This window comes from Acidovorax sp. JHL-3 (genome assembly GCF_000526295.1).
GTDB lineage: Bacteria > Pseudomonadota > Gammaproteobacteria > Burkholderiales > Burkholderiaceae_C > Acidovorax > Acidovorax defluvii.
The window spans coordinates 3,117,418-3,163,980 of sequence record NZ_JAFU01000001.1 but is presented as its reverse complement, the minus strand read 5'-3'; the positions used below and the strand labels follow the sequence as shown (position 1 = coordinate 3,163,980).

General features: G+C 63.4%; 41 protein-coding genes and 2 pseudogenes. 31 read left to right on the top strand and 12 right to left on the bottom strand.

Annotated features, from left to right (window positions below; all coding sequences use genetic code 11):
- The 9 genes from K226_RS0114765 to K226_RS0114725 form a co-directional block, all read left to right on the top strand.
- Positions 1–1,374: DUF3141 domain-containing protein (locus K226_RS0114765; protein WP_024815544.1), on the top strand; the 1,374-nt coding region annotated here is incomplete at its 5' end.
- A gap of 106 nt (positions 1,375–1,480) precedes the next feature.
- Entirely contained in the window at positions 1,481–2,527 is a 1,047-nt protein-coding gene (locus K226_RS0114760; RefSeq protein ID WP_024815543.1) for a cytochrome D1 domain-containing protein, read from the top strand.
- 325 nt (positions 2,528–2,852) lie between these two features.
- A complete protein-coding gene (locus tag K226_RS19855) occupies positions 2,853–2,990 on the top strand; it encodes a hypothetical protein (protein ID WP_162150971.1) in 138 nt (45 codons plus the stop codon).
- Positions 2,987–4,267 carry an MgtC/SapB family protein gene (locus tag K226_RS0114750; protein ID WP_024815542.1) on the top strand — a complete coding sequence of 427 codons (1,281 nt, stop codon included), beginning with the start codon at positions 2,987–2,989 and terminating at the stop codon, positions 4,265–4,267. Before K226_RS19855 ends, K226_RS0114750 begins: the two co-directional genes overlap by 4 nt.
- 56 nt (positions 4,268–4,323) lie before the next feature.
- Positions 4,324–4,572 carry a DUF2789 domain-containing protein gene (locus K226_RS0114745; protein ID WP_011804768.1) on the top strand — a complete coding sequence of 83 codons (249 nt, stop codon included), beginning with the start codon at positions 4,324–4,326 and terminating at the stop codon, positions 4,570–4,572.
- Entirely contained in the window at positions 4,569–5,843 is a 1,275-nt protein-coding gene (locus K226_RS0114740; RefSeq protein ID WP_024815541.1) for a TolC family protein, read from the top strand. Before K226_RS0114745 ends, K226_RS0114740 begins: the two co-directional genes overlap by 4 nt.
- On the top strand, positions 5,840–7,453 hold the full coding sequence (locus K226_RS0114735) for an efflux RND transporter periplasmic adaptor subunit (protein WP_024815540.1): 1,614 nt from the start codon (positions 5,840–5,842) through the stop codon (positions 7,451–7,453). The genes K226_RS0114740 and K226_RS0114735 overlap by 4 nt, the downstream gene beginning before the upstream one ends.
- A 15-nt stretch (positions 7,454–7,468) precedes the next feature.
- Positions 7,469–10,648, top strand: a complete 3,180-nt coding sequence (locus K226_RS0114730; protein WP_024815539.1) for an efflux RND transporter permease subunit — start codon at positions 7,469–7,471, stop codon at positions 10,646–10,648.
- A gap of 147 nt (positions 10,649–10,795) precedes the next feature.
- The gene (locus K226_RS0114725) at positions 10,796–12,445 is read left to right on the top strand and encodes a hypothetical protein (protein WP_024815538.1); all 1,650 of its coding nucleotides are present in this window, start codon (positions 10,796–10,798) and stop codon (positions 12,443–12,445) included.
- 175 nt (positions 12,446–12,620) lie between these two features.
- On the opposite strand, the gene K226_RS0114720 is transcribed toward K226_RS0114725, so the two are convergent.
- The 3 genes from K226_RS0114720 to K226_RS0114710 all read right to left on the bottom strand — a co-directional run bounded on the left by K226_RS0114720 (position 12,621) and on the right by K226_RS0114710 (position 14,197).
- Complete coding sequence (locus tag K226_RS0114720; RefSeq protein WP_005795304.1) at positions 12,621–12,860, bottom strand: hypothetical protein; 240 nt, start codon at positions 12,858–12,860, stop codon at positions 12,621–12,623.
- Between the two features lie 225 nt (positions 12,861–13,085).
- Complete coding sequence (locus tag K226_RS0114715; protein ID WP_024815537.1) at positions 13,086–13,436, bottom strand: DUF4148 domain-containing protein; 351 nt, start codon at positions 13,434–13,436, stop codon at positions 13,086–13,088.
- Positions 13,437–13,729: 293 nt separating this feature from the next.
- A complete protein-coding gene (locus tag K226_RS0114710) occupies positions 13,730–14,197 on the bottom strand; it encodes a MerR family DNA-binding protein (protein ID WP_236748631.1) in 468 nt (155 codons plus the stop codon).
- Between the two features lie 706 nt (positions 14,198–14,903).
- On the opposite strand from K226_RS0114710, the gene K226_RS0114700 reads away from it, so the two are divergent.
- From K226_RS0114700 to K226_RS0114620, 17 genes are all read left to right on the top strand, one after another.
- Positions 14,904–15,098 (top strand): hypothetical protein, encoded by a 195-nt coding sequence (locus tag K226_RS0114700; RefSeq protein WP_005795311.1) that lies wholly within the window; start codon positions 14,904–14,906, stop codon positions 15,096–15,098.
- A gap of 11 nt (positions 15,099–15,109) precedes the next feature.
- The gene (gene ppk2, locus K226_RS0114695; RefSeq protein WP_005795313.1) at positions 15,110–15,973 is read left to right on the top strand and encodes a polyphosphate kinase 2; all 864 of its coding nucleotides are present in this window, start codon (positions 15,110–15,112) and stop codon (positions 15,971–15,973) included.
- 33 nt (positions 15,974–16,006) lie between these two features.
- Positions 16,007–18,454 (top strand): cation-translocating P-type ATPase, encoded by a 2,448-nt coding sequence (locus K226_RS0114690; RefSeq protein ID WP_024815535.1) that lies wholly within the window; start codon positions 16,007–16,009, stop codon positions 18,452–18,454.
- Positions 18,455–18,473: 19 nt separating this feature from the next.
- Positions 18,474–19,802 (top strand): MFS transporter, encoded by a 1,329-nt coding sequence (locus tag K226_RS0114685; protein ID WP_035241126.1) that lies wholly within the window; start codon positions 18,474–18,476, stop codon positions 19,800–19,802.
- Positions 19,799–20,410: a LemA family protein gene (locus tag K226_RS0114680; RefSeq protein ID WP_005795319.1), complete on the top strand. Its 612-nt coding sequence runs from the start codon at positions 19,799–19,801 to the stop codon at positions 20,408–20,410. The genes K226_RS0114685 and K226_RS0114680 overlap by 4 nt, the downstream gene beginning before the upstream one ends.
- 1 nt (position 20,411) lies before the next feature.
- Positions 20,412–21,317, top strand: a complete 906-nt coding sequence (locus K226_RS0114675) for a YgcG family protein (protein ID WP_035241124.1) — start codon at positions 20,412–20,414, stop codon at positions 21,315–21,317.
- A 1-nt stretch (position 21,318) separates the two neighbouring features.
- Positions 21,319–21,816: a TPM domain-containing protein gene (locus K226_RS0114670; protein WP_024815532.1), complete on the top strand. Its 498-nt coding sequence runs from the start codon at positions 21,319–21,321 to the stop codon at positions 21,814–21,816.
- 25 nt (positions 21,817–21,841) lie between these two features.
- Complete coding sequence (locus K226_RS0114665; RefSeq protein WP_005795326.1) at positions 21,842–23,200, top strand: MBL fold metallo-hydrolase; 1,359 nt, start codon at positions 21,842–21,844, stop codon at positions 23,198–23,200.
- Complete coding sequence (locus K226_RS0114660; RefSeq protein ID WP_024815531.1) at positions 23,197–24,738, top strand: thymidine phosphorylase family protein; 1,542 nt, start codon at positions 23,197–23,199, stop codon at positions 24,736–24,738. The genes K226_RS0114665 and K226_RS0114660 overlap by 4 nt, the downstream gene beginning before the upstream one ends.
- Positions 24,735–25,634: a ribose-phosphate pyrophosphokinase gene (locus K226_RS0114655; RefSeq protein WP_024815530.1), complete on the top strand. Its 900-nt coding sequence runs from the start codon at positions 24,735–24,737 to the stop codon at positions 25,632–25,634. Before K226_RS0114660 ends, K226_RS0114655 begins: the two co-directional genes overlap by 4 nt.
- The gene (locus K226_RS0114650; RefSeq protein ID WP_011805857.1) at positions 25,631–26,806 is read left to right on the top strand and encodes a S1C family serine protease; all 1,176 of its coding nucleotides are present in this window, start codon (positions 25,631–25,633) and stop codon (positions 26,804–26,806) included. The genes K226_RS0114655 and K226_RS0114650 overlap by 4 nt, the downstream gene beginning before the upstream one ends.
- A 6-nt stretch (positions 26,807–26,812) precedes the next feature.
- The gene (locus K226_RS0114645; protein WP_024815529.1) at positions 26,813–27,457 is read left to right on the top strand and encodes a VTT domain-containing protein; all 645 of its coding nucleotides are present in this window, start codon (positions 26,813–26,815) and stop codon (positions 27,455–27,457) included.
- Between the two features lie 37 nt (positions 27,458–27,494).
- On the top strand, positions 27,495–28,139 hold the full coding sequence (locus K226_RS0114640; RefSeq protein ID WP_005794588.1) for a DUF6629 family protein: 645 nt from the start codon (positions 27,495–27,497) through the stop codon (positions 28,137–28,139).
- Positions 28,136–28,798: a class I SAM-dependent methyltransferase gene (locus tag K226_RS0114635; protein ID WP_005794590.1), complete on the top strand. Its 663-nt coding sequence runs from the start codon at positions 28,136–28,138 to the stop codon at positions 28,796–28,798. Before K226_RS0114640 ends, K226_RS0114635 begins: the two co-directional genes overlap by 4 nt.
- On the top strand, positions 28,795–29,814 hold the full coding sequence (locus K226_RS0114630; protein ID WP_024815528.1) for a hydroxyacid dehydrogenase: 1,020 nt from the start codon (positions 28,795–28,797) through the stop codon (positions 29,812–29,814). Before K226_RS0114635 ends, K226_RS0114630 begins: the two co-directional genes overlap by 4 nt.
- An 86-nt stretch (positions 29,815–29,900) precedes the next feature.
- On the top strand, positions 29,901–31,433 hold the full coding sequence (locus tag K226_RS0114625; protein ID WP_024815527.1) for a 2-octaprenylphenol hydroxylase: 1,533 nt from the start codon (positions 29,901–29,903) through the stop codon (positions 31,431–31,433).
- Between the two features lie 27 nt (positions 31,434–31,460).
- Positions 31,461–32,504, top strand: coding sequence for a type II glyceraldehyde-3-phosphate dehydrogenase (locus K226_RS0114620; protein WP_005794597.1), 1,044 nt, complete (start codon positions 31,461–31,463; stop codon positions 32,502–32,504).
- A gap of 74 nt (positions 32,505–32,578) precedes the next feature.
- Here K226_RS0114620 and K226_RS0114615 read toward each other — a convergent pair whose 3' ends face one another.
- From K226_RS0114615 to K226_RS0114580, 9 genes and pseudogenes are all read right to left on the bottom strand, one after another.
- On the bottom strand, positions 32,579–33,841 hold the full coding sequence (locus tag K226_RS0114615) for a hypothetical protein (RefSeq protein ID WP_024815526.1): 1,263 nt from the start codon (positions 33,839–33,841) through the stop codon (positions 32,579–32,581).
- A gap of 105 nt (positions 33,842–33,946) precedes the next feature.
- Positions 33,947–36,365: pseudogene (locus K226_RS19010) on the bottom strand (xylulose 5-phosphate 3-epimerase).
- 106 nt (positions 36,366–36,471) lie between these two features.
- Positions 36,472–36,870 carry a hypothetical protein gene (locus tag K226_RS0114605; protein ID WP_005794603.1) on the bottom strand — a complete coding sequence of 133 codons (399 nt, stop codon included), beginning with the start codon at positions 36,868–36,870 and terminating at the stop codon, positions 36,472–36,474.
- 239 nt (positions 36,871–37,109) lie between these two features.
- A pseudogene (locus tag K226_RS19005) lies at positions 37,110–38,464 on the bottom strand (class I SAM-dependent methyltransferase).
- A gap of 152 nt (positions 38,465–38,616) precedes the next feature.
- Positions 38,617–39,069 (bottom strand): MerR family transcriptional regulator, encoded by a 453-nt coding sequence (locus tag K226_RS19590; protein ID WP_081739427.1) that lies wholly within the window; start codon positions 39,067–39,069, stop codon positions 38,617–38,619.
- 213 nt (positions 39,070–39,282) lie between these two features.
- Complete coding sequence (locus tag K226_RS0114590; RefSeq protein WP_024815524.1) at positions 39,283–40,428, bottom strand: acetate/propionate family kinase; 1,146 nt, start codon at positions 40,426–40,428, stop codon at positions 39,283–39,285.
- 13 nt (positions 40,429–40,441) lie between these two features.
- Positions 40,442–40,690 (bottom strand): hypothetical protein, encoded by a 249-nt coding sequence (locus K226_RS20000; protein ID WP_162150970.1) that lies wholly within the window; start codon positions 40,688–40,690, stop codon positions 40,442–40,444.
- Between the two features lie 33 nt (positions 40,691–40,723).
- On the bottom strand, positions 40,724–41,032 hold the full coding sequence (locus tag K226_RS0114585) for a flagellar hook-basal body complex protein FliE (RefSeq protein ID WP_013722284.1): 309 nt from the start codon (positions 41,030–41,032) through the stop codon (positions 40,724–40,726).
- A gap of 256 nt (positions 41,033–41,288) precedes the next feature.
- Entirely contained in the window at positions 41,289–41,597 is a 309-nt protein-coding gene (locus tag K226_RS0114580; protein WP_005794613.1) for a hypothetical protein, read from the bottom strand.
- 168 nt (positions 41,598–41,765) lie between these two features.
- Here K226_RS0114580 and K226_RS0114575 point away from each other — a divergent pair, with 168 nt between their 5' ends.
- The 5 genes from K226_RS0114575 (at position 41,766) to K226_RS0114555 (ending at position 45,909) form a co-directional block, all read left to right on the top strand.
- Positions 41,766–42,107, top strand: a complete 342-nt coding sequence (locus tag K226_RS0114575) for a hypothetical protein (RefSeq protein ID WP_369795455.1) — start codon at positions 41,766–41,768, stop codon at positions 42,105–42,107.
- On the top strand, positions 42,104–43,534 hold the full coding sequence (locus tag K226_RS0114570) for a TolC family protein (protein WP_024815522.1): 1,431 nt from the start codon (positions 42,104–42,106) through the stop codon (positions 43,532–43,534). Before K226_RS0114575 ends, K226_RS0114570 begins: the two co-directional genes overlap by 4 nt.
- A 16-nt stretch (positions 43,535–43,550) precedes the next feature.
- On the top strand, positions 43,551–44,963 hold the full coding sequence (locus K226_RS0114565; protein WP_005794621.1) for a multicopper oxidase family protein: 1,413 nt from the start codon (positions 43,551–43,553) through the stop codon (positions 44,961–44,963).
- Between the two features lie 33 nt (positions 44,964–44,996).
- Complete coding sequence (locus K226_RS0114560; RefSeq protein WP_011805845.1) at positions 44,997–45,488, top strand: plastocyanin/azurin family copper-binding protein; 492 nt, start codon at positions 44,997–44,999, stop codon at positions 45,486–45,488.
- Between the two features lie 79 nt (positions 45,489–45,567).
- Positions 45,568–45,909, top strand: a complete 342-nt coding sequence (locus K226_RS0114555; protein ID WP_024815521.1) for a copper-binding protein — start codon at positions 45,568–45,570, stop codon at positions 45,907–45,909.
- Positions 45,910–46,563: the final 654 nt, after the last annotated feature.

The window sequence follows — 46,563 nt, the reverse complement described above, 5'->3', positions numbered from 1 at the left end:
CGCGCGGGCCACGGCCCCGGAATTGGCGGCTTCAAGCGCGACTCCGAAGTCGGGATGGCCATGCGCGAAGGCCATCCGGTTTACTTCGTCATCTTCTTTCCGGAGCCAACTCTGGGGCAGACCCTGGCAGACGTGTTGCATGTGCTGCGACGTTTCGTCGAAGAGGTCGCACTACGCCATCCTGGCAAGCCTCCTGTGCTTTATGGAAACTGCCAGGCCGGGTGGGCGGTGACACTGCTGTCCGCAGACTGCACCGGTCTGGTCGGGCCGGTCGTGCTCAATGGCTCGCCTTTGTCGTATTGGGCCGGCGAGTCCGGTGTCAATCCGATGCGTCTTTCCGGAGGTTTCCTTGGCGGCAGCTGGCTGGCGCATCTGACGGCCGACCTGGGCAATGGCCGCTTCGACGGGGCCTGGCTGGCGCAGAATTTTGAGAGCCTCAAGCCCGAAAAGGCGATTTGGGAGAAGTACGCCCAACTCTTCACCAACGTTGACAGTGAGCAGGGGCGCTTTCTGGAGTTCGAACGCTGGTGGACCGGGTTTTATTTCCTGAGCCGAGAAGAGATCCTCGCGATCGTTGAGAACCTGTTCATTGGTAACCAACTTGAGCAGGGCCTTTTCCAGATTTGCCAGGGTTGCACTGCTGACCTGAGGCGGATCAGGAATCCAATCGTCATCTTTGCCTCTTACGGCGACAACATCACGCCACCGCACCAGGCGCTTGGGTGGATCCCCGCTGTCTATAGTGACACCGATGATCTCAAGCGGGCAGGGCAGCGCATCGTTTACCTCACGAACCCGCATGTCGGCCATCTCGGCATTTTTGTCTCTGCTGGGGTGGCTCGTCTGGAGCACCGGGCGATCCTGGAGAGCCTGGCTGAGATTGAGGCGCTGGCACCGGGCCTCTATGAGATGAAGATCGACAACCCGTCCGGGAGCCTGGACTGCCATAAGCCCTCCTACAGCATTCGCTTTGAATCCCGTCAGGTTGAAGACTTGAAAACGGATTACCCGCAAGAAGCCTTTGAGCGGGTGAAACAGGTCTCGACATTCAATGAGGCGCTTTACCGGGCATTTGTCAGTCCCTGGGCACAAGCGTTCTCCACGCCCTGGACAGCCGAAGTGCTTAAGTGGCTCCATCCAATGCGCAGCAGTAGGTATTTGTTTTCAGAAACATTTAATCCGTGGATGAAAGGGGTCAGTGTGTTGGCCGAACCCCTCGCCAGGACCCGACAACCGCTTGCGCCGCATCACCCGTTGATCGAGCGTGAGCGTGAAGCTGCAGGACAAGTTACTCATGCGCTGGGACGACTTCGCGAAGGCCGCGACGCTGCGATCGAGCAAGCGTTTCGTTTGATGTTTCAACGTCCTGGCTAGTTTTTATGCGTCCTGGACATGATGGACAAAAACGGTGACGGTAATACAGGACCCACAAAGTGGACATAGCCCTGATCTAAGGGCCGTTTCTCAACAAGGATTGATCATGATGAGAAGAAAAATCAACTGGCTTTTGACAGCGGTCCAGATCGGCCTGCTGACTTGGTCCGGAACCACTTTGGCCGCCGACCAAGTGTATGTGGCCAATGAAGGCGCTGACACGGTCAGCGTCCTCGATGCGGCATCGTTGAAAACGCTGACGAACGTGCGCGTCGGCAAGATGCCTCACAACGTGCAAGTGTCGCCCGACGGCAAGCTCGCATGGTTGACCAACAACGGCGAGCCTGACCAGGCAGCCGACGTTTCTGCGCACAAGGGCATGGCCCAAGGCGACCACGATGCGATGGGAAAACCGGGCGCGATCTGGGCCATCGACACCGCGACCAACATGGTCGTCGCCAAGGTGCCGGTGGGTATGCACCCGGCCCATGTGGTGGTGTCACCAGACGGCCGCCTTGCCTATGTCACCAATGGCGGCGACAACACGGTCACCGTGATCGACACAGCGGCGCGGAGCCACGTGGCGACGATTCCGGTCGGCCAGTTTCCCCATGGTCTTCGGTTCAGCCCGGATGGCAAGGAGGTCTACGTCGCCAATCTCAAGGGTGGCACGGTATCTGTCATCGACACCGCCAGCCAGAAGGAGGTTGCGCAGGTGCCGGCTGGCAAGGGTCCGGCCCAGACTGGCTTCACGCCAGACGGCCGTTTGGCATTTGCCTCGTTGTCCGGCGAAAACGCTATAGCCGTGATCGACCCAGCAACACGCAAGGTGATTCGCAAGGTTGCGGTAGGAACGGTGCCGATCCAGTTGTACGCCACGCCTGACTCGCGCACGCTCCTGGTGGCCAACCAGGGTACGCGCAAGATGGCGGGCAAGACCGTCAGCATGATTGACCTGGAGACTTTCAAGGTCGTCAAGACAGTCGTAACTGGCGCTGGTGCTCATGGCGTGGTCGTTGATCGTGAAGGGCGGTACGCCTATGTGACGAACATCTACGCCAATTCGGTTTCCATGCTTGACGTGAAAGATCGCAGGGTAACGAAGACCGTTCCTGTCGGTAAGGCACCCAACGGCATCAGCGTGACGCCTTGAGTGGGGCCCGTCGCCTACACCGGTACGTACCGGTACACAAGAATGTAGAACCAGCCTGCGCCAGCCTTTTGTTGTCTTGACTGGTATTTATGCAACACCGCAGCGCCGGCCCATGAAGCCATCAAACGCGCCAACCTTCATCGGCGGCCGGTATGCCATGCCCCCAGGAAGCGCATGACAGAAATGTAATTTTTGAAACATCTTTCCGTCAGCCTTGGGCCCGCAAAATACATAACACGCATTCACACAAGGTAGGCGGATGCCAACGCAAAGTACAACAACCTGAAATTCAGTGACCGAGGGTCTGATGCAACGTGAGGAATTTATGCTGAACGTGGATTGGACCGAAGTGGTGGCGCTGTTCAATGTCGACTCGCGTTATGCCTGCAGTGTGGTCGTTGCGCCTGTCATACGCAAGATCGTGCCTGCGACTACGCAGGCCGCCAACGGAGCGCATCGATGAACGGCTACGAACTCCCCCCGGGCGCACCGGGCTTGGTTGCCGCGCTTGCTGTCGGTCTGGTGATTGGCCTGGAGCGCGGCTGGCACGATCGCGAATTGCCGGAGGGTGGACGTGTTGCAGGCCTGCGTACCTTTGCACTGACCGGACTGCTCGGTGGTGTGCTTGGACATCTGCAGCCAGATTTCGGCGCTTGGCCTTTGCTGGGTGCGCTGCTCGGACTCGCCCTGCTGCTGACGGTGTCCTACGCCCGTAACGCCAAACTGTCGGGTAACCTGAGTGCCACTACCCCGGTGGCGATGCTTCTCACTCTGGTCCTGGGTGCCTTTGCGGCACACGGCAACATCACCTTGGCGTTGTCGGCAGCAGTGGTTGGCGCTGTGTTGCTGGATCTCAAGCCGACCTTGCACGGTTGGTTGCGTTTGATCGATCACCGCGAATTGACTGCATCGCTGCAACTGCTGGTGTTGTCCATGGTCATCCTGCCTTACCTGCCCAATACGGGCCTCGGGCCCTATGCCGCGCTCAATCCGTACCAGCTGTGGTGGGCAGTCATCCTGATTGCGGGCCTGTCGCTGACGGGTCACTTTGCCATGCGGATCACCGGCGCGCAAAGGGGTGTGCTGTGGACCGGGATCCTGGGAGGACTGGCATCTTCCACCGCAACCACGTTGGCTTTGGCTCGCTACGCACGCGAGCAGCCTTCGCTGACAGGCGCGGCGGTAGCCGGCACGTTGGCATCCTGTGGCGTCATGTTTTTTCGCATGGTCGTTCTGCTGGGTGTCATCCAGCCGGCGCTGCTGTCCACCTTCGGCAGCGCCCTGGTGGTCACTGGCGTGGCACTGCTGTGTATTGCGCTATGGGGGTGGCGCAAGTTGGACCGCACTGTAGTGGGGGAGGGCGCTGTCGGCGCGATGGCGCCATTCGACCTTGGCACCGCGCTCGGTTTTGGTGTGCTGCTCGCTGTCATGAGCGTCCTGGTGCCCGCGGCAAAGCAGTGGCTGGACACCAGCGGCCTCTATGTGCTGTCGGCGGTTTCAGGCCTTGCCGACGTGGATGCGATCTTGATCTCGGTCGCTCGGCTGCATGGTGCCGGTGGATTGTCCACGGGCGCCACCGTCACGGCGCTCGGTCTCGCGACATTGGCAAACATGGTGGCAAAGGTCGGCATCGCCTGGACGACAGGCGGCGCGCAGGTCGGTAAATCGGTTGTTTTCGGCTACCTGGGTGCGATGGCGTCCGGAGCTGCGGTATTGGCGCTGAGCGTGACGTTTTCGTGAGCGTCCACTGGCCACGTCTTCAGAATTTTTGTGTTTGAACAATAGGGATCACCGCTATGGAAAAGTCATTTCATCGCTTCTCTGAACTGTTTGCCCAGCTCGGCCTGCGCATGGATGCAGCAGGCATTGGGGAGTTCTTGGAGGCCCACTCTCCACTGCCGGCCGATGTGCTGCTGGCCGATGCCCCATTCTGGACGCCAGCTCAGGCGACTCTGTTGCGCGAAGAGCTTCTGGAAGATGCGGACTGGGCCGAAGTAATTGACCGGTTGAATGCCGCCTTGCGTGCACCCAAGGGGCGGTCATGATGCCTATGAGGAATCGTCTGTCGTTGGGGGTAGTCGTGGTGTCTCTGGCGCTGAGCTCGATGGTTCACGCGCAGGAGGCCAAGCTGGGATCGAGTGTCGAAGGGTTGCTGCAAGCGGCCAGGGATAGAAACCCAGAAATCGCCAGCATGCGTTTTGATGCGGATGCGGCAGCAGAGCGCGTCGCGCCTGCGGGCGCCTTGCCGGATCCTAAATTCCGAACCGAATTGCGTGACATCACGCGCATGGGAGAACAAAACCCCACGCTATTGCCAGGGCGCGTCGGAAGCACCCGCTACGTGCTGATGCAGGATTTTCCCTGGATGGGCAAACGCGGTCTGAAGCGTGAGGTGGCTGAGTCACAAGCACAAGCTGCGAGAAGCCGTGCAGCAGGCGCCTGGGTTGAACTGGCTGGCAAGATCAAGACGACTTATGCCGAGCTCTATTACCTGGACCAGAACGATCGCTTGTCGCGGGAAATTCTCGACCTGATGGCGCGATTGGAAAAAGTCGCGCAGGTCCGCTATGCGGGCGGGCTTGCTGCGCAACAGGATGTGATCCGTGCGCAGGTGGAGCAGTCCACAATGCGCATCGAACTGATTGCACTGGACGCTGAGCGTCGCCAACTCCGGTCCAAGTTGAATGCGCTCGTGGGGCGTCCGACCTCGGAGATTTTGGCTGCACCCGAGCAGATCCGCGCCTTGCCGTCGCCGGAGCAAGTCAGCTTCGCAGCGCTGGAAGGGCGCGCCCGGATGAACAATCCGCTGCTGCGCACGGAAGAGTCCCAGATCAGGGCGGCCGAGAAGAACCGCGAGCTGACCTACAAGAACCGCTATCCCGACTTCAACGTCGGTATCTCTCCGATTCAGTACCGAGGCTCGATCAAAGAGTGGGAGCTGATGGTCGAGTTGAATATTCCCCTGCAGCAAGATTCGCGGCGCGCCCAGGAGCGGGAGTCCGAGGCCATGTTGGCCGCTGCACGCTCACGCCAGGAAGTCGTCACGAATCAAGTCCTGGCAGACCTTTACGCCAACGTGGCAGGTTTTGAGTCCGCCCGGCGCTCTCTGGCGTTAACGACCGAAAGTCTCTTGCCGCAGTCGGAGTTGACCTTCCGCTCTGCGCTGGCTGGGTACCAGACGGGCAAGGTGGATTTTGCGACCTTGCTGGACGCGCAGCGCCAGATTCGTCAGTCCAAACTGAATCAGATCAAAGCCGGCGTGGAAGCGCAGAAGCGGCTTACCGAAATTGAACGCATCGTGGGAGAAGAACAATGACAACAGGTTTCAAGGCCGGCGTATTCCTGGCTATCGTCGCCGCAGGGTTGGCGGCGGGTGGTGGCTATTGGATGGGACAGCGCCAATCAGAAGCCCGCAGTGGTGACCAGACTGCGTCGCAGGGCGCCTCTGCCGGTCCTACCAAGAAGGAGCGCAAGGTACTTTTTTACCGTAACCCGATGGGGTTGCCCGACACATCTCCCACACCGAAAAAAGATCCAATGGGGATGGACTACATCGCGGTCTACGAGGGAGAGCAGGAAGAAGCAGAAACCAACTCCAATCAAATTCGCATCAGCACCGAAAAGATTCAGAAACTTGGCGTTCGCACCGAGGCGGTGAGTCTTCGCTCTCTGGACAAGGTAGTGCGTGCCGCCGGACGCATTGAACCAGACGAGCGCCAGACCTTCACCATTGCTGCCAAATTTGAGGGCTATGTTGAGCGTCTGCATGCCAACGTTACCGGGCAGACGGTGAACAAGGGGCAGCCACTCTTCGAGGTATATAGCCCCGAACTGGTGTCTGCTCAGCGCGAGTACGCCATCGCGGCACAGGGTGTTGACGCGTTGAAGGATGCCTCTGGTGAGGCACAGCGTGGCATGCGTGAGCTGGCCGACTCCAGCCTGGCGCGGCTTCGCAATTGGGATATCTCGGACGAGCAGGTCAAGACCTTGGCCAAATCCGGCGACGCACGCCGCACGCTGACATTTCGCTCACCAGTGGCAGGGATCATCACCGACAAGAAGGCCATCCAAGGTATGCGATTCATGCCGGGCGAAATGCTCTACCAAGTCGCCAACCTGTCCTCGGTCTGGGTCATCGCCGATGTCTTCGAGCAAGACATCGGCTTGGTCAAGTCGGGGGGCAAGGCCAAGGTGCAAATCAATGCCTACCCAGACAAGGTGTTCCAGGGGACAGTCAGCTATGTGTATCCCACCCTGAAGCCTGAAACCCGAACGGTGCAGGTGCGCGTGGACTTGTCGAACACGGGTGGCTTGCTCAAGCCTGGCATGTTTGCCCAGGTGGAACTTCCGACCGCCAGCAAGGGGGCGGTTTTGACGGTGCCGACTTCGGCCGTGATTGACAGCGGCACGCGCCAGATCGTCCTGGTGCAGCTCAAGGAGGGACGATTCGAACCCCGCGATGTCAAAGTGGGCGCACGCAGCGACGACCGCATTGAAGTCACCGAGGGCGTTCGCGAGGGTGAGCAGGTGGTCATCGCTGCCAATTTCCTGATCGATGCAGAAGCCAACCTCAAGGCGGCCGTGGGCGGCTTTGGGCACTCCTCACATGGAGCTAAGTCGGAAGCACAAGGCACCCCTGATGCGAGCAAGCCCGCTGCCGCCGTCGGGCACCAAGGTGAGGGCAGGGTGGAGGAGTCTGATGCGAAGGCCGGCACGGTGACCATTGCCCATGGTCCCATACCCTCCCTCAAATGGCCCGCAATGTCCATGGAGTTCAAGGTCTCCAACAACGGGCTGATGACGGGCTTGCAACCTGGCACAGCGGTGGTCTTCGAGTTCGTTGAGCGTGGACAGGGTGAATGGGTGGTCACCTCCGTGAAACCCGTGGGCAAAGCGGCGGCCACTCCGCACGCCGGCCATAACTGATCTTCAGGGAACAACATGCTCGCGAAGATCATTGACTGGTCAGGAAGAAACAGCTTCCTGGTGCTGCTTGCCACGCTGTTTGTCATTGTCGCAGGGGTGTTCGCTGTGTTGCGAACGCCTCTGGACGCGCTGCCGGACTTGTCCGACGTTCAGGTCATCGTCTACACCGAATACCCTGGACAAGCGCCCCAGGTGGTTGAGGATCAGGTCACCTATCCCTTGACCACCGCCATGCTGTCGGTACCCAAGTCCAAGGTGGTGCGCGGCTTTTCCTTCTTTGGAGCGTCCTTCGTCTACATCATCTTTGAGGATGACACAGACATCTATTGGGCGCGTTCGCGCGTGCTGGAATACCTCAATTTCGCATCCAGTCGAATGCCCAAGGGGGTCACGCCGCAAATTGGCCCTGATGCCACCGGTGTGGGTTGGGTCTACCAGTACGCTTTGATCGCCAAGGACCGGACGCTGGCCGAGTTGAGAACTTTGCAGGATTGGTACCTGCGCTACCAGCTGACCAAGGCGCATGGCGTCGCTGAGGTGGCATCCGTCGGTGGCTTTGTCCAGACCTACCAGATCACCGTCGACCCGGTGAAGCTGCGGGCCTACGGCATTCCTTTGGCCAAGGTGTCACAGGTCGTGCGCGACTCCAATCGTGACGTCGGCGGCCGTGTGGTGGAGATGGCCGAGACAGAGTACATGGTGCGCGGAAAGGGCTATCTGCGCGGCGCGGCGGACATTGAGAACCTGGTCGTCAAGGCCGAAAAAGGAACACCAGTATTGATTCGAGACATCGCTCGCGTTGAACTCGCTCCCGATGAACGGCGCGGCCTGACCGAACTCAACGGGGAGGGGGAGGTGGTCTCGGGCATCGCCATGGCCCGCTATGGCCAAAACGCCCTGGAAGTCATCCATAACCTGAAGGAGAAAATTACCGAAGTTTCGGCAGGGCTGCCGCAGGGCGTCAGCATCCAGGCTGTTTACGACCGATCTGACCTGATTCATCGGGCCATCGATACGCTCAAGCGAACGCTGATTGAGGAGAGCCTGATCGTTGCCTTGGTCTGCATGGTCTTTCTCATGCACGTCCGTTCAGCCCTCGTGGCTATCTTGATGTTACCCGTAGGGGTGCTGATCTCATTCATCGCGATGCGCTTGCTGGGCATGAATTCCAACCTGATGAGTCTGGGTGGTATCGCCATTGCGATCGGTGCCATGGTGGATGCGGCCATCGTCATGATCGAGAACGCCCATAAACACCTGGAGCGGCTCCCACCCGAGCACAACAGCAAGCAGCGGGTCGAGGCCATGATCGCCGCGTGCAAGGAGGTTGGCCCGGCACTGTTCTTCTCGCTACTGATCATCACCGTGTCGTTTCTGCCCGTGTTCACGCTCGAATCACAGGAGGGGCGCATGTTCTCACCGCTGGCGTTCACCAAGACGTTTTCTATGGCAGGAGCGGCGCTGTTGTCGGTGACGCTGGTGCCGGTGCTCATGATGATTTTCATTCGCGGACGCATCATGCCGGAGTCCCGTAACCCGGTGAACCGGTTCCTGATCTGGGTCTACCGACCCATCATCGCTGGAGTGATGCGCTGGAAGAAGGTGACCATTGCCATTGCCCTGGTCGTGCTTGGGGTGTCGTTCTATCCGGCCAGCAAGCTGGGGTCCGAGTTCATGCCGACGCTCAATGAAGGCACTTTGCTCTACATGCCTGCTTCGCTGCCGGGCATGTCGATCACCAAGGCCGCCGAGTTGCTTCAGACGCAAAACAAGATCATCAAGAGTTTTCCAGAGGTTGAATCGGTCTACGGTAAGGCAGGACGGGCCAACACGGCCACCGACCCAGCACCGACCGAGATGTTCGAGACGGTCATCAACCTCAAGCCGGAGTCAGCGTGGCGATCTGGCATGACCATCGACAAATTGATCGCCGAGATGGACAAGGCGCTGCAGTTTCCTGGCGTCTCCAATGCCTGGACCATGCCCATCAAGGCGCGCATCGACATGCTGTCCACCGGTATCCGCACACCCATTGGTATCAAAGTCTTCGGCAAGGACTTGAACGAAATGGAACGCCTGGCGCGGGAGATCGAGACCGTAGTGAAATCTGTGCCCGGCACCACCTCGGCATTCGCGGAGCGGATCACAGGCGGCTTCTACCTGAACATCGAGCCCGACCGCGCCCAACTGGCACGCTACGGTCTGGCGGTGGGTGATCTCCAGGAGGTCATTGGTACGGCGCTCGGCGGTGACATGGTGACCACCACGGTGGAAGGGCGAGAGCGTTTTGGCGTTACGGTTCGCTACCCACGCGAATTGCGGTCTGACCCGCAGCAGATCGCCCGCGAAGTGCTGGTGCCGACCATGGATGGAGCCATGATTCCGCTGGGCCAGGTTGCCCGCGTGGAGGTGGCCAAGGGCGCCCCTGGCATCCGTACCGAAAATGCGTTGCTATCTGCCTACATTTTTGTGGACATCCGTGAGCGTGACATCGGTGGCTACGTCGCCGAGGCGCGCAAAGCAGTGAATGACCAGGTCAAGTTCCCGCCCGGCTACTACGCCACATGGAGCGGTCAGTTTGAGTCTATGGAGCGTGCCATCGAGAAAATGAAATTCGTTGTGCCAGTAACGCTGTTGCTCATTTTCCTGCTGCTGTACCTGAACTTCAGGCGACTGACGGAGACTTTGATCGTCATGCTGTCGGTGCCGTTCGCGTTGGTTGGCGGCGTCTGGCTGATGTGGTGGCTTGGCTACAACCTCTCTGTCGCAGTTGCTGTGGGCTTCATTGCCCTGGCTGGTGTGGCCGCTGAAACCGGGGTCGTCATGCTGATCTACCTGGACCACGCCTGGGAAGAGATCAAGGAAAAACGCCGCTCTGAAGGGAAAGAGCCAGGAGTTGGTGACCTTTACGAGGCAGTCATGGAGGGCGCCGTAGAGCGTGTTCGTCCCAAAATGATGACGGTCGTTGCCATCATGGCGGGCCTGCTGCCCATCATGTGGGGGACCGGCACCGGCTCGGAAGTGATGAGTCGCATTGCCGCGCCGATGGTCGGTGGCATGATTTCTTCGACCGTGCTCACGCTGGCTGTGATTCCGGCGCTTTACGCACTGGTCAAACAGTTTGAACTTCGAAGACAGCGCGCTTCGGGAACGGATTCACAACCCATCCGACCCACTCTGGGGCTTGATGCATGAGCCATGAGCGCTTCCTTGATGTGCACCAGAAATACGTGCAATGGGCAGAGAAAATCACGCTGCCCCCTGGCGCCGACGCGGGGCGTGGGACAGGCTCTAAAAGGAGGCGCTCTACTTGTTTCACCAACTGCTCTGACTCCTCTCTCAATGCACAACACACCAAACTGCGAGTTGACCTCCTTTGAGAAGCTCAACCGCGACTGCTTCTGTCTGAGCCTGGATCCTGCGGCGCTGGCGGCTGCGCTCGATGCCGAGTTGGGCTCTCCGAGCTTGTCGCAGCTAGTGCGCGACCGATGCCCCTACCTTTTTGCTGCGCAGCCTGTCTTCGTGGCGCGGCCTCCTCTCGAACGAATGGCCCGCCTTGTGCAAGCCATCGAGGCAGTGGTGGGACTCCCAGCCTACCGGGAGCAGGTCTTAGCGGGTGCCCCCGCCATTGCGCGTGACGGTGCGGTTGGCGCCCAGGGCGTGTTCTTCGGCTATGACTTCCATCTGGACAAAGACCGTCTCGGTTTGATCGAAATCAACACGAACGCTGGTGGTGCGATGCTGAATGCAGTGATGGCCCGTGCTCAGGGCAGTTGCTGTCAGGCTGTGCGGGCAATGGTGCCAAGCCGCGGCGCCGTCACAACGTTCGAGCAGCGGCTGGTGGACATGTTCCGCCGTGAGTGGCGGCTGACCGGTCACTCACGGCCGTTGGCCTCAATCGCTATCGTGGACGAAGCGCCGCAGCAGCAATACCTGTATCCAGAGTTCCTGCTGTTCCGGCAGCTGTTTGAGCGCCATGGACTGCAGGCCATCATTGTCGATCCCTCCGAGCTGGCGTGCCGTCACGGCAGGCTTTGGCACGGCGAACTCGCCATCGACATGGTTTACAACCGTGTCACAGATTTCTATCTGGATCTGCCTGCCAACGCCGTGCTGCGGCAGGCTTGGCTGGAACAGGCAGCGGTTCTCACGCCCCATCCGAGGGCGCACGCGCTATACGCCGACAAGCGGCGACTGGCCTTGTTCAGTGACGATAGTGCGCTGCGGGAGCTGGGCGTTGCTGACGACGACAGGCAGGTGCTGCTGGCGAACGTGCCGCGCACCGAAGTGGTCGATGAGGCACATGGTGACCGGCTGTGGGCGGCTCGTCGTAACCTGTTCTTCAAACCCGCGGCGGGCTTCGGTAGCCGCGCCGCGTACCGGGGTGACAAGCTCACGCGCCGGGTCTGGCAGGAGATCATGACGGGAGCCTATGTAGCACAGGCCCTCGTGCCTCCGGGCGAACGCGTCATTGCGAATGAGGAGGGACTGCAGTCCATGAAATTCGATTTGCGCGCCTACGCCTATGCGGGCGACGTTCAGTGGGTTGCTGCACGCGTCTATCAGGGACAAACCACGAACTTCCGCCAGCCGGGCAGTGGCTTTGCCCCCGTCTACACCACCGTGGATGGCTCCGGCCGCGGAATGTGCGAGCCGGATGTTGAACACGCGTCCTATGTGTTCCTGCTCGACGAGGCGGGGGAGGTGCACGCGTTGCCGCATGTGCTGTATGTGGCGCTTGCCAGGGGCCAGGCCTTGGCACCGATATTGGCGGACCAAACTCTGCGCCTGGCGGACTGGTATGTACGGCTTCGGGCCGATGGGGGGCCGGGTGCTGTGGTCAACGAGACCTATGGGTTTGTCCGCTTCGACCGAGAGGGGCGGTTCAAATTGGAGGCTGCGCCAGGAGATGCCGCATGGCCTACTCCTGAGGAGCGCCGACGGATGCAGGAGCTGCTGTTCTCCATAGACCTGAAGCCCAACGGCGCCTGATCATAGGAGCCGGGAGGAGGGTGGGCCGCCCAACGAAGTGAATCATTTGGGTTGCCGCAAGAACGGTCAGACGATGATACGTGGCTTCTGGCCTGGCACCATGCAGATGGTCACGTCGCATGGGCGAGGACCAACTCCCACCAGATGCACGCAGCGACCAATCCCATCTCAAAAGTTACGGGGCACAGGTTTCTTTGGCGGCTTTTGCGCCATCTTTGCAGGCCTTGACTTCGGCCTCATAACGCGCCTTGCGCAATTGGTTCAGGTATGGCGTCGTCTGTGCGCGCGGGCCATGGTCGAGCTGCAATACGAGTTTCTTGGGAGGGCAGACCTTTTCTTGGTCTGGAGCGGCACTGGCCGAGAGACTGAAGCCAAGGGTCGTGGCGCCAACGAGAGCGATGAGCAAGTATTTCATGATGAACTCCTTGGATAGGAAAACCGAACGTATGAATCAGCGAGGCACAGGGCTGCCGGCTGACTGCGCCAACAGCGGTACGCGAAGCGCAAGGGCACGCTTTTTTCTGTTTTTGACAGATCCCGGGGTTTCTGTGCCAACGTCGAAGGTTTTTTCCGCAGTTGCCACGCCGCCTGTTTAGATTCCTCGGCCTCCCCGGAAACCCGCTGCAACCCCAACTGGCAATCAACCCCGGTAGTAGAGACGCAGACGCGCGTCGCGTTCTTCAGGGGACTCGCTCCGCAATTCGTTGATTACTTGCTCACGCGTCTTGCCTGGACCTGCCGCATCAGGAGTGCGGATCGGGAAGTTGCTTTGGCCGTAAGAAAGTCGTCCTTGCTGCATAGCAGCCTTAGTTTCGGCGATGACTTGCTCTCGCGTCTTCTCGCTCTTGAAGTGTTCCGGGTGAACGATGACGCCCTTTTCGTTGTTGGCGGGATGCTCGTACGCTGCCGAAGCAATCCCTGGAAGGCTCAGGGTAACCACTGCGGCCGCGGCGGCAATCATGGAAGAAAGGGAGAGGCGTTTTTGGATCATGGTTGAAGCTCCTAGCGATAGTGAATAAAACTTGCATCTCTCATGCCTTGCTTGGGCGTTGAGGAGATGTGTTCATCGTAGGGAGCGCACCCCAACAGAATCTAGACAGTCCGATGACATTTTTATCATGGAGCGGCGCGAACTGGAGCGCGATTTGGTGGACCTGCGCGGGGGGGCAAACACGGAGGACGGAGAATCTACCTCAAGGATACGCGCCTATCACGGCAGCAGTCCGGGTGCCATTGGGCAGCCCCTGGCTTACGCGCACCCTCCAGCGATGTGGCTCCAGCGAGCTATCGCAAGCGATTGATAGGTGGTTGTGGGTCCGCAGGCGTGCCAACAAGTGCAGCGATGATGGGGCAGGGAAACGCCTGCCCCGTCTCCTCGCACCGCGCGAGCATGTCACGCAGTGCACCTCGCATGCGCTCCAGATCCCCGACCTTCTCATCGATTTGCTCAAGGCGTCGCTGCGTCACCGTCTGGATGGCCCGGCGATTCCGTCCGTCCTCCAGGTCTAGCAGCGATCCCACCTCATCCAACGAGAAGCCCAGGCTCTGCGCCCGCTTGATAAAGCCGATCCGCTGAACCATTGAAGCGGGGTAACGCCGGAAACTGCCTGCGGCTTTCGGGACCGGCAAAAGCCCGCGACCCTGGTAGTAGCGAATCGTCTCTACACCGACGCCAGCGACTTTGGCCAGTCTGCCGACCGTCATCCAATCGCCCGGGCCTTCGTTCATCGAGGGATCTACCGTTTTCTTCATAGCCATGGCAGGATAACGCTGTACCGCGTAGTTGACCCCTGTCTCCATTTGATTAAGATCAAGATCTCGCAGCTTGCCTAAGCATAGGATTGCTGTCATTGGCTATATAGGCCGCACATGCGCACACATCTCAACCCTCGTAGGATTCGTGCCATCGCGTGGATGGTGCTGGGGGTATGGTTGTTTGCGCTTGCGGCCGGGATGGCGAATGCCTGCCTGTTGGAGTCCCCGGAGCCGCACCACTATGCGTCAGGGTATGAACACGGCAATGGCCACTCCCATGGGGGTCATGAGGGCGCCCACGAAAAGCATGAAGAGGGGAGCCAGGACCCGTCGAAGGCACCTTGCCTGAAACTTTGCGGAGAGGTCAACCAGTCGGCAATTCAGAAGACGCCGACCTTTGCGTTCGACCTTATTGGGTTTCCGCCCCCTTCCTATACTGCCTGGGAACCGGCCCCGGCGCTGGCTCTGCGAGCCATCCTATTGAGGAGCCCCCAGCGGGCTCACCCACAGCCGCCTGCTTGGCTGCTGTTTGCACGTCTCGCGTTATAGCCCCTCCTGTGAGCGCTGTGCCGGCTATGTCCCGCACGTGTCTCGTACGCCTTGACTCTGTACCCGGCTACGGAGTTCTCATATGGGATTTGTCTTCTGGAAGCGCCACTTGGCTCGACCAGACGACAAAAGCCAGCGGCTAAAGGAGAAAGAAATGACATTCGTGCGCTCCATCGCGGTCGTCTTCGGCGCCGCCCTCGTCAGTTTGTTTTCATTCGCGCAAGACGACCATCAGGCCCATCATCCTGCGGGTTCGAGCGCCCCTGGGACTTCGGCTCTAGTGGCGCCGAGCTTCGAGGGCATGCCGGAGCACTCGCGGATCAATGCTGCCTGGAACGAGCAGGCGTAACGGAGAACCCCATGGCAAAGAACAAGAAGGCCGCGACAGGCGCGACGAAAAAAGCTCATGCGGACGTGACCGATGTCGCGCACAACCCGTCGCGCGACGAGGCAACGGAACGCTCGATCGGCCGCGAGGACTATGAGGCGCAGTTGCACATGCTGCAGATAGAACTCGTGAAGCTGCAGCGCCATTTCATCAAGTGCAGCGACCGGATCCTCATCCTCTTGGAGGGACGGGACAGTGCGGGCAAGGATGGCAGCATCAAGCGGCTCGTCGAACACCTGAGTCCGCGGGAAACCCGGGTCGTCGCGCTCGGCAAACCCTCCGATCGGGACCGCACCAGTTGGTACTTCCAGCGCTACGTGCCGCACCTACCGGTCGGCGAAGAACTCGTTGTGTTCAACCGTAGCTGGTACAACCGCGCCGGCGTGGAGCCGGTGATGGGTTTCTGCACGGCTGAGCAGCACGAGGAGTTCATGAACTCAGTGCCGAAGTTCGAGGAGATGCTGGTCAACTCCGGCATCAAGCTGCTGAAGTATTACCTCGACATCGGGAAGAAAGAGCAGACCCGCCGGCTCGGTGAACGCCGCCGAGACCCGCTCAAGCAATGGAAATCAAGTCCGGTCGACGCCGTGGCGCTGAAGCACTGGGACGGCTACACGCGTGCGCGCGACGAGATGTTCATACGCACGCACACCGCTGCCGCTCCCTGGTCCGTCGTGCTCGCCGACAACAAGCGAGTCGCCAGGCTCAACCTGATCAGGGACGTCCTCTCGCGGCTCCACTACGCGGGCAAGAAGCACAAGCTCATCGCGCCCGACCGGGAGATCGTCTTCGAGTTCTCGCAGGACTGCCTGGATTCCGGCCGACTCGCACGTTGACACATCGAACAGAACCAACAGTAAGAACCATCCATGAAGGCAATCAACGTTGAAGTCGGAGGGCTCATATCGAGCCTGAGCGCGGAGGGAGTACGTCGCAAGTTGCTGCAGCTTCCCGGCGTCCATCACGCGGATGTCAACTACGTTGCGGGAAGCGCAACGGTCCATCTCGACGAACGGCAGCTCAGTGTCGAGGATCTGCGCCGCCGGATCGTGGAGTGCGGCTATCACTGCAGTGGCGAGCAGACGCCTAAGCATGTGTGTGATCCCGCCATGGGCAGTACGGCGGGCCAGAGCCATGACGGACACGCCGATCACGCCGTGTCTGCGAAGCAGGAGGATCACGCGGTGCATTCGGGGCACGCCCATGCAGCCGGAGCGACTGCGACGACGGCCGCCTCGCCGGCCTCCCATGTCGGGCACCAGGGCCACGCAGGCGAGCCCGCCATGGCCGACATGATGCACGACATGGGGCACGGGTCTGGGTCGATGCAGGACATGGCCCGGGACATGCGCAATCGGTTCTTCGTGTCCCTGATCTTTTCGATTCCGGTGTTTCTCTATTCGCCGATGGGGAAGATGTTCGGCGACTTCCAGACGCCGTTCGGGCTGGACAACAAGCTCTTTCTTTTCATCTTTGCGAGCGCGGCAATCCTCTATCCCGGGTGGCCTTTCTGCATCGCTGCGTGGCGCGCTTTGCGCAACGGTGTCGCCAACATGGCCACGCTGGTCGTGCTGTCGGTGGGCGTGGGATACCTGTTCAGCGTCGGAGCGACCTTCTTCTACGAGGGTGAGGTGTTCTATGAAGCGGCGTCAGTGCTGCTGGTTTTCATCCTGCTGGGCCACTGGTTAGAGATGCGCGCCCGCGCGGGTGCGTCCGACGCGATTCGCGCGCTGATGGATCTCGCGCCACCGATGGCCACCGTCGTGCGCAACGGTGTCGAGACCAAGGTGCCAACCGCCGAGGTCGTGGCCGGTGAACTGGTGGTGATCAAGCCCGGCGACAAAATCCCGGTGGATGGCGAGATCGTCGAAGGAGCCTCGCAGGTAGACGAGTCGATGCTGACCGGCGAGTCGATGCCGGTCAAGAAGGTGGTAGGCAGCACCGTCGTGGGCGCCAGCATCAACAAGAGCGGGAGCTTCCGCTACAAGGCCACGAAGGTCGGTGCGGACACGGCATTGGCCCAGATCGTCAAGCTGGTCCAGGAGGCCCAGAACTCGAAGGCACCCGGCCAGCTGCTGGCCGACCAGGCGTCGCAGTGGCTGGTGCTGGCGGCGATCGTGATTGGCCTGTTGACCTTCAGCGTCTGGTACTGGGTGATGGGCCAGACGCTGCTATTCGCACTCACCTTGACCATCACGGTATTCGTGATCGCATGCCCTGATGCGCTGGGCCTGGCCACGCCGATGGCCATCATGGTCGGGACCGGCCTGGGTGCGATGAACGGCATCCTCTTCAAGAACGCGGCCGCGCTGGAGAACGCTACCAAGCTGACAGTGGTGGTGTTCGACAAAACCGGCACCTTGACACTCGGGCAGCCCGATGTCGTCGAGATCGTGGCCGCGCCCGGTGTCGAAGAGGCGCGGCTTCTGGCGACGGCCGCCGCGGTGGAGAAGTTCTCCGAGCACCCCCTTGCACTCGCAGTGCTCAAGCGTGCGGGGGACATGCCGACGGAGGTCACCGAGAACTTCACCAACATCGATGGGCAAGGTGCACGGGCCACCATCGGGGGCGAGAGGGTGCTGCTCGGGAACCGGCTGCTGATGCAGTCGGAGCAGGTAGACCTGACCGTCCTCGCCAGCGAGGCAACGCGGCTGCAAGGCGGCGGGCGCACGGTGGTCTATGTCGTGCGCGGCGGCCGGCTGATCGGCCTCATCGCAATCGCGGACGCCGTCCGGCCGACCTCGCGCGAGACGATCTCCAAGCTGCAGGCGCGGGGCGTGAAGGTCGCGATGCTGACCGGCGACAACCAGGCGACCGCCGAGCGCATCGGCAAGGAACTGGGCATCGACATCGTCCTTGCGGACGTGCTGCCCGGCCAGAAGGCATCCAAGATCAAGGAGTTGCAGCAGCAGGGCCACAAGGTGGGCATGGTCGGCGACGGCATCAACGACGCTCCAGCGCTGACCCAGGCCGACGTCGGTTTTGCGATCGGCGCCGGGACGGATGTCGCCATGGAAAGCGCCCAGGTGGTGTTGATGAAAAGCGACCCGTACGACGTCGTCGGGGCCATCGAGCTCTCTCGCGCAACGCTGCGCAAGATGCACCAGAACCTATGGTGGGCCGTGGGCTACAACGTGGTCGCCTTCCCGCTTGCGGCTGGGGTGTTGTACCCCTTCACGCTGTCGCCGGAGGTTGCCGCGTTGTCGATGTCCGGCAGTTCTGCGATAGTGGCCATCAATGCACTAATGCTCAAACGCACGCGCTTACCGGGCATCAAGCGCGTCACGTCGCGCACCTCCGCTCAAGCGGTCGCGTGAGCCCGTGCTGCGAGCCACCATGGTCGAGAGCCGCCCGATGAGATCGCCGCCGTCCAAAGCCAGGCTGGCCCGTCAGGACGATCTGGGCGTCGTTCAGCTGGGCTGGCTAGCGGCGGCCGTGTTCGTTGTCTCGGCCGGGTACGGCGCGTTGATGCCCTTGATTCCCGACTGGCTGCGCCCTCTGATGGGTGACGCCGACCCAGCGGTGCTCGCGCGCCATGTCGGCTACCTCAGCGGCATCTACACGGCCGGGATACTTGTGGGGGCGCCACTGTGGGGCGTGCTGGCGGACAGGCTGGGACGCGCCCGCGTGCTGTTGGTCGGGCTGGTCGGCTATGTGGCGAGCCTGCTTCCGCTGCTGCGCCCCGAATCTGTGGGCGTGGTCGGCATCTATGCGCTGCGCGGCGCTGCGGGCTTCTTTGTCGCCGCAGTCGTGCCCGTGGTGCCGGCGCTCGTCGCGCAGTACACGCCGCAGGCGATACGCGCCAAGCGCTTCGCATGGTTGGGCGCGATGTCGTTGCTCGGGTTCCTGTTCGGACCCGGCCTCAACGCCGTCGCGGATCGCCTTGCCGGCTTGGGCGTCTTCGCCGCCCTCGTGCAGGGGTCATCGACCAAGCTCGTGATCGGACTCTCGGCCGCGCTGGGTGCGTTGATGATGCTGGGCCTGGCCGCCACGCTTCCCGCGCCGTCCAGCACTCTGGATGCGGGCCCGAGCGATGACGACGGCCCGCCCGAGAGCCGGTCCTTCACGCTCTGGCTGCTCAATGGCGTGGTCATGTTCGTGCTCGCCGGCTTTGAACTCGGCATCGTGCTGCAGGGCCAGCGTCATCCCGAACTCACGTCGCGCGAGGTGTCGTGGATGTTCGCCGCATGCAGCCTGGTGATGTTGGGCGTCAACGCGGTCCTGTTTTTCACCGGCTTGCTTGAGCGCGCTGATCCCCGTCGCATGTTGGCTGCCGGCATGGTCCTGGGTATCGCGGGACTCGCGGTGCTGGCTCGCCATGGCAGCGAGACCTGGATGTACGTTGGCGTCAGTTTCACAGCGGCGGGCACCGGTATCGTGCTGCCGACCGTTGCCTACCTCGCCGCAGGCTCCGCACGTCGGCGGCTCGGAACCGCGATGGGCGGCCTAGCGGCAGCAGCCGGCTTCGGGCAGACGCTTGGATCGGCAGTCGCCGGCTGGCTGTTCGGCACCGTCATGCAGAGCAGCTTCGCATGGCTCTCCATCCCGCTCGTGGCCACCCTCGCATTCTTGCTGATTCCCCGGCAGTGGTGGCCAGCGAACCCGGCCCTGCTGACAGCTTCACCTTCCTCCACTTCACCCACCTCCACGGAGACCGAACCATGAGACTTATCCTGACGACCCTGCTCGCAGCGCTTGCCCTGTCGCTGAGCGGATGCGGCTACAACGACTTCCAGCGGTTGGACGAACAGACCAAGTCTGCCTGGTCCGAGGTGCTGAACCAGTACCAGCGGCGCGCAGATCTGATACCGAACATCGTCGCGACGGTGAAAGGAGAGACCAACTTCGAACAAGAGACGCTGACCCGGGTCGTCGAAGCGCGCGCCAAGGCCACCTCGATTCAGGCTACTCCGGAACTCGTCAACAACCCCGAGGCGTTCCAGAAGTTCCAGGCGGTGCAGGGCGAGCTGTCCGGCGCGCTGAGCAGGCTGCTGGTCGTGAGCGAGAACTACCCGCAGCTCAAAGCCAACCAGGCCTTCCAGGAACTGCGCGCGCAGCTTGAAGGCACCGAGAACCGCATCACCGTGGCCCGCGGGCGCTATGTGAAGGTGGTGCAGGACTACAACGTCCTCACGCGCAGCTTCCCGACCAACATCACGGCCAAGGTGTTCAGCTACGACGTCAAGCCGAACTTCTCCGTCGCCGACGAGAAGGCGATGGCCACGCCGCCCCAGGTCGACTTCGGCGCCTCGGCACCGGCGGCGCGCCCCTGACATGAGCACGCTGAGAACAGCGGTGCCGTACCCGGCCGCCCACCTGCGCCTGGCCCGCATGTTGGCCTGGCTGTTGCTGAGCCTGTTCCTGGTGGTCGCGTCCGCGCAGGAACTGGTAGCTATTCCGCCGCTGCAGGCGCGTGTCACCGACCTCACGGGGACGTTCGCCGCCGATCGGATCGCCTCGCTGGATGCGCAGCTTCGTGCCTTCGAGGAACGCAAGGGCGTGCAGATCGCGGTGCTGATGGTCGGCTCTACGCGGCCAGAACCGGTCGAGCAGTACGCCATGCGGGTGGTCGAACAGTGGAAGCTCGGCCGCCGCAAGGTGGACGATGGCGCACTGCTGCTGGTTGCCAAGGAAGATCGTGCCGTGCGCATCGAGGTTGGCTACGGCATCGAGGGCGCGCTGAGCGACTTGGTGGTGCGGCGCATCATCGACGAAGTAATCACGCCGCGCTTTCGCCAGGGCGATTTCGACGGTGGCATCGCGGCAGGCGCCGAACAGATCATGCGCGTCGTCGACGGCGAAGCCCTGCCTGCGGCGGATCCACGGTGGCAAGGCCGGACCAACGACATCGGCCAGGCCTGGCCCTTCCTGTTCATCGTGGCTTTGATGCTGGGCGGATTGCTGCGCAACGCGCTCGGCCGGGTCCCTGGCGCCGTGGTCACAGCCGGGGTATTGGGTGCTGCGGCGTGGCTGGTGGTGGGCACGCTCGCGGTAGCCGCGATGGCCGGATTGGCGGGGTTCTTCGTCACGCTGCTAGGCATCGGCATGGGCGGCCACGGCGGCATGCATGGGCACCATCGGGGTGGTGGGTGGCCTGGTGGCGGATTCGGCGGCGGCGGAGGAGGATTCCGCGGCGGTGGCGGTGGCTTTGGTGGCGGTGGCGCCTCAGGACGGTGGTGAGATGAACATTCAACGACTTCTTCGCCACCTTGCCACCACCGGCCGCGCGGTACGCCGCGCCTTCCCGCCGCGCACTCTGGACGCCATCGAGCAAGCCATCCGTGCGGGAGAGTCCCAGCATGGCGGCCAGTTGCGCTTCGTGGTCGAGGGCGCGCTGGATGGATCGCCGCTGTGGCGAGACCAGTCGCCGCGCGAGCGAGCGCTGGACCTGTTCGCCCGTATGGGCGTATGGGACACGGCGCATAACAGCGGCGTGCTCATCTACGTGCTGCTGGCCGATCGGGCGGTGGAGATCGTGGCCGATCGCGGCATCCACGCCTGTTGCGGTGCCGACATGTGGTCAGGTGTGTGCCAGCGCATGGAAGCCCAGTTCGCGCAGGGGCGCTTCGAGGCCGGTTCCATGGAAGGCATCACCGCCGTCAGCCATCTGTTGATGCAGCACTTTCCGCGCGACGCGGGCGACGGAAACGAGTTGCCCGATCGGCCAGTTCTTTTTTGAACGACAACATCCTTGGAGACTTTCCATGCAACTTCAGTTTCTGGGTGCCACGGGCACCGTGACCGGTTCGAAATACCTCCTGCGCCATGGCGACTCGACAATCCTGGTGGACAGCGGCCTGTTCCAGGGCTTTAAGCAGCTGCGGCTGCGCAATTGGGAGCCGCTGCCGGTCGCGCCCAAGACGATCGATGCTGTCGTGCTCACCCACGCCCACATCGATCACAGCGGCTACCTGCCGCTGCTGGCGCGGCAGGGTTTTCGCGGGCGGGTCTATTGCACGTCCGCGACGCATGAGCTATGCAAGATACTGCTCACCGACAGTGGTCATTTGCAGGAAGAAGAGGCGAAGTTCGCCAACCGCTACGGCTTCTCCAAGCACAAGCCCGCGCTGCCGCTGTACACGCGGGAGGATGCCGAGCGCTGCCTGAAGCTTTTCTCACCGCGTCCGTTCGCCGAGGCCTTCGAAGCTCTGCCCGGACTCACAGCCCGGCTGGAGCCCTCGGGGCACATGCTCGGCTCCGCCTTCGTGCACCTCAGCGATGGGCAGCGGTCGGTGCTCTTCTCCGGCGACATCGGCCGCCCGAACGACCCGGTGCTGCGCCCGCCGGTGCAGGTTCCGGGCGCAGACTACCTGCTGGTGGAGTCTACCTACGGCAACCGCAAGCATGAAGAGACTGACGCGCTGGAAAAACTGGAGACCGTGATCAATCAGACCGCCGCCCGCGGCGGTGTCGTGGTCATCCCCGCGTTCGCGGTCGGCCGCGCCCAAAGCCTGATGTATGGCATCTACCAGCTCAAGAAGCAGGGCCGCATCCACCACCTGCCGGTGTACCTCGACAGCCCGATGGCCATCGATGCGACGCAGCTGTATCACGCCCACCGTGACGAGCATCGGCTCTCGCCCGAGGAGTGCGAGGGCATGTGCCACGCCGCGAAGATCGTCAACAAGGTCGAGGAGTCCAAGGCGCTCAGTGCCAGCCGCGGCCCGATGGTGATCATCTCCGCCAGCGGCATGGCCACGGGTGGCCGGGTGGTTCACCACCTGAAGTCCTTCGCACCCGATCGGCGCAACACGATCCTGTTCGCCGGCTACCAGGCGGGTGGAACCCGCGGCGCGGCGATCCTGCATGGTGCGTCCACCGTTCGCATCCATGGCGAAGACGTGCCGATTCGCGCCGAGGTGGCCTCGCTCGACAACCTCTCCGCCCATGCCGATGCCGACGAGATCATCGCGTGGCTGCGCGGCTTCACGCAAACGCCGCGCCGCACGTTCGTGACGCACGGCGAGCCCGAAGCGGCCGATGCGCTGCGCTCGCGGATCGACCATGAACTCGGCTGGGCGGTCTCGGTGCCCGACTACCTGCAGACCGTGGAGCTTGCATGACAGCGCAAATGCATGAAGCCGGCCGCACCAAGGAGGCCGGGAACAGGCTGCAGGCGTGGCGCACGGGCATCGACACCTATCAGGAGCCGGTGGTCTACATGCGGCGCGATTGCCCGGTCTGTCGATCGGAGGGTTTCACGACCCAGGCGCGCGTGCAATTGACGGCCGGCGGCCGAAGCATCGTGGCGACGCTCAGTGTCGTCGACGGTGATTGGCTGGCCGAGAACGTCGCCGGTCTGTCCGAGTCCGCGTGGGCATCGCTGGGTGCGCAGCCGGGTGAGCCGGTCGCGGTCACCCATGCGCCACCGCTGGATTCGCTCAGCCATGTCCGGGCCAAGGTCTACGGCAACTCCGTTGGCGACGCCCAGTTCGGCGCGATCATCTCCGACGTCGCGGCGGGCCGTTACTCGGACCTGCACCTCGCCACCTTCATCACTGCCTGCGCGGGCGATCGCCTCGACCTGGCGGAGACGGTCTCGCTCACGAAAGCCATGATCGCCGTCGGCGAGCGCATCGATTGGGGCCGTCCGCTGGTAGTGGACAAGCACTGCGTCGGCGGCCTGCCTGGGAATCGCACGACCCTGCTCGTGGTGCCCATCGTGGCCGCCTGCGGCCTCACGATGCCCAAGACCTCCTCGCGCGCCATCACCTCACCGGCCGGGACGGCCGACACGATGGAGGTGCTGGCACCGGTCAATCTGGATGTGCCGAGCATGCGACGCGTGGTCGAGCGCACGGGCGGCTGCATCGTGTGGGGCGGCTCGGTCCGGCTCAGCCCCGCCGACGACATCCTTATCCGTGTCGAGCGGCCACTCGATCTCGACAGCGAAGGGCAGCTCGTGGCCTCGGTCCTGTCCAAGAAGGCCGCTGCGGGTTCGACCCATGTGCTGATCGATCTGCCCGTGGGCGCCACCGCGAAAGTGCGCAGCGCACACGCCGCGGCGTCGCTCGGCCGGCGCCTGCAGGAGGTGGGTGGCGCCATAGGCCTGCAGGTGTTCTTGCGCGTCACCGACGGCGAACAGCCGGTCGGCCGCGGGATCGGCCCCGCACTGGAAGCACGCGACGTGCTGGCCGTCCTGCAGGGTAAACCCGAGGCCCCGGCCGACCTGCGGGAGCGGGCGCTGCGGCTGGCGGCGGACATTCTCGAAATGGGCGGCGCGGCGCCGGCCGGCGGCGGCCTGAAGCTCGCCACCGAGGTGCTGGCCGATGGCCGGGCCTGGGCCAAGTTCCAGGCAATCTGCTCTGAGCAGGGCGGCCTTCGAAGCCTCCCGATGGCGGCGCATCTGCACACCGTCGAATCGCCGGCCACGGGCCGTGTCACCCGCATCGACAACCGCCTGCTCGCGCGGGCGGCCAAGCTCGCCGGTGCGCCGACCGCCCCGGCCGCCGGCATCGATGTGCACGCGCGCCTTGGCGATCGCGTCGAAGCCGGACAGCCGCTGTTCACGCTGCATGCCCAGGCACCAGGCGAACTGGCCTATGCCCTGGAGTTCGTCCGCGCGCGCCCACCGATCTTCCAGATTTCAGAGAACGCATGAAACCACTCATTTTTCACCTGCCAGGCGACGAGGCCTTCGCCGAAGGCCTCGCCCGCGCGTTGCGTGCGGAGCGGGCCACCCTGCAATTGCACCGGTTTCCGGACGGCGAGTCGCTGGTGCGGCTGGACGCCGACGTGACGGGCCGCACCGTCGTGCTCATGGCCAGCCTGGCACAGCCCGACGCCAAGGCGCTGCCCCTGCTGTTCGCGGCAGACGCTGCACGCGACCTCGGTGCCACACGCGTACTGCTGGCAGCGCCCTACCTGGCGTACCTGCGCCAGGACCGGCGCTTCAACACGGGCGAAGCGATCACGTCCCGAACGTTCGCTGCGCTGGTATCGACGGTGTTCGATGGCGTCGTCACCGTCGACCCCCATCTGCACCGCTACCACTCGCTCGGCGAGATTTACCGTGTGCCCACGCGCGCCGTGCAGTCCGCGCCCGTCATCGCGGCCTGGGTCGCGGCGAACGTGGAGCGCCCAGTGCTGATCGGCCCCGACGCCGAAAGCGAGCAATGGGTCCAGGAAGTCGCGCGGGGGGCCGATGCACCGTTTACCGTGCTGCAGAAGATTCGCCGGGGCGACAAGGACGTGGAGGTCAGCCTGCCCGACACCTCGGCCTTGGCAGGCCGCCAGCCCGTGCTCATCGACGACATCGTGTCCAGCGCGCGCACGATGATCCAGGCCATCGCGAGCGTGCGCCGCGTCGGATTGCCGCCGCCGGTGTGCATCGGTGTGCATGCGCTCTTTGCCGCCGATGCCTATGACGCGCTCCTCGCGGCGGGCCCCCAGCGGGTGCTGACCTGCGACACCGTGCCGCATGCCTCCAATGGCATCAGCGTGGTGGAACCGCTGGCGGCCGCGGTTCAGGACCTGATCGAGGCCAGCGCCACATGAGCGACGACCTTGTACGCCGCCCCTCCGCGCTGCGGCGGCTCTGGCTCCTGCTGGCCCAGGCAATCGCGATTGGCGCGGGTGTCATCATTGCTTGGCGGGCCTTCGGGCCGGCGCCTGTCCCTGTGACGCCCGACGTCGTGGCGGTACAGGAGGCGCCGCATGCGGGCGCCACTACCGGCTCGGCGCCTGCCACACCGAGCGCGATCACAGCCCGCCTGGAGGCGGGGTTTCGCGCCGCCGCCGCCAAGGCGTCCGCTTCGGTTGTGAACATCTACACCCGCAAGACACCTCCGCGCAGGATGCAGAACTGGTTGCGGCCCGATGGCGGCGATGAGGACGCCGCCCAAGGCGCGTCGAGTCTTGGGTCAGGCGTCATCGTCGCGGCCCAGGGCTATATCCTCACGAACAACCATGTCGTGGAGGGCGCCGACGAGATCGCCGTGATGCTGCCAGGCGAGAAGGTTGCCACGGCGCGCGTCGTCGGTATCGATCCGGAGTCGGACCTTGCCGTGCTGCGCGTCGAGGCCACGGGGCTGCAGCCCATCACCTTCGCTGATCCAGCATCGGTGCAGGTCGGCGACATCGTGTTGGCCGTCGGCGATCCGTTCGGGGTCGGCCAGACCGTCACGCAAGGCATTGTGAGTGCCACGGGGCGCAACCGCCTGGGCATCAACACCTTCGAGAACTTCATCCAGACCGACGCCGCGATCAACCCCGGCAATTCGGGCGGCGCGCTCGTCGATGGAAACGGCCATCTCGTCGGCATCAACACCGCCATCTACTCGCGCAGCGGCGGCTCCCAGGGGATCGGCTTCGCGATCCCGGTCAGCTTGGCACGGCAGGTGATGGAGCAGATCATTGCCACCGGCCGCGTGCGCCGGGGCTGGCTGGGGGTGAGCGCCCGCGACGTGATCCACGAGGCCACCGGTGCCACCGGGGGCGCCGCACTGGTGGCGGTGCAGCGCGGCGGGCCTGCCGATCGCGCCGGGCTGAGGCCCGGTGACACGGTGCTTGCGATCAACGGCAAGGAGATCCCGGACACCGCCGGCCTGATCGGCGAAACAGCCGCGGTCGCACCGGGCAGCAACGCCCAATTCAAGATCCTGCGCGGCCGCGAGACGGTGACCGTACAAGTCGAACTCGGGCAGCGGCCCGCGGTCCGCAAGCCCTGAGCGCCGATGACGATGCTGCACGAAACCGTCGAGACCGGCCTGCTGCGCGCGCTGACCCGCGGGGCGGAGACGCGTGCCTTTCCCCTCATCGTGGCGGCCGTGGCCATGGCCACCACGCTGTCGATGACGATTCCGTTCGGAACGTTGCCCGTCGCTGCCGTGCTACTCGCCCCGCGGCGCTGGCGGAGCATCGCCGCGACCTCCAGCATCGGCGCGGCCATTGGCGCACTGGTCCTCTATCTCGTGTTTCATCACTTGGGCTGGAACCGTTTCTTCGTCGCCTACCCCGACGTGGTGCGATCGACGGCCTGGCGTGACGCCACGTCCTCGCTCGGCGGGTACGGCGTGCCCGCGCTGCTGGTCATTGCAGCGCTCCCGGTACCGCTGACGCCTGCCCTCATGTTCGCGGCAATCTCCCGGCTGCCGGTGGCCGAGGTTCTTCTGGCGCTCTGGTTGGGCAAGCTGGTGAAGTACACGCTCTATGCGTGGCTTGCATCTGCTTTCCCATCGCCCTGGATCCGCAGGGTCCAGGACCGGACGGCGACCCTGCACGCCGCGCTGAGCCGCGCCCAGGCGCTCGATCCGGGTTCGCAGCATCGAGCCGCACCGGGAACATCTCCGCCAGGACCGACAGATCGGCCACAGCCATGAACGCCATGACACCCACATTCAAGAGGAAATGACAGCGATGTGTTTTTCTGCACCAGCCAGTTTCACGGCAGCCGCGGTACTTCTGGGGACGGGGATCGTCACCGTGCGCCGGGTCCGCGCGTGGCGCGAAGTGCCTTACGCGGCCATCCCGTTGCTCTTTGGGATTCAGCAGCTACTCGAAGGCATGTTGTGGCTGACATTCCCCGACCGCGCGCCCTTGCTGAAGGTGGTGCTGACGCATCTTTATTCGTTCTTCTCGCACGTCCTGTGGCCGATCTACGTGCCGCTGGCCGCCCTGGCGCTGGAGACCGTTCCGTGGCGCCGTCGGGTTCTCGCGGGCATCGCGCTCGCAGGCGCGCTCGTCGGGGTGTACCTTTTGGTGATGCTGGTGCGACTGCCCATCACCGCGCGCGTGGTCGGCCAGCACATCTTCTACGACTCCCCGCACTTCTACGTCCTGACCACGATGGCCTTGTACCTGATCGGCACCTGCGCAGGTCTGATGGTCTCCAGCCACCGGCGCGTAGCGGCTTTCGGAAATGCGGCCTTCGTGTCCGCGGTCGCCGCCTATTTTTTTTATGCGACCTGGTTCATCTCGGTGTGGTGCTTCTTCGCCGGCGTCCTCAGCATCATCGTGCTGTGGCAGTTCCGTGAACCCCGAGCGAGGCTCGCCGTGCAATGACGGATCGTCCGGCCGGCTTCAGGCCCGCACTTGCCCACCACGTGCTCACGCCCCTGTACGACCGGGTGGTGGTGCTGACCACGCGCGAGCAAGCGTTCAAGCCGGCCCTCGTGGCGCAGGCGTCGATCCAGCATGGCCACGACGTATCGGACGCCGGATGCGGAACGGGGACGCTCGCCCTCCTTGCGGCCACCGCGTGCCCGCAGGCCCGTGTCACCGGGGTGGATGCCGACCCCGCCATCCTGTCGCTGGCCCGCCGGAAGGCGGCGAGCGTGGCGGCGCCGATCCGATTCGACGAAGGCCTGTCGACATACCTGCCTTACGGCGATGGCTCGTTCGATCGGGTCGTATCGAGCGTCTTCTTCCGTCACCTGGCGCACGCGGACAAACTGAAAGCGGCCCGCCAGATGCATCGCGTTCTGCGCGTTGGCGTTCAACTGCACTTCGCGGACCGGGAGCGCTCGCGCCGACCGATCAGCCGTACGGCGTTCTTCGCCGTTCAACTGCTCGATGGCTTCGAGACCACGCGCGACGCGGTCGCCGGTCACTTGCCGTCGGTGCTCGCGCAAGCAGGGTTTGCGCAGGTTGCCGAGACACGGCAATTCGTTGCCATCTTCCACATCCTGTCCCTGTACAGCGCCATCAAGGTTGCGCCATGACCGAGGACCATCGTCTTAGTGTTCTGTTCACCGACTTCGCACCAACGGACCAAGCGGCGATGCAGCAATGGCTTCCGGCCCACTGGCACGCGCACTTCGTCCAGCGCGAGCACCTGGTGGCGTCCGACACCGAAGATGGGGCGATCGAGGTCCTTTGCGTGTTCGTGCGCACGCGGGTGGACGAATCGGTGCTTCGCATGCTGCCGCGCTTGCGGCTCGTCGCCACCCGCTCCGCGGGCTTCGACCACATTGACCTGGAGGCGTGTCGAAAACGCGGCATTGCCGTCTGCCATGTGCCGGACTACGGGTCGGCCAGCGTCGCAGAGCATGCCTTTGCACTGTTGCTGGGCGTGACACGCCATCTGACGCAGGCCCACGAGCGGGCGCGCCAGGGCTCGTTCGCCTACCGCGGACTCACCGGCTTCGAGCTGGAAGGCAGGACGCTGGGCATCGTCGGCCTGGGCCGCATCGGACGCCACGTGGCGCGTATCGCCGTGGGGTTCGGCATGGACGTTCTCGCCTACGACCCCGCCTTCGCTGCTTCGGCTGCGCGCCCAGCTGGCGTGTCCCTCGTGACATGGGAGCAGGTCCTGCAAGGCAGCGACATCCTGAGCCTGCATGTTCCGGCCACCGAGGCCACGCGCCACCTCATCGACGCCCGGGCCTTCGCGCGCATGAAGCCTGGCGTGGTAGTGATCAATACGGCACGTGGAGCGCTGATCGACGAGGCCGCCTTGCTGCGCGCGCTGGACGACGGCAGTGTCGCAGCCGCCGGCCTGGACGTGCTGGAGCAAGAAGGCGCGCTGTCTCCCGAGGTGCCCACGGGCTGCGGGGGGCTCGGTTGCGATACCGGCTGGATGGCGTCCAGCCCGCTGCTGACCCATCCGCGCGTGCTCGTGACTCCCCACGTCGGTTTCAACACGACAGAGGCGATCGCGCGCATCTTCGACGAGACCATCTCGAACATCGCAGCCTGGCATGCGGGCCGGCTGCGCAACAGGGTGGATGAGCCGTGATGCGCCCTGACCGCTCCGTTTCTGCCGCGCGCCTTCCGGACCGTCCACCGCAACGCTCGGCGCTGCGCCGGGCGACGCAGATCGCAATGGCGCTGACCGGGTTCCTGCTCTGGGTGGCCTGGCACCGGGGACTCATGCGCTGCGACACGCACCGGGCGGCCGAGCGCTTTGCCCAAGTGCTGCAGCGATTGGGAACGACCTTCGTGAAGCTGGGCCAGCACCTCAGCCTGCGCGCGGACGTCCTGCCTCCCGATGCGCAACGGCCCCTGGCCAGCCTTCAGGCGCATGTGGCGCCGTTTTCTTCGGAACAGGCTGTCCAGGAGGTCGAGGCGGCCCTGGGCCGCCCTTGGCAAGAGGTCTTCGCACGCTTCGACATGCAGGCGCTGGCCGCGGCCTCGATCGCGCAGATCCATCGTGCGGCGCTGCCCGACGGGACGGAGGTCGTGGTGAAGATCCGCCGCCCTGGTGCGGCCGAGCAAGCCGAGACCGACATGCGCATCCTGCGCCGGCTGGTCCTGGCCATTCAGTGGTTCGTCCCCTCGCTGCGCCGCTGGGGTCTGGCGGCCATCGTGGACGAGGTTGCGGCGAACTTCCGCTACGAAATGGAACTGTCCCGGGAGGCGAGTTCCGTGCGACGTTTCGCCGACGCCTGGCGAGACTCTCCGGACATCGTGCTGCCCGACGTGGTGGACGAGCTGTGCACATCGACGGTGATGGTCCAGCAGTTCAGCCGCGGGGCCCACCTGCACGGTCTGCCGCCTGCCATGGGCGCGGCCGCTGCGGGCAAGCTCGTGGACAGCTACATCGTGCAGATCTTCCGCGATGGCTTCTTCCATGGCGATCCACACCCCGGCAACGTCTTCGTGATGGACGATGGCCGCATTTGCCTGCACGATTTCGGCATCGTGGGACGGGTCGACCGCAGCATGCGGCGCGCTTTGGTGGCGTTCGCGCTGGCCTTCGTCGAGCAGGATGCCGACTGGGTGGTCGACGCCTGGCTGGACCTGGGACTGGTCGGCGAGGGCACGGATCGGGCCGTCTTCGTGCCCGTGGTGCGCGCGCTGGTCGCGGACTGCGCAGAGCACCCGCTGAAAGACTGGTCGCTTTCCGATGCGCTCGCGCAGCTCGTGGCGGCCGGCCGGACCCAGGATGTCCGGCTTCCTAGAGACCTGCTGGTACTCACCCGCACACTGCTGCTGCTCGAAGGGACGGTACGCCTGCTCGCGCCGGACTTCTCCATCATCGAGGCCATCTCGCGCCACACGGCAACCGGCATATTCGATGAGCGCAAATTCGCGGCGTCGCAACGTCTGCCCTACGAGCTGGGAAACGCAGCCAACGCGCTGCCCACGCTGCTGGCGCGGCGCCTGCACAGCGTACTGCGGCAGCGTGAGTTGCTGCAACTGTCGATCAAGCCCGACGCCCGGATGCTGAGCGGTATCGACCGCCTCGGCCGCCGCATCGCCCTCGCGCTCGTGACGCTGGGCCTGTACATCGCGTCAAGCTTGCTGATGCAGCACGCCGTAGGCCCTCGCTGGGGCGACATGCCGGTGCTCGCGCTGCTGGGCTATGCGCTGGCGATCCGGTTCACGTTTTTCATTGCGCGCAGCCGTGGCTGACGCGTCTCATCAAGTCAGGAGCAAGGAATGAACAAGGTCAGAGTGGCGGTGAACGGGTACGGTGTGATCGGCAAGCGGGTGGCAGACGCGGTCGCGCTCCAGGAGGACATGGCACTTGCCGGCGTCGCAGACGTGGTGCACGACTATCGACTACAGGTCGCCGCGCAGCGCGGCTTCGCCATCCACGCGGCAACCTTTGAAGCTGAAGGAGCGATGCGCGCCGCAGGTCTTGCTTTGGCGGGCAATCTGGCAGAACTGCTCGCGAAGGCCGATGTCGTGGTCGACTGCACGCCCAAGAAAGTCGCTGCGGTCAACAAAGAGGTGTACGCCGCGGCCGGCGTGAAGTCGATCTTCCACGGTGGTGAGTCTCATGCGCTGACGGGGCACTCATTCGTCGCGCAAGCGAACTATGCGTCGGCCATCGGCCGCGAGTCCACTCGCGTGGTCTCCTGCAACACCACGTCCATCGTGCGAACGCTGGGGGCGCTGCGGACGGCCGGCCTGCTCAAGCGTGCACGCGGCACGCTCATCCGCCGCGCATCCGACCCCTGGGAAGCGCATGCTGAGGGCATCATTAACACCCTCGTGCCGGAGAAGGCGATCCCCAGCCACCAGGGACCGGACGCGAGGACCGTGATCCCGGACCTGGATGTGGTAACGATCGCGGTCAAGGCGTCCCACAACAGCAGTCACCTGCACACCTGGTGGGTCGAACTGACGAGGCCGGCAACGCGCGACGAGGTGCTGGCGGCCTTCCGTGCGGCACCACGGATCGCGTTCGTGCGTTCCTCGGATGGCCTCGTGGCACTCAACAGTACGGTGGAGCTGATGTCCGATCTTGGCCGCCCGCGCGGCGACATGTGGGAGGTCGCCCTGTGGGAGGACGTCCTCGCGGTAGATGGCGACCAAGCGTACTACACCTACCAGGTCTTCAACCAGGCGATCGTGATTCCCGAAACCATCGATGCGATCCGCGCGCTGAGCGGCATCGAGTCCGATCCGTCAGCGTCAATCGCTCGGACGGATGCCGCACTCGGCTTGCGGCACGACTTCATCCACGACCGCGACTAGGCGTCGATTCACGCTTGGGCGGTACATTCTGCCGCTGGTGCCGCTGGTGCCGCTGGTGCCTCGACGACCGTGCATCACAGCAGGTGCGATATCTCGTTCAACGGCTTTAGGCCTGAGCCGAATCTGCCGATCGCATCGCGATGCGCGCCAAGCTCGCTGTAGGGGAGGTAGCGAATTCCCAGCTCCGCCACCCGCGTGAATGCCGGCCGACGCAACTGGCTGCGGACATCCTCGCGGCGAGCGTCCGGCGCCACCAGGAACATCGATACGCCCGCTCCCAGTTCCGTTCCCAAGGCCAGGTCGAGCATGCGCACGATGCCGGAATAGATCGAGGTCGAGTGCTCGACCTCGAAGGCAGCGGCGACCTTCGAGCCGTCGGCCTCCACCCAAATGACGTCGATCAGGCGAACAGAGTCCAGACCGGCCCGGGCCTGCGCGGGGAGCTGCGTCAGACAGCCGTCTCCAAGGCGACCTCCCTGATAACTGCGCCCCTGATCGTTGGACGCAATCCAGACACCGTAGCCGAGCGACTTGCCCAGGTCGCGCAGCCATCCCTGAATGTCGGTGTGGGTCGCGTCGCTCTCGCGCTCCGCGGCCCAGCGTTTGTGGGCCGCGGCCGATTCCTCGCGCACCTTTTCGAGATCGGCCTCCCAGCCCTGGAGGGCGGCCGCATCGTCATCGCGCGGTGGCGCCGCGTACCGGCCCGAGCCGATGTCGAACAGCAGCCCAGCCAGTGCCCCCATGTCGTTCGACAACGCGTTGCGGTGCTGGGCATTGAGGCGAAGGCCGCCTTCGCGCATCGAGAGGTAGTGCTCCCACTTGCCGAGCTTGACGCTGCTGCCCGTGACCGCGTTGTAGCCCTTCACGATCGCGGTGTTGAACGGCATCACGATCGTGGGGTGAACGAAGTACAGGAGATTCGCCACGGCGGGGCCCAGACCCTTGATCTGACGAGCGTCGATCCGCCGTATTGCTTCGATCACTTCCTCTGCGCTGTTGCAGCAGTCGCAGGTGTGCAACAACCGGGCAAAGGCCTGTTGGTTGGTCGCGTTCTCGTAGATGTCGGGAATGCGCAGCTTGGGCTTCCACAGGAATGCATGGTCTGCCCCCTTGAAGATCTGGCGCTGCTCGGCCACCGAGCCGACCACCGTTTCGAGCGAGGAACCGCGGAATGCGCTACCGAAGGTGCCCGCATCGATGTCCTTGACCACCTGCGCCAGGCCGCGGCGAATCGAGCGGAAGTTCTTCAGCCGTTCTTCCCAAAGGAACCAGGTGTTGTAGGTGCTCAGCGGATCGGCTTTCCAGTGACCGATGAGAGTTTCAAGCGCGTGGGACATGGTCTCGATAAATGGGCGGGCACAGGGTTCCAATTGGACCACGGCCTCGTACCGATCGGCGCCGGAAACGACGTTATTCTTGTCCCTATGGGGAGAACAGGGGAATCATGCCGAGACCATCACCGCCCGCGGGTCGCCGTGGCCTCCCACCGCGGCCAACTCCTCGGCGGTCAATATGCTCGCGGGATCGACGCCGAGCGCCTGCGCTGCCTCGGTCGCGACGTGCGCCCACGTGCAGCGGTTCGCGAACAGCATGCCGGCAACGTCGAGCGTCCCACCGCGCGCCTGGTAGCCCAGTGCACGGGTCTGCCGAGGCCCGGTATCGATGCGGCGCAACAGGCCCAGCGTCGGCTCCGGCCGCATGTGCGAGACGATGACGCGCACCGCAGCGGTGTCCGGGAACAGCGAGCGCAATGCCGCGTCGCCCGCCACGAAAGCCCGCTCGCGCTCGTCGCGTGGCAGCCGGAAGCGGCCCGGCTCGAAGACGCAGGTGACTGCCGTCCGATGCCCGGCGTCGTCCAGCCGCCGCGCCGCGAGCAGCGCCTGCTGTAGCTGGTACGCACCGATGGCGACCAGCAAGACATCGGGTGCGTCGCAGGGCTTCACCACGCAGGCACCCTCATCGGCCAGACGCTGGGCCTGTTCGCCGCTCAGTTGGCTGGCCATGGCCCGCTTTGGAACGACCAGTGTCCAGAACTGGCCATGCGAGGTGTAGGCGGCTCGCAGCGCCGCGACGGCACTGTTGGCATCCACCGGGAACAACACACGTGCGGTGTCGGACATCTCGCCCAGCAGCGCTTCGGCCAGTGTCGGGTCCTGATGGGACTGCTCGTTTTTGCCGTTCTCCCAGGTGTGGGATGTCGCCACCGTCACTACCGACAGCCAGCCCGGAGGCATGCCGGCCTCCGCCTGGTGGCGCGCGAACAGGATTTCCTGCCGCAGTGCACCCAGCATCTTCACGGCAAAGGCCTCGTAAGAAACAACGAGGTTGATGCCGCCCTTGTTACCCAGCGCCGCACTGACCACAGCCTCTTCGTTGAGGGCCGTGATCACGGCACCATCCACGGCTTCAGCCAAGCCCGGTTCGGGCGTGAAGACGCGGTGTTTGAGCAGGTCCAAGGTCTGGCCCATGCGGTTGCTGCGCAGCTCGTCGGGATTGCCGACGCGCGGGCGCAGTTGAGTATTGGCCTTGATGATTGCGGCGAAGGCCCCGTCGAGCGCGCCCATCGGCGAGACATCGTTGTCGTGCCACTGCGGCTCCGGAAGCCTCGGCGCTGCGACCTGGCGATGCGCTAGGGCATGCTCCCGCTCAAGGGGACGGCGCTGCACCTCATGCCTGCAGAGCAGGGCCACCGCTTGGTCGATTTCACCCGGCGGTACAAACAACGCGCGCGCGCCCTCGTTGAACTGCTGCCGTGCTGACGGGTCGAGACGGGGATTGCCCGCCAGCGGCAGGTTGTGCGCGGCGTTGGTTCCGGCACCGGGAAAACCGAATCCTTTGGGCGCTTCGGCGATGGTGTAGTGAAGTGGCACCGGGTACTGAACGGTTCCACGCGAAACCCCCGTAGCGCAGGCCGCCAGCCGTTCCTCCATCGCGTGGATGGCCCAGGCGAATGCGGCGGGGTCGGTGCCGTCGATCTCCATAGGGTCGAAGCCGTTCAGGCGCAGATGCTGCTGGAACCATTCGAGGCCGCCCTGCTGCTGCATGGTGCTGCGCTGCTCAATGCGACGGCCGTTGAGGATCATGAACGGAGCCACGAATCCACTGTCCTCGGCGCGCCACCAGCGCGGCGCCCAGTCGCTGCCGCGCTGCTCCTCGAATGCACCGTCGCTGAGGAACACCACCAGCCGTTCGCCGGGCAGGGGCATGTGCACGTACTGCAGTTCGGCAAAGCCGAGATAGCCCCCCTCGGACAGGCCGCCTGCCGTGTTCGGGCCGACGTGGCTGCCCAGCGGCGAGGCCGGGCGCCCCTGCGCGTCGATCGCGTAGCTGTAGAAGTCCCGAGCGAAGCGCGTAAGGCCGTTCTCGCTTCGGTCGTACCGCTCGGCGTGGCGCGGCGTCATGTTGCCAACAAGCAGGTTGCAGGCGTCGATGCCCGCCACGCAATGGCCTTGACCCATCAGCCAGCCGCGTGTCAGGCCGCTGAGCGCGTTCGCGGCAAGGTAGCCGACATAGGCCGGCACGATGTTCAGTGATCCGCCGGTGTGGCCTTCAGGCGTCTCCTTGTAGTCCTGCCGCCATTTCCCGGCCGTCGGTATAGACCCGATCGGCATAGGTCATGTGAACCGTTAGCCACATCCCGGCCACGGCCAATCGGTCTGCGGCCCACAGCGTGCGGTAGATCGCGGATGTGTCGCTCGCCTTGCCTTCGGCGACCAGCACCTGTGCGAGGTCGTGGATTCGCAGCTGCGTGAGGTCGTTGTGGGCGATGGGGCCATGCCCGCGCGCCCAGCGCGCGAACTCGGGATCGAATTCGCGGAACAGTCGCACCCGCTCGGCGACCCAGGGGAGGTTGTGATTCATTTTGAAGGTCCTTGGAACCGACCCGCAATGACGAGCGTCGGCGGGGTTGGGAACGCCGGCGTCTCGGATCGCCGGCGCAGAAACGAATGGCATGGCGCTCGGCACGTCAGACCTGCCTCGCATATAGCACCACGGCCACGGCCCACAGCAAGGCAGGCAGCAATAGCACCCAGCGGAAGTCCGAGTGGAGGACGAAGTCCATCGCACTCATCAGCCCGACCGTCACAAGCCCGGAGAACGCGACGGCCCAGCCGGTACCGCCTTGCCGCTCGCGCATGGCCATGCGCGCCAGGTGGACGATCAGTACGCACGCGCCCGTCATGAAGCCGCCCATCACCGTGAACACGATTCGCCGCCATGCCTCCAGACCGGGTGCCAATCCACGAAGCCGATCCAGCGGCACGCTGATGAAGCGCGGATCCTCGGGCAGCAGCGCCGGCCGCAGGAACACGAAGTAGGCGCCCAGCCTGACGAGCCAGACGCCGCAGGCCATGAACAGCGACATGGAGGTGCGCAGCGCCTGCGTGCGCAGAGGTGCCACCGCGCTGTGTCGGCGGGCGTCTCGGCGTGCTTGTCGGCGGCTCACGGCGTACCATCGCTGCGGCGACCGCGTCACTGCGACCACGCGAAGCCGAACTGCGGATAGGGCGAACGCGGGTCTGCTGACCGTCCACCTCCACGCCCTCACATTGACCTGCATCGGACAGAAGAATACAACTCGCGCAACCCGGTCAGCGGGCCTGCTCATTTTTCGCGCACCGTCATTGGCTTTGATGGGGTAGTACCCGAGTAAAGATCGCGGCGCGTCAAAGGAACGGGCCATCTTCCGTCGTCTCGTTTGGACGCTACGATCTGGTAGATCCCTGTGCCGCCCGCCTCGAATTCCAGCGCGCATGCCGCCATGTACAGGCGCCAGACGCGGAAGGTCACCTCATCGACTTCCTGCAGGGCCTCCTCTCGGCGCGCTTCGAGTCGCTGAACCCAATGACGCAACGTCAGCGCGTAGTGTGATCGAAGACCTTCGACATCATGGATTTCGAAGCCGGACCGCTCCATCCCGAGCTGGATGTTGCTGACGCAGTCCAATTCGCCGTCAGGGAAGACATAGCGGTTGATGAAATCGGTCGCGACAGTTCGGTTCCAGCCCTCTTCGTCATGGGTGATTCCATGGTTGAGGAAGAGCCCGCCCGGCCGCAAAACACGCTGCACCACGGCGTAGTAGGCCGGCAGATGAGCGAGGCCCACATGCTCGAACATGCCGATGCTGGACACCTTGTCGAATACGGTAGTGTCATCGAGGTCGCGGTAGTCGCGCAGCTCAACCGTGACGAGGTCCTGCAAGCCTTCTGATCGGATGCGCTCGCGCGCGTATTCGAGCTGCTGCTGGCTGAGAGTGATGCCGTACGCGCGCACGCCATGTTCTCGTGCCGCCCAGCACACGAGTGCGCCCCAGCCGCAGCCGATGTCGAGCAGACGTTCGCCCGGCTGCAGCCGCAGCTTGCGGCAGATGTGCTCCAGCTTGTTGCGCTGCGCCTGGTCCAGCGTGTCGTCCGGCGTCTCGAAGTAGGCGCAGGAATAGACTCTCTCGGCATCGAGCCAGAGACCATAGAACACGTTTGAAACGTCGTAGTGGAATGAAATTGCTGCTCGGTCGGTTTGGCGCGAATGTCGATGGGAGAAGCGGCGCGCAACGCGCGAGGCCAGACTACGCGATGGTTTCAAACCATCCTGGTCAGACACGCGCAGTATCAGAGCGTCGCGCAACAGGGCCAGCTGTCGCGCCAGGAGAGCGAGAACTTCTCGAAGTGCGCCTTGAGCCCAAGCGCGGTGTACAGGTCCCCTTCGATGTCGATGGTGCCGCGGAAGTAGGCCTCCGCCAGCAGCAGAGGATCCGGCCGCAGGACAAGGCGTCGAAGCAGACCCGGGTCGCGGATGATCAGGGTGTACTCTGGATGCGCCTCGAACTCGTGCAGGAGCACATCGCCCAGGCGCAACGCCGGCTGGCGCTCGATGCCGGCCAGCAACCGGCGCAGGATGCGCAGCGCGGCGGCATTCATGTCTGGTGACGGGGATTGCGCAAGTGTCTTGGAATGGTTCATCTGGGGCACCTCAGTTGCTCGCGTGCAGCGCAAGCTGCGATGTAGCAGACGACTCTTTTTCGCGCCGGCACGATCGACATGACCAACGCCACTTTTTTGCATGTCCGTAGAGCCTCATGATGTCTGGGAATATCAAAACCGATCAAAGTCGGTCATGCGCGTACACGACTAGACTTCGCTCGCACAGATTTGCGCTTAACGTCCGCTGCCGCTCCTTCGATCAAACTGCAGACGGAATGTCCATCCGGTATCCCGTCAGGGAGTCGCGTCCAGTCGCGGTCTGCCTGCTGCATGCGCAGATGCAGCTCCGTCGCTTCCTTCAGTCGTCGAGCCTGTTCGTCAAGCCGCTCGCTCAGCAGCGCCCGAGCGCGCGGACAAGGAGATGTTCCGCGTTGACTCATCTCAACGAACTCCTCGGCGTCCTTGAGCGTGAAGCCGAGCGCCAATGCGTTGCGGATGAAGCGCACCCGAGCCACGCTGCGCTCGGAAAACGCGCGATAGCCGTTCGCGCCGCGACCATCCGGGATTACGAGGCCAACCCGCAGGTAATGGCGCAGCGTGTCTGGGGTCACACCTGCCTCCCGGGCGCATTCAATTAGTTGCATCACCGTTCTCCAGCGGAGTAGTCTCGCGTCGCAATGCATGGCGAGAGTCTGAACCCAGGTGCCGCACATAGGTCAAGAGCCTGGGTGTTTGAGCGACTGTGATCCCATTGTCCATGCGCTTTCGGAAGTACAACCGGCAGAACGCGGTGACAGGGATGGACCGGCTTGTGGGCGACGCCGAGAACGGGGCTGTTGTTGACCACGGTGCTCTCCCTATCCATCGATTTCGTGTTCGGCACTTACCGAACCATTCAACAACCTGGCAGTCTCGTGCGCGATCACCCACTGTTCGCGCGCACGCACGGCCAGCACCGCGACCGAGGACCGTGACGCCTGAAGCTGGGAGACTTCGGATGCCGGACTGAAGGCGCGATTGCGCTCCTCGTCCAGATGCAGGCCAAGGAATTCCAGGCCGTCCAGAATGCGGCAACGCAGCGTCGGGGAGTTTTCCCCTGCTCCGCCCGTGAAAGCCACCGCATCGCAGCCGCCCATCGCCGCGGCGTAGGCACCGATGTACTTGCGCACGCGGTAGGCATGGACCTGCAACGCCATTTGGGCAGCAGCATGACCATCCCGCGCGCGACTCTCGATCTCGCGCAGGTCCGAGCCCACACCCGACAACGCCTTCAGTCCACTGTCGCTGTAAAGCGCCGCTTCGATTTGCACCAGTGACAAGCCCAGGGTACGCGCGACATAGCCTGGCACGCCGGGGTCGAGGTCCCCGCTGCGTGTGCCCATCACCAGACCTTCCAGGGCCGTCATCCCCATCGAGGTGTCGACAGAGCGGCCACGGTCGATCGCGCAGACACTTGCCCCATTGCCGATGTGGCAGCTCACGATGCGCAGTTCGGATGGAGGCCGCATCAACGCGGAACTGACAGCCGCCAGTACGCTCTGGTGCGACAGGCCATGAAACCCGAATCGCCGCACCCCAACTGCGCGCCATGACTGCGGAACGGCATAGCATGAGGCGTGTTCTGGCATGCCGGCATGAAAAGCGGTGTCGAAGACCGCCACGTGGCGCACGCCTGGCCAACGCTCGCGCGCGGTGCGGATGCCGGCCAGTGCAACGGGGTTGTGCTGCGGCGCCAGCGCAGCAGCCTGGTCGATCTCGTGCTCGACTTTCGCGTCCACGAAAGCCGCCTCGCGCAAGAAGGGGCCACCGTGTGCGACACGGTGGCCGATGGCATTGAGCGACGTCACGCCGGAACTTCGTACTTGCTGCTTGATCTCGTCAAACGCCGCGGCATCAACTGCGGGATGGTCGATCGTCGACTCGATCACGGGCATGGCCGATGCCGGGTCGAAAACCCCGAACTTGAGGGTCGCACTGCCGGCGTTGATGGCTAGGATGTGCATGTCTTGGTCGCCGTCAGTGCACATCGACGTCGCGACTTCCGGCCTCGGCAGTATGAGCCAGCCAGTACAACAGGACAACACACAGTGCGAGCAGCGCATGGAGCCACCAGCCCAGTTCATGGGCTCGGTGCTCCAACACCCCGGTACTAAAACGGCTCTTCAGGCGGTCAGCAGTTAAAGCTGGAGGGGCCTTTGTCAAAAAGGCTCCAACTCCAGCTTGTTCGCCAAGTGAGCCGGCGATTTCAGCAACGAGTGCGCTCATTACCTGCATTTTTACTGCTTCGCCTTCGGCGCATCAGACCTGCATGTTCATTACATCGGTGTAAGCCTGAACAATTCGGTTTCGGCTCTGCAGCGTGGCCTGAAATGCAATGTTCGACTTGACTCCTGCAAGCATCGTTTCTTCAAGACTGACAGTAGGGTTGCCGAACGTGACCTCGCGGCTCAGGCGCCCAGATTCACTTTGCAATTGGCTCGTGGTCGCTAACGCTTGCTTCATCGCGTCCAAAAATCCACCGTCCTGAACTATGGGTGCTTTGGACACCAACTTGCCCACCGGAATGACTGGCAGTAGTGCGCCAAGCGGGTTTGTGATGACGTTCATGGTGTGTCCATTGTCGAACTGACGGAGGTTATGAGGGGCCCTTTTTTGCGGGAGAAATAGACCAGCGATCGATACGAAATAGTAAGTTTCGCCAGCCGATCAAGAAGCCCTGCAACTGGTGCGTAAGCCGTTCAATTGCACGGCTATGGATAACAGAAACGTCATCTTGCCGACATTGCCGTGAGTTGCCGGTACGCGCAGTGGTGTGCACCGCAAAGCATGAAGGTTGGCAGGAACCACGCAAAGGGAGCGTGATCTACGGCAGTTGCGAAATCTCGAACACCAGTTTGGTGCTGGAGCCATAGCGGCTCATGGACGCGTGGTTCTGCTCCAGTTGGCTGTCGGGCAGATAACGGATCGGCAGCTCTGACAACCGGGAGCGCAGTGGAAGCGGCCACGGACGCGAGAAGCGCAGATGCGACGCTACGGGCTTGATGCCCTGCGCGCATGGCGCTCCAGCGTCAACTGGCGCGGCCCCTGGTGGAACCTCGGGGCCAGGCACATGGTCGCCGCACTGCCGCCCAAATACTTCACAGGCGTGGGGCTTGTATCGGTAGTTGACCATCCACCAACACCTCCAGCGTTTCACTTGAACCGCCGTAGGCGGAACCGCACGTACGGTGGTGTAAGAGGGGTGAGGGGTTACCCCTCACCCCGCTCGATCATGACAAAGATGTAATGAAGCCGTTATGCCTTTGACAGCTAGTCGTTTGCACAATGACATAAGTCAAAAATGCATCACAAATCCATGAACAATCTCTGGCTTTCACGACCTACCTCAAGCCTCTGGCTGGGCGCCGCACTAATGGTGCCATCCCTGGCATTTGCACAGATGCCAGAGGTCGAAACCGCGAAGGTGGGCTACCTGCTCTCGTACCGATCAGCCCTCTCGGGTTACGAGGCCTACAAGGAGCAGTCCGTCCAGCCCTGGAAGGCGGCGAACGACAAGGTGGGTGAAATCGGCGGCTGGCGCGCCTATGCGAAAGAAATCAAGTCCGGCCAGCCCGGGTCCGCCAAGGACGCTGCTCCCGTCACCGACCCGCATTCTGGCCATCATGGGGGAGAAAAACCATGATGCGTTTGCGTGCCACTCACGCCAAACTCGCTCTATCTGCACTCGGACTGGCGGTGCTGACCGGCTGTGCCAGCGTCAGCCTGGAGCAGAACATCGGCCGCGTTAACGACGAGGCTGGTAACTTCACCGATGGGAAACTCGCCCTGGCTCGTACCCAGGAGGAGCGCGACCAGCGAGCGCAGGCCGCTCAAACCTTGCTGGCGGAGACCCTAAATCAGAAAGATGCCGTCCAGTTGGCCTTGGTGAACAGCCCATCCCTGCAGACCCTGCTGGCGCAGGGTTGGGGGGAGTCAGCGGACGCCGCGCAGGTAGGCCGGATTGCCAATCCCATCTTCAGTTTTGAGCGCATGACGGCCGGCGCCGAGCTGGACTTGGGGCGTGCGCTCTCCTTTGGCCTGTTGGATCTGCTGACCTTGCCGTCCCGCTATGGCGTCGCCACCAGGAGAATCGAGCAGTCTCAGCTGCGTTTGACCAGCGACGTGGTGGACCAGGTCACGCGCGTGCGCCAGGCCTGGGTGCGCGCCGTAGCGGCGCAGCAATCGCTCAAGTATGCCAAGCAGGTCTATGACAGTGCAGAGGCCGGAGCCGAACTGGCCAAACGCATGCAGAGCGTGGGTAACTTCAACCGCATCACCCGCGCACGCGAGCAGGCTTTTTATGCCGATGCCGCCACCCGCCTGAGCACGGCCCAGCACCAGGTCACGGCCAGCCGGGAAGAACTGGTACGTTTGCTGGGGCTGGATGAAAGCCAGGCGCAGGCGCTCAAGCTTCCGGAACGTCTACCTGATCTCCCCATGCAAGCACTGGATCCGCAGGCGGTTGGCTCGCTCGCTACCAAGGCACGCCTGGACATCCGCCTGGCGCAGACCGCGCTGGATGGCGCGGCCAAGGCCCAAGGCCTGAACATGGTGACCAGCTTCACCGATATCGAGCTCACTGGGCGTCGCAACACGACATTTGACAATGCCGAGGGCACCCGCTCCACCGCACGCGGCTGGGAAATCGATGTGCGCCTACCCCTCTTTGACTGGGGAGGAATGCAGCGCGATGCGATGAACGCTCGAACGCTGGCGGCCGCCAACCAGCTTGAAGGCACGGTGCGTTCCGCGGGCTCCAGCCTGCGCGAAAGCTATTCGGCCTATCGAACGGCCTACGACGTGGCGCGGCACTACCGCGACGAAGTGGTTCCGGTGCGCAAGGTGATCGCGGAGGAGAACCAGCTTCGCTACAACGGCATGCTGATCAGCGCGTTCGAACTGCTGGCCGATGCGCGCGATCAGGTCGGTGCCGTCACGGCGGCCTTGGACTCACAGCAGCAGTTCTGGCTGGCCGATGCCGCATTGCAGGCATCCGTAATCGGACGCCCCACCAACACCACCTTGTCGGTCACCACCAGCGCCCCCAGCGACGCGGGTGCCGGTCACTGATGCAGAGACGATTGCCATGACATCCAGAAGAGATTTTTTCAAGTTCGCCGGTATTGCTGGCGGCGCCGTTGCGGCCGGCGCGGTCAGCCGTGTCGCCATGGCGGCCTTGCCCGAGCCCGTCATTCAGACCAGCCCGAACACCATGGCCCCGCTGATGCCCAATTCGGGGCGGCCGTACAACCCAGTGGTGACGCTCAACGGCTGGACGCTGCCCTGGCGCATGAATCAGGGCATCAAGGAGTTCCACCTGGTCGCCGAACCGGTGGTTCGCGAAGTGGCACCAGGGATGAAGGCCCACCTGTGGGGCTACAACGGACAGAGCCCCGGCCCGACCATCGAGGTCGTCGAGGGCGACCGTGTGCGCATCTTCGTGACCAATAGGCTGCCCGAGCACACAAGTGTTCACTGGCACGGCCAGCGCCTGCCCAGCGGGATGGATGGCGTGACCGGTCTGACGCAGCCGGCGATTCCGTCCGGCAAGACCTTTGTCTACGAGTTCGTGGCGCGCCGCCCGGGCACCTTCATGTATCACCCGCACGGCGACGAGATGGTGCAAATGGCCATGGGCATGATGGGCTTCTGGGTCACGCACCCGAAAGCTAGGCACCCGCTGATCGACGAGGTGCAACGGGACTTTTGCTTCCTGCTCAGTGCATATGACATTGAGCCCGGGGCCGCTACACCCAAGGTCGCGGAGATGACGAACTTCAACCTGTGGACCTGGAACAGCCGTGTCTTTCCTGGTATCGACTCTCTGAACGTGCGTCTCAACGACAAGGTGCGCATCCGCATGGGCAACCTCACCATGACCAATCACCCGATGCACGTGCATGGCCACGAATTCGTGGTCACTGGCACCGATGGCGGCCCGACGCCCAAAAGCACGCGCTGGCATGAAGTAACCACCGACGTGGCCGTGGGGCAAATGCGCCAGATCGAATTCGTCGCCGACGAGGAGGGCGACTGGGCCTTCCACTGCCACAAGAGCCACCACACCATGAACGCAATGGGGCACGACATTCCCACCATGATTGGCGTGGATCACAGCGGCCTTGCCAAGAAAGTCAACAAGCTGATCCCGGACTACATGGTCATGGGCGAGCGCGGCATGGCCGACATGACGGAGATGGAAATGCCGATTCCCGACAACACCATCCCGATGATGACCGGCCAGGGGCCGTTCGGCTCGGTGGAGATGGGTGGCATGTTCAGCGTGCTCAAGGTGCGCCGCGACCAGAAGCCGGGCGACTACAAGGATCCGGGCTGGTACAAGCATCCCGCAGGCACGGTGGCGCATGAGTACACCGGCCCCATGGCCGAGCCCGCACGCTTCAGCGCCGAGGGCGGCCAGTCCATGCCGCGTGTGCGCAAGCCAGCAACGCCGACCGAAGTCAAGGTGCGCAAGCCCACTTCGCATGGCGAGCATTGAGGTTTCCCTTCAGTTATCAACGAGAGTCCATCCATGAAATTCACGCGATCCACTATTTCTCAATTCTTCGCTATGGCTGCACTGGCCACGTCCGGGGTAGCCTTCGCCAGCGGCACTCATGCAGGTGGCCACGGTGACGGGGGTGAAACAGCCATTGGCAAACCCGGCGTTGCCGCCAAGGCCGGTCGCATCATTACCATCGAAATGAGCGACAACATGCGTTACACGCCGTCGAACATTCAGGTCAAACAGGGCGAAACCGTGCGCTTCGTTGTCAAGAACGTCGGCCAGGTCAAGCACGAACTCAGCCTGGGCACCGAGAAGGAACTGCTGGAGCATTTGGAGCAGATGAAGAAGTTCCCGGACATGGAGCACGACGAACCCGGCAAGGTCACGCTCGCACCGGGCAAGCAGGGTGAAATCGTCTGGCAGTTCACCAAGGCGGGCGCCGTGAACTTCGCCTGCCTGATGCCTGGCCACTATGAGGCCGGCATGAAGGGCGCTATCCAGGTGGGCCGCAAGTGATGGTCTGAAGCGCCCACCACAGCTGGCCCAGCCATGGCCGGGCCAGACCATAGATACATCCATTTGCCCAGAGGTCACCATGAACACCATCCAACGTCTGCTCACCATCTCCGCCCTCGCCATGAGCGCTGCCCTGCCGCTGGCGGGCCATGCCCAGGTCAGTCCCAATTCAGGCCAGACTTCGGCCCCCGCACCCGCATCCATGACCGATGGCGAGGTCAAGAAGGTCGATTTGGACAATGGCAAGATCACCCTCAAGCACGGGGACATCAAGAACCTGGACATGCCCGGAATGACCATGGTCTTTACCGTCCGCGACAAGGGCCAACTCGCCAACCTCAAGCCCGGCGTCAAGGTGCAATTCATGGTCGTCCAGGAAGGCGGGAAGATGATCGTCACCGACATCCAGCTCGTGCGCTGAGAAAATTCACAATCGCGCCATCTCGTCGGGCGCGGCAGCCCTAGTCAGCCCCTCCACCACAAGGAGGAGGCATCATGTTTCACATTCGCCATACCCTGATCGGCCTCTGTGTCGCCGCCGCCTCCGTGGGCGTGCTGGCGCACGGCTCCGACGAGCACAAGGACCAGGCTTGCTGAAACCGAAAGGGATCACCACGCGGAGAGCTCTTGGAGGCCAATGCTGCCCAGACCCGGTTGGCGGCGGAACTGGACGGTGCATGGGCCGCTATGGCCGAAAGCGCCAGGGTCAACCAGGCGCAAGGTGCTGAGCTGCAGCAAGTCCTTCAGGCGGTGGCGCAGCACAAGGCTGAAGCGGAAACTCTGCGCACGTTGGTCGCACAGTTCAGGCCACCGCAGAAGTCCGCTCGCCGAAAGCGGGCCAACGAGGCGCCAGAAGGTCAATGAATAGCGCCCAGCCATTGACGGTTGATGACGCTACGCAGGTCTTGGCGATTAGCGTCATTTTGAAATATAAAACTTATTCTTAATAAGAAAAAGCTTATAAATTAAAACTGGTCGTATCCTGGCTTGCCCGCTGGAGGGGAAACTCTTCATTGCCAAGTGATCTCGTGCGAAGTTTGACTACGCCTTATAGAAAAACCCTGTGACGGACTTC

What these genes read in the sequence shown, in the direction of transcription:
- K226_RS0114760 (WP_024815543.1), top strand. Translation starts at nt 1,481, where the DNA reads ATGATGAGAAGAAAAATCAACTGGCTTTTGACAGCGGTCCAGATCGGC.
- K226_RS19855 (WP_162150971.1), top strand. Translation starts at nt 2,853, where the DNA reads ATGCTGAACGTGGATTGGACCGAAGTGGTGGCGCTGTTCAATGTCGAC.
- K226_RS0114750 (WP_024815542.1), top strand. Translation starts at nt 2,987, where the DNA reads ATGAACGGCTACGAACTCCCCCCGGGCGCACCGGGCTTGGTTGCCGCG.
- K226_RS0114745 (WP_011804768.1), top strand. Translation starts at nt 4,324, where the DNA reads ATGGAAAAGTCATTTCATCGCTTCTCTGAACTGTTTGCCCAGCTCGGC.
- K226_RS0114740 (WP_024815541.1), top strand. Translation starts at nt 4,569, where the DNA reads ATGATGCCTATGAGGAATCGTCTGTCGTTGGGGGTAGTCGTGGTGTCT.
- K226_RS0114735 (WP_024815540.1), top strand. Translation starts at nt 5,840, where the DNA reads ATGACAACAGGTTTCAAGGCCGGCGTATTCCTGGCTATCGTCGCCGCA.
- K226_RS0114730 (WP_024815539.1), top strand. Translation starts at nt 7,469, where the DNA reads ATGCTCGCGAAGATCATTGACTGGTCAGGAAGAAACAGCTTCCTGGTG.
- K226_RS0114725 (WP_024815538.1), top strand. Translation starts at nt 10,796, where the DNA reads ATGCACAACACACCAAACTGCGAGTTGACCTCCTTTGAGAAGCTCAAC.
- K226_RS0114720 (WP_005795304.1), bottom strand. Translation starts at nt 12,860, where the DNA reads ATGAAATACTTGCTCATCGCTCTCGTTGGCGCCACGACCCTTGGCTTC.
- K226_RS0114715 (WP_024815537.1), bottom strand. Translation starts at nt 13,436, where the DNA reads ATGATCCAAAAACGCCTCTCCCTTTCTTCCATGATTGCCGCCGCGGCC.
- K226_RS0114710 (WP_236748631.1), bottom strand. Translation starts at nt 14,197, where the DNA reads ATGAAGAAAACGGTAGATCCCTCGATGAACGAAGGCCCGGGCGATTGG.
- K226_RS0114700 (WP_005795311.1), top strand. Translation starts at nt 14,904, where the DNA reads ATGACATTCGTGCGCTCCATCGCGGTCGTCTTCGGCGCCGCCCTCGTC.
- ppk2 (WP_005795313.1), top strand. Translation starts at nt 15,110, where the DNA reads ATGGCAAAGAACAAGAAGGCCGCGACAGGCGCGACGAAAAAAGCTCAT.
- K226_RS0114690 (WP_024815535.1), top strand. Translation starts at nt 16,007, where the DNA reads ATGAAGGCAATCAACGTTGAAGTCGGAGGGCTCATATCGAGCCTGAGC.
- K226_RS0114685 (WP_035241126.1), top strand. Translation starts at nt 18,474, where the DNA reads ATGGTCGAGAGCCGCCCGATGAGATCGCCGCCGTCCAAAGCCAGGCTG.
- K226_RS0114680 (WP_005795319.1), top strand. Translation starts at nt 19,799, where the DNA reads ATGAGACTTATCCTGACGACCCTGCTCGCAGCGCTTGCCCTGTCGCTG.
- K226_RS0114675 (WP_035241124.1), top strand. Translation starts at nt 20,412, where the DNA reads ATGAGCACGCTGAGAACAGCGGTGCCGTACCCGGCCGCCCACCTGCGC.
- K226_RS0114670 (WP_024815532.1), top strand. Translation starts at nt 21,319, where the DNA reads ATGAACATTCAACGACTTCTTCGCCACCTTGCCACCACCGGCCGCGCG.
- K226_RS0114665 (WP_005795326.1), top strand. Translation starts at nt 21,842, where the DNA reads ATGCAACTTCAGTTTCTGGGTGCCACGGGCACCGTGACCGGTTCGAAA.
- K226_RS0114660 (WP_024815531.1), top strand. Translation starts at nt 23,197, where the DNA reads ATGACAGCGCAAATGCATGAAGCCGGCCGCACCAAGGAGGCCGGGAAC.
- K226_RS0114655 (WP_024815530.1), top strand. Translation starts at nt 24,735, where the DNA reads ATGAAACCACTCATTTTTCACCTGCCAGGCGACGAGGCCTTCGCCGAA.
- K226_RS0114650 (WP_011805857.1), top strand. Translation starts at nt 25,631, where the DNA reads ATGAGCGACGACCTTGTACGCCGCCCCTCCGCGCTGCGGCGGCTCTGG.
- K226_RS0114645 (WP_024815529.1), top strand. Translation starts at nt 26,813, where the DNA reads ATGACGATGCTGCACGAAACCGTCGAGACCGGCCTGCTGCGCGCGCTG.
- K226_RS0114640 (WP_005794588.1), top strand. Translation starts at nt 27,495, where the DNA reads ATGTGTTTTTCTGCACCAGCCAGTTTCACGGCAGCCGCGGTACTTCTG.
- K226_RS0114635 (WP_005794590.1), top strand. Translation starts at nt 28,136, where the DNA reads ATGACGGATCGTCCGGCCGGCTTCAGGCCCGCACTTGCCCACCACGTG.
- K226_RS0114630 (WP_024815528.1), top strand. Translation starts at nt 28,795, where the DNA reads ATGACCGAGGACCATCGTCTTAGTGTTCTGTTCACCGACTTCGCACCA.
- K226_RS0114625 (WP_024815527.1), top strand. Translation starts at nt 29,901, where the DNA reads ATGGCGCTGACCGGGTTCCTGCTCTGGGTGGCCTGGCACCGGGGACTC.
- K226_RS0114620 (WP_005794597.1), top strand. Translation starts at nt 31,461, where the DNA reads ATGAACAAGGTCAGAGTGGCGGTGAACGGGTACGGTGTGATCGGCAAG.
- K226_RS0114615 (WP_024815526.1), bottom strand. Translation starts at nt 33,841, where the DNA reads ATGTCCCACGCGCTTGAAACTCTCATCGGTCACTGGAAAGCCGATCCG.
- K226_RS0114605 (WP_005794603.1), bottom strand. Translation starts at nt 36,870, where the DNA reads ATGTCGCTGTTCATGGCCTGCGGCGTCTGGCTCGTCAGGCTGGGCGCC.
- K226_RS19590 (WP_081739427.1), bottom strand. Translation starts at nt 39,069, where the DNA reads ATGCAACTAATTGAATGCGCCCGGGAGGCAGGTGTGACCCCAGACACG.
- K226_RS0114590 (WP_024815524.1), bottom strand. Translation starts at nt 40,428, where the DNA reads ATGCACATCCTAGCCATCAACGCCGGCAGTGCGACCCTCAAGTTCGGG.
- K226_RS20000 (WP_162150970.1), bottom strand. Translation starts at nt 40,690, where the DNA reads ATGAGCGCACTCGTTGCTGAAATCGCCGGCTCACTTGGCGAACAAGCT.
- K226_RS0114585 (WP_013722284.1), bottom strand. Translation starts at nt 41,032, where the DNA reads ATGAACGTCATCACAAACCCGCTTGGCGCACTACTGCCAGTCATTCCG.
- K226_RS0114580 (WP_005794613.1), bottom strand. Translation starts at nt 41,597, where the DNA reads ATGGTCAACTACCGATACAAGCCCCACGCCTGTGAAGTATTTGGGCGG.
- K226_RS0114575 (WP_369795455.1), top strand. Translation starts at nt 41,766, where the DNA reads ATGCATCACAAATCCATGAACAATCTCTGGCTTTCACGACCTACCTCA.
- K226_RS0114570 (WP_024815522.1), top strand. Translation starts at nt 42,104, where the DNA reads ATGATGCGTTTGCGTGCCACTCACGCCAAACTCGCTCTATCTGCACTC.
- K226_RS0114565 (WP_005794621.1), top strand. Translation starts at nt 43,551, where the DNA reads ATGACATCCAGAAGAGATTTTTTCAAGTTCGCCGGTATTGCTGGCGGC.
- K226_RS0114560 (WP_011805845.1), top strand. Translation starts at nt 44,997, where the DNA reads ATGAAATTCACGCGATCCACTATTTCTCAATTCTTCGCTATGGCTGCA.
- K226_RS0114555 (WP_024815521.1), top strand. Translation starts at nt 45,568, where the DNA reads ATGAACACCATCCAACGTCTGCTCACCATCTCCGCCCTCGCCATGAGC.